We start from the raw sequence: 57,671 nt of genomic DNA on the forward strand, positions 1-57,671 counted from the left end.
TATTATTTTAAAATATGCCAAAATGAAGGCCATCGCTGACAAAATGAATGTAGATCTGCGTTCAGCTGCTCTTAGGTTCAGTCTAGAACATCCTATTGTAAGCTCTCTGGTTGTCGGTGCACGCTCTCCCAAGCAAATATCAGAAGATTATAATTCTATTTATGGAGATTCAAAAATCAGTACAGCATTTTGGAAAGAGCTAAAAAAACAAAATTTAATTTCCCATGATGCTCCAACACCTCAGTAATTATATTTTTGAATACAATCAATAGGTTGGATAGATATTAATTATTCACCTGTTTCATACAAAAAAAATAGTACTTTTGTTAATTAAAAATCACTATATGCTTAATAAACTTGCTGCTTCAGAGCTTGTTCTGAATGATGACGGAAGTGTTTACCACTTGAACCTTTTACCTGAAGATATTGCTGATAAAATTATCCTTGTAGGAGATCCGGACAGGGTCCCTAAAGTTTCACAATATTTTGATAAAGTAGAAATTAAAAAAAATAAAAGAGAATTTTATACGCATACCGGAACATTACGTGGAGAGAGAGTTACTGTAATGTCAACAGGAATCGGTACAGAGAATATTGATATTGTTATGAATGAGCTTGATGCTTTAGTCAATATTGACCTGAAAAATAAAGAACTTAAATCAGACCATAAAACACTCGAGCTTTTCCGTATGGGTACCTGTGGAAGCGTAAATCCGGATGTACAGGTTGATAATATGCTGGTAACCCAGAATGTTGTAGGATTTGATGGTTTAATGCATTTCTACCAGGACTATCACTGTGAAAATGAATTTTCCAAAAACTTTATAGCAAAGTTTCCTTATGAAAAAATTAAGCCTATGCTATATTTTGCAGAATGGGCTGAGGATATGGGAAATTATTTTGCGGATGCCAAATACCATGGCAATACAGCAACATTCCCTGGATTCTATGCACCACAGGGAAGACAACTACGCTTGAAGGCTCTGGATGACAAGTTTCTTGAAACTTTAAATGATCTTGGAATTACCAATTTTGAGATGGAAACTTCTGCTATTTATGCATTTTCAAAGCTACTGGGGCATAAAGCCATTACTGTAAACAATGTCATTGCTAACAGAAGACGTGGAGAATTCTCTGCAGATCATCATGCTTCTGAAAAAAGCCTTATCGAATGGGTATTAGATCGAATTATTAAGTAAATGATAAATAAAAAAGGATTTCAATATTGAAATCCTTTTTTATTCTACTTGAAGATAAGCAGTTTTTACAGTTTAAAAAACTTCTAATTTATTTTTTTAATGGTACCGGGATTTACATATAACTGACCATCCTGACTTCCTTGCGTATGAAGATTCATTGTTTCAAAATCAAGTACGCTATATACCCCTAATCCACTTTTTTCTACCCAGGAAATAAAAAGCTTATGATCATCTATTTGTGAAGAGACATATTGGTCTGTTTCTTCCGTTGGGCCAAGATAATCTCCCTTTGTTAATTTCCAATGAACTGTTGAGTCCGATTTTAAAGTAATATGATAAGTAGATTCTTTATACTTCCATTCATAAGTAGTACCTATTAAATCTTTAACTGTGATCTGGGTTGCTTTACTCTTTAATTCTGTATTCTCATCCGATTTTTGCTTCTCTGTACAAGAATTAAAAACTAATGGAATGCTCATCATTAAAGCTATAGCTATGACATTTCTATTCATACAATTTTATTTTTTTTAATCATTTGTAGCATTTTTCGCCACGTATGCAGCTCTCAAATATCTAAAAATTTTATAATGCGCACAAATTAATTTATAAAACCATCTATGCTTTACTACTTATCTTTTAATATTTTCAGAAAGCATCATGAGAATTAAATCTATTACAATCTCGTAAAACAGCTCTCAATATGGTCATTTACCATACCTGTTGCCTGCATATGGGCATATACAACAGTAGAACCCATGAATTTAAATCCTCTTTTTTTTAAATCTTTTGAGAGAGCATCTGAAATTTCCGTTGTTGCCGGAACCTCTTTTAAAGCTTTCGGTAGATTATCAATGGGCTTCCCGCCTACAAAATCCCAGATGTATTTTGAGAAGTTTCCGAACTCCTTCTGGATTTCCTGAAATTTTTGGGCATTTGTAATCGTTGCTACAATTTTCAGCCTGTTTCTTATAATTCCGGAGTTCTGCATAAGCTCTTCTACTTTCTGATCAGTATAACGAGCTATTTTCTTATAATCAAAATCATCAAAGGCTTCTTTAAAGGTTTCCCTTTTACTTAGAATCGTATACCAGCTTAATCCTGCCTGAAAGCTTTCTAGAATAAGAAACTCAAAAATAGTCTGATCATCATAGACTGGCCTTCCCCACTCTTCATCATGGTATTTTCTATACAAGTCGTCTTTCTCACACCAGCCACACCGTATTTTTTCCATAAGTCTTCGTTTTTATTTCACTTTAAAGATAAAAACGATTTAGAAAACCATAACAAAAGATTATGAAAACTTTAACAACATATTCTGATTTTAGGAATGGTTATTGTTTTTACTAGTCATATCACTAAATAATAAATGTTATGAATAATTCGGATTACAACAAAGCAGAAGATGCGGTAAACAAAACTGAGAACTCTTTAAAAAATGCAGCGGATAATGCAAAATGGAAAATCAATGATTTAGCGGATAAAGCTAAAGATTATATTAATGAGAAAAGAAACAATGACGAAGAAGCGAGCCAGGAAGATTGGCTTGACAGGGTAAAAGCTAATATTTCTGATGCATGGGAAGATATTAAAGATAAGGCGGGTGATGCCTGGGAAAAAACCAAAGATCTTACCGAAGATGCAAAAGATAAAGCAGCCAACGCAGCAGATGATGTAAAAGATAAGGCAAAAGATGCTGCTGAAGATGTAAAAGCAGAATGGAATAAAAAAACCAATTAAAATTTCAGTCATATAAATATTTTCAAAAAAAACAGGGTCTTTTTATAAGGCTCTGTTTTTTTATTATGTTCTAAACACAAATTATTGCTACATTTGTATATTAATAAACATTAAAAAATTATGTCATACGGTTTACTTAAAGGCAAAAAGGGAATTATTTTTGGGGCCCTTAATGAACAATCGATCGCATGGAAAGTTGCTGAAAGATGTCATGAAGAAGGAGCTGAATTTATCTTATCTAATGCTCCTATTGCTTTGAGAATGGGAGAACTTAATGGTTTAGCTGAAAAAACAGGTTCGGAGGTAATTGGCGCAGACGCTACATCTATTGAGGATCTTGAAAAACTTTTTGATGCAGCTATTGCAAAATTCGGGAAAATAGATTTTATCCTTCATTCTATAGGAATGTCCGTAAATGTAAGAAAAGGGAAACATTATACAGAAATGAACTACGACTGGTTAGAAAAAGGTTGGGATATCTCTTCTGTTTCTTTCCATAAAGTAATGCGTGTGGCTTGGGAAAAAGACTGTATGAATGAGTGGGGAAGCATCTTAGCACTTACTTATATTGCAGCTCAAAGAACATTCCCTGACTATAATGACATGTCTGACAACAAGGCTTATCTGGAAAGCATCGCAAGAACTTTTGGAAACTATTGGGGTGAAAGAAAAGTTCGTGTAAACACGGTCTCTCAGTCTCCTACTGTAACTACTGCTGGTAGTGGAGTTAAAGGTTTCGGAGGTTTCCTTGGATATGCAGAAGATATGTCTCCATTAGGAAATGCTACAGCTCTTGAATGTGCAGATTACTGTGTTACTCTTTTCTCTGATCTTACAAAGAAAGTAACTATGCAGAATCTTTTCCATGATGGTGGTTTTAGTAGCTCTGGAGTTACTCAGAAAGTAATTAGAAAATATGATGTTGAATAATTAAGTTCAATCAACTTCAATAATAAAAAAGCAGGCTGTCTCTAAAAGATAGCCTGCTTTTTTTTGGATATTTGTTATTCATAATATTCTTTATAAGAAATTCATTTAATCATATCAAAATTATGCTTAACATAATATTTTACAGGGTTTATTTTTCACTCCCGTTAGAATTACTCTAATTTTGCACAAAACCAATTTATGAAAAAGATAAAAATACTTATTTTAGCAAGTATTAGTCAGTTTGTATTTGCACAAACTGGACAGGTAGGCATCAATACAACAAGCCCTACTGCAACGTTGGATGTGAATGGTGATGCCAAAATCAGGAAAATTGACAGTATAACATCTACTCCTAAATATGTATTAACACCGGATGATACAGGTGTTATCCAAAAAGTCAATATTGATAAATTATCAGCCAGTAATCAAGAAATTATTAAGAAAAAAATCTTTGCTGTTCTTTCTAAAAGATCACCTCAGCTTCTTCAAGCTAAAGGAACTGATTATAACTTAGAGTATGATGGAGTTGTAAGCGGGATCAATACTGATAAATTATCTTTAACCAATGGAAATAGCCGTATCAATTTACCACCCAATAAAACCTTTAAAATAACAGGCTATATAGGAATTAGAGGGAGTACAACCGGTACTAGTAGTACTACACCAGGCTACGTCACATCTACATTTCAGGCAGGAGGTGATACACAAACTATAATAACTACGCTGGGATATACCGAATCTTCTACTGAAACCTTTGATGATGGAGGGGTAACACCTCCGATTATTATGGTAATGACTGGCCCTGCAGGTGACAGTTTTGTAGAATTAAAAGTACGATATGGAGGTATTAATGCTGGTGATGCTGGATATTATGTTTCAGGAGCTGCCAGTAGAACTACAGTAGGAACTTATATTTTACTCGAAGAGTTATAAATAATTTTAATTTTTTTTCATCCTTTATCATAAATAGGCTGTCTCATTGAGGCAGCCTATTCTAATAAAAAAATATTAATATGAAGTGTATTTGTATCGAATGTGCTGGTGCCGGAAGCTTTACAATTATGTCTTAAATCCAAAAGTTCGCATTGATATCATTATCCGAATTATTCAATAACAGTAACCAACTTACAAGGCTTCCTGGTTTCATCAATAGTAAAGTGTCTCTTTAAAAAGCAGGCTAAAACCGACTTTTACTTATTTAGTTATTTATTCCAGTTAATCTTCTTTGTCTGGACTTCCTGAGAGTTAGTACCTATCATAATTTCAAACTCTCCTCCTTCCCAATCGAAATTCAACTGATCGTCATAGAATTTTAAATTTTCAGGCGTTAGGGTGAAATTCACGGTTTTAGTTTCTCCTTTTTTAAGAAATATCTTTTGAAAACCTTTTAACTCTTTTACAGGACGTACAACCTTTCCAAACAAATCTCTGATATAAAGCTGAACTACCTCTTCACCGTCATAATTTCCGTTATTGGAAACATTAACTTTAATCTGTAAAGATTGATTTCCGTTAAGATTTTCAGAGCTTAATGTCATATCGGAATATTTGAAATTAGTATAGCTTAAGCCATATCCAAAAGGAAATTTAGGGTCATTATCCAAATCGATATAAGCAGAAACGTAGCTTCTTTCTTTATTCGTTTTTGCTGGTCTTCCGGTATTGTAATGATTATAATATACAGGAATCTGGCCTTCAGTTCTCGGAAATGTCATAGGCAGTTTTCCACTAGGATTTACTGTACCAAACAAGACGTCGGCAATTGAGTTTCCAGCTTCAGTTCCCAGCCACCATGTATATAAAATAGTTGGAATATTGTCTGCTGCCCAGTCGAATACCAAAGGTCTTCCTGCATTGATCATTAAAACAATAGGTTTTCCTGTTTTAGCAATTTCCTTTAATAACTCTTCCTGAATCCCGGAAAAATGAAGATTACTTCTACTTTTCGCTTCCCCACTCATTGCATGTCCTTCTCCTAAAGTCATAATGACAACATCTGCTTTTTTCGCTGTTTCGATTGCTTCAGCAAACATAGAACGATCCTCGTCATCTGCATTACATCCTTTGGCATATAATAAAGTAGAATTTTTATCCAATTGATTTTTAATGCCATCAAACTGGCTCACAATTCTTTGATTGTCATCTTTAAATGCTACAGACCAGAAACCATGATTTGCTACAGTTTCTTTTCCGAAAGGTCCTATCAATGCAACCGTCTTTGTAGATGTTGAAAGCGGTAAAATATTCTTCTGATTTTTTAAAAGAACGATACTTTTTGAACCAAACTCTCTTCCAAACTTTCTGTTCTCATGGTTATCGGTTTGTGCTTTTTGTCTTTTCTCATCACTAAAACGATAAGGATCTTCAAACAACCCCATTTCGAATTTTTTAATTAAAATTCTTCTGGCTGCATCATCAATGAATTTAGGATCTACTTTTCCATCCTTTACAAGTTTTGGAAGTTCCGCCATATAAACCCGGCTTTCCATATCCATATCGCTTCCAGCAATAATCGCTTTTTCAGCAGCTTCCGCTTTATCTTTTGTATATCCATGATTCACCATTTCACCAATACTTCCCCAATCTGATACTACAAAACCTTTGTAGTTCCATTTCCCTTTTAACAAATCCCTGAGAATATATTGGTTTGCTGTCGCAGGAATCCCGTTGATATCATTGAAAGAATTCATAAATGTAGCCACTCCGACTTCTGCTGCTGCTTTAAAAGGAGGTAAATAAGTTTCATTCAATTGTCTGAGACTCATATCCACAGAATTATAGTCTCTTCCCCCCACTGCAGCGCCATAAGCTGCAAAATGTTTAGCACAAGCCATGATAGCATCCAGATTTCCTAGACCTTTTCCCTGAAATCCTTTAATTCTGGCTAAACCAATCAGTGTTCCCAAATAGGTATCTTCACCTGAGCCTTCCATTACTCTTCCCCATCTTGGATCTCTGGCAATATCAACCATGGGTGCAAAGGTCCAGTGAATTCCATATGCCGAAGCTTCCGTCGCTGCAATTCTTTCGGACTTTTCAATCAACCCCAAATCCCAGCTCGCAGCCTGCCCAATATTGACTGGAAATGTAGTTCGGTATCCGTGAATCACATCCTGCCCAAATAATAACGGAATCTTTAATCTCGATTCCAAAGCGAGTTTTTGAAAAGATCTTGTTTCTTCTACCCCGGCAACATTAAGCATAGAACCTACCTTCCCTTTTTTTATTTCTTCAAGAACGGTTGCAGAATTGGAGTTCTGTGGTCCCGTAGCATAAGCAAAACCACTATACTGAACCAATTGTCCTACTTTTTCCTCTAATGTCATTTTAGACAAAAGCTCAGATACTTTCTGATCAATTGTCTTTTGTCCGTATGCATTCAGACCGAAAGCGGCCAATGCCAGTAAGAAATAAACTCTTTTCATAATTTAAAAAATATAGGTTGCCACAGAACTTCCTGGTAAACTTGCCTGGGCTGTTTTTTGATTCCATTTAAGAGAGAAAGTCTCTTCTGTTTTACTATTATTTTGCACGATCACAATTGTTTTTCCTTCCGGTGTTCTAAAAGCAACCGTTGAAAGATGATCAGTTTGAGAAGATGCTATACGTTGTGAATGAGCAGGGATAAACTTAGTAGCATGTGCAATAATGTAATACGAAACATTTCGTGTGAAATTTTCCTTATCCGAAACCGTAATAGCTCCTTTGCATTCCGTACATCCACCCTCCGTATGCGGCTTATACTGCTGATCATTGGCCAGATTCCATTCCAAGGCTATTTTACTCCAGTTTCTCATAGAACCGATGATTACATTTTTGGTATGCCAATTCAGATCTTCATTAAAGCTGCTCTTAGAACCTGTCCACTGTTCTGTAAAATAAAGGTTTTTATCAGGATAAGCATTATGAACGGTACTCAATGCAGAAATATCTCCTTCATACAGGTGAAATGCAGAACCATCCACATATTGATAAGCTTCGGGATCACTTAATATATGGGTTGCATATTCAGGTTTATTACAATTGTGGTCATATACAACGATTTTAGTTGTAATGCCATTAGATTTGAAAACAGGCCCCAAATGATTTTTAATAAAATCTTTCTGCTGGCCAGAAGTCATATACAAACTAGGATTGTTTCCCGGATGTAAAGGCTCATTCTGAGGCGTAATAGCTTCAATAGTAATTCCTTCTTTTTTCATTCCCTGAATATATTTCACAAAGTAATTGGCATATACTTTATAATACTCAGGCTTTAAGCTTCCCCCTTTAGATTTCCCGTTATCCTTCATCCAGATAGGTGCCGACCAAGGTGCAGCAATGAATTTAATTTTAGGATTGATCATTAAAATCTCTTTCAACATTGCGATCAGATTTTTATCCTTTGTAAGACTAAAATATTGTAATGAAGGATCCGTCTGCCCTTCCGATAAGTCATTATAAGAGAAAACTTCTCCGTCAAGATCTGAGGCTCCTACACTTAACCTTAAGTAATTCACCGAAATTGAATTTCTGTTATTTCCGAAAAGCTCCTGTAATAAAGCCTTTCTTTTAGGCTCTGAAAGTCTGTTGATTACTTCCACGCTTCCTCCCGTCAATGTATATCCAAAGCCATCAATATATTGAAACTTTTGTTGGTCATCAATTTCAATATTCTGACTGCTGGCCGGATTGTTTGCAAAACTGATTGAAGGTTGCTGTTGTAATTTTATACTCTCATCTCCTTTGGTAAGCCATATCTGGACTTCATTTCTTTTATTTGCCGGATGAGATGCACAAGCCGATAAAGGCAAAAGTACCACACCACAAAGTAGTGCGGTACTTTTTAAAAAGAAACTATATAAACTGTGAAACTTCATGTTTTAATAGCCTGGGTTTTGTTTTAGTGCAGTATTTACTAATTCATTAAAAGGAATTGGTAAAATCTCATTCTTACCTGCAACAAATCCTCTTGCTCCTAACTTAGCTGGCGCATCACCCCATCTTACCAGGTCAAACCATCTGTGACCTTCGCCCGCCAGTTCTCTTCTTCTTTCATCTTTAATCGCCTGCATAGAAACAGGAACTGATGCTAAGCCTACTCTTGTTCTTACAGCATCCAATAAAGCCTGAGCCCTTGCTCCTGAACCTCCCAATGCTTCAGCTTCCATAAGATAAGTGTCAGCTAATCTGATCGCCATATAATTTTGGCGGAAATTCAATTCTGTAGCTCCCGGCTCAGTAGATTTATCTGCATTGGTAGGCAAGAATTTTTGTAAAAAATATCCTGTATCCTTGAATCCTGGTGTATAGGTAATTTTACCATTCTGTTTTAATTGCTTAGCATTAAAAATAGTCGCATTTAAACGAGGATCCCCCTGCATGAAATTAAACAAGTCATCAGTCGCAGGGTTGAAACCCCATCCTTTATAAATGTCCGGTGCATTATTAGCAGGTTGTCCAGGTGCAGGTGCCACCTTCCCATAAGATATAATGGCTACCATTTGGTTCACTGTATTTCCTTCGTCCTTTCCAGAGCCCCAAAATGCCCAGTCTGCATTACTCTTATTGGTATGCATCACTTCTAATATAGATTCTGACGTGAATTTATTATTTACTACCCACAGATCTGCAAAATCAGTAACCAATTTATATCCATACTGGCTTGTGCCTCCCGGAGTTCCGTTTACCATTGCCAACTGCGTAGCCGCATCGGCATTCTTTTTATCATACAAATAAATCTTCCCTAATATAGCACGTGCAGACCCCTGTGTAATTCTTCCCAATTCACTTTTATTTGTTGATGCAATCGACACAGGAAGATCATTAATGGCCGAAAGAATATCCGATTCTATCTGAGCATAAACATCTTCAGGCTTTGCCTGAGGAATATTATAATAATCATCATCATATTTAATCGGTTTTAAAATCAAAGGAATATTTTTGAACATTCTCAACAATTCAAAATAATACAGTGATCGTAGCACTTTTGCTTCAGCAATGAAACGCTTTCTTTTTAACTCATCCATATTTGAATTCGGAATTCTTTCAAATAAAAGGTTCGCTTTTGCAATTCCCTGATAATAATCTTTCCAGTAGCTTTGAGGCATAATGATAGGATTGATCGTATAATTAGAAAATCCCTGAATACCCGCACCGTCTGTAGAGCTCCCTCCTCCTGAATAAAAATCATCAGATGCTCCATTGAAAAAAGTAACCTCGTTTTCAAAGCCTCCTGAGTATTTCCTCAACATATCATACACCGCTACCAAACCGCTGAAAGATTCAGCTTCATTTCTAAAATAATTATCCGGTTCAAATGTCCCTGAGTTCTGTACATCTTCCAGGTTGCTGTTATTACAAGACACAGCTCCAAAACCGATTCCCGCTAATAATAAAACGGATAAGCTTTTATATATAAATCTTTTGTTTTTCATTTTTCTTTAAATTAAAATTGAATATTAGCTCCGAAAAGGAAAGTTCTTGCCTGCGGATAATACGCTCTATCAATACCAAACGTGTCACCACCTGCAATTTCAGGATCAAAACCGGTGTATTTAGTAAAGGTCACTAGATTCTCAGCCGTGATGTAAAATCTCACTTTACCTGCTCCTATTGTTTCAGATACATTTTTTGGTAGTGTATACCCTATCTGTACTAATTTTAAACGCAGATAATCCCCTTTTTGCAAATAATAATCAGACATTCTTGTATAGTTCTGATTAGGATCATCTTTCGTAACTCTTGCTATGGTATTGGAAGTTCCTTCTCCGGTCCAACGATCTAAAATGGTTGTCTGATAATTAGCCTCCTGAATATCCAGCCTTCTCAAACCCTGGAATATTTTGTTTCCAGCCTGCCCCTGAGCAAATACCATCACATCAAAGTTTTTGTAGTTCATATTCAAAGTAAGACCAAATGTGTATTTAGGAACCGAATTACCCAGATTTACATAATCATTCTCATCGATTTTTCCATCTCCGTTAGCATCCAGTCTCTTGAAATCTCCAGGCTTGGCATTACCCTGAATCAACCCTCCATTTGCATTTCTGTAAGCATCAATTTCTGCCTGGTTTTGGAAAACCCCTAAATTCTGATAGCCATAGAATGAACCATATGAAGATCCAACCTGTAATCTTGAAACCGCACCCATCGATTGGTATGAAGCAAAATTCACATAAGGCTTATTCCCTTCCAATCTGGTAATCTCATTTTTCAGGTAAGCAAAGTTCCCGTTCGCTGAAAATCCGAAATCTCCCCAGTTCTTTTTATATCCTAAGCTCACTTCCACCCCGTCATTATTCATATCCCCAATATTTCTCCAAGGGTTATTGATCAGACCAAGATATCCCGGAAGGTCAATCTTTCTCAAGATGTCTGTACTCTTCTTTCTGTAAACATCAATTGATAAATCGAAATTTTTGAAGATTTTAAAATCTGCTGCAATGTTAAGCTGAGAAGTTCTTTCCCATTTCAGATTAGGATTTTCCAATGTACTTGGTGCATATCCAATATGGATGACATCATCTCCAAAAGTATAGTTGCTTCCGGGGATCAGGAAGTTGGCATATTGGAAATCATCAATTGCATCATTTCCTAATACTCCATATCCACCTCTTAATTTAAAGCTGTTAATAACATTGTTTTCAGGCCAGAATTCTTCATTGGATACATTCCATCCCAAGGACATAGCCGGGAAATTCCCCCAATGGTAAGCCCTGGCAAACTTTGAAGATCCGTCTCTTCTCATTGTTCCTGTGAAAAGGTACCTGTTGGCATAATCATAAACGACTCTGGCAAAATAAGATGTTTTATGAGTTTCCTTTCCGTCCCATGCATTCGTAGATCGGTCTGACTGAGGAATTTCAAAGTTGAAGGAAGCTTCCCTCCAGTCATTCGTAGGTAAGTTTTTATAAGTCGTGTTTTGTCCGGAAGAAATATTATATTCATAATATCCTTGTCCTAACAAAACATTCAAACTGTGTTCCCCGAATTTATTCTGATAAGTAACCGTATTTTCCGTACTCCATTCAAACTTCTTTTGAGTCTCTCTGAATAAGCTGTTAAAATCATTCTTAACAGCAGAACTCAGATAAGACACAGGAGTAAACCCCTGAGTTCCCCAATAGGAAAGTTTTCCGTTGACACTAGATTTAAAACTCAAATGTTTGCTCAGCTTTAAATCAGCAAATACGTTAGCGACCAAATCATCCGTCCAATTGTATCTTCCAAGCTGAGTTTGTTGGAAAGCTAATGGATTAGACATTTCTTTACTCACATAATGTGAAATTCCATAAGGATTTCCATTAGGATCGTTGATGTGAGTCGGGTTATTAATATAATCACTTGGGAAAGGCTGATTGGCCACACCATTTGTAACGACAACCGGTGTAGTCGGATCAAGATTGATTGCTGAGCTCAATGGTCCTCCAAACTCTCCATTGGCATTAATTCCCTGTGATTTTGTATGAGTATAGGCAAACGTTTGACCTATCGTTAAAAAGTCAAATACTTTATGGGTGGAGTTGATTCTCCCGTTGATTCTTTTATAATTGGAAATATCTCTGAGTACAATACCCTCCTGGTCGTAATATCCGAAAGAAGTATAGAAAGTAGATTTATCACTTCCTCCGCTAATACTGAATTCATGCGAAGAACGTTGTGCCGTATTAAAAATTTGTTTTTGCCAGTCTGTTCCGTTTCCTAAAGCAGATGGATTTGAAAATTCAGGAGCTCTTCCGTCATTCATATTGGCTTCATTCATGATCATCCCATACTGAGATGCATTGAGGAGGTCCAGCTTTTTAGCTGCGCTTCCCACTCCAAAGAATCCGTTATAAGAAAGATTTAACCTTCCCTTTACTCCTTTCTTTGTCGTAATCAAAACAACCCCTTTGGCAGCAGAAACCCCGTAGATGGCTGCAGATGCACCATCTTTCAGAATTTCCATTCCTTCAATATCAGATTGATTTAACCATGCAATATTATCAACTACAATACCATCTACTACCCATAACGGATCATTACTTCCGGCACCAAAACTGGTGATACCACGAACCCTTACTGTAGCTGTAGATCCTGGTTGTCCTGAATTTGAAATTACAGAAACACCCGCAGCCCTACCTTGCAGTACCTGTTCAGGTCTTCCCATAGGAACGTCCTCAATATCGGAAGCCTTGATGCTTGATATTGCTCCGGTTACATTACTCTTCTTCTGAGTACCGTAACCAATCATGACCACTTCTTCAATTTTTTGTTCTTTCGGAAGCGTATCATTGGCTTTTTTCTGGGCACTGAAATTAGCCGTAAAATAAAGTACAGCAACCACTCCCAAACCTCTTGATATTCTAATATTCATATACAGTTAGTTTTTTAATTCTCATTTTGAGACAATAAAAATATATTTTTTTTTAAATAGTTAACATTATATTAATAAATATTTTAATTTTTCTTTTATTTTTGGGAGCTGAAAGCCATTATATCTGACAAAAAAATCATAAAATTTCATAAAAAGTTAATAAATTCAATCCCCAAAATGACGAGCAAGCTTCCGAATATTTCACTTCCCTTAAAACTTACTTTTCTGATCTTTTCAATGGTCTTAAACTGCATGGGTATTATCATCCTGCAGCTTTCAGAAGCTAAAATCACGTATGATAATTTGGGATTGTTAGAATCTTTTAAAGATTTACCGATTGCCTTTTTTTCGCTCTTTGCTGTTAACTTTATCAGTAGAACCGGAACAAAAAAAGCATTAATTTTTGCTTTGGCTATTGTAGCTATCAGTTCTTTCATCCTTCCTTTTGTGAAAGTATTCTGGTTTTATAAATTATGGTTTGCCATTATCGGTACATGCTTCGCTATTGGAAAAATCTGTGTTTTTGGAATTATAAGAAACAACATATCAGATGAAAAATCATTAACGAAGGCTATGAGCAGTGTAGAAGCTTCTTTTATGATAGGAATTTTCGTAGTAAATACTGTTTTCGGATGGCTGATCTCCAGTGCTTATTCGGAATTCTGGAAATTTGGATTTCAGGCAATATCCCTACTTTCCATTATTACGATCTACCTATTTGCAAGACTGGAAATATCCGAGCCGGAAAAGAACTACAGTAAAAAAGACATTCTTTCAGACTTATCAGGTTTTATCAATCCAACCATTATCATATTTTTAGCAGTAGTTTTTTCTATTGTTTTTGTTGAACAAAGCTTTAATTCCTGGCTTCCTTCGTTTTACAAAAACCATTTGAAAGTCAATTCCTTTTTTGCGTTGCAGGCCTCTTCTTTTCTGGCACTCTTTTCTTATATAGGAAGAACCTTAACCGCCAATATTATCAATCGTTTTCCTCTTTCTAAATACTACCTCGCGTGCTTATCATGCATTGTTTTAACACTTGTTGTTATATTAGGAATACAGTTTCTTCAATCGGAGGATTCAAAAGCACTTTTATTTTTGTTTCCTGTCATCGGTTTCTTCTTATCTCCACTCTATCCGGTGATTAATTCCAAGATGATTATTCAGGTTGATAAGAAAAAGATCAATCTTTTTACTTCATTGATCGTTATTTTTTCATCGCTGGGAAGTTCAGTAAGCTCTATTGTTATTTCACTACTGTTTGAAAATCAACTCTTAAGATACTACCCTTTGTATATTTTATTGATCGTAAGTGTCCTTTTTACAGTAAGTTTAATTTATTTTGCTCTTACTAAAAGAACATATGAAAAATAATTTTATTTTTAACCTATGGAAATCAAGGATTCAAAAAATAAAGAAACGCTTCAGGAACTTATTGACACAAAAGACTTCGTAGCCCATATTTCAGTGGACTGCACCATATTTGGTTTTCATAATAATATCCTGAAAGTCTTGTTACTCAAATACCATGATTTAGATCTATGGTCACTTCCCGGAGGTTTCGTCTTTAATGATGAAGATCTGAGAGAAGCTGCTGAACGTGTTTTACACGAAAGAACACATTTGAAAGACATTTTTCTAAAGCAGTTCCATACTTTCGGCAGAATAGACAGAACGGAAAACAATGTTCATCAGATTCTGCTTGAAAATAAAGGAATTGCGGTTCCAAAGAATCACTGGATCTTTCAGCGGTTTATTACTGTAGGATATTGCAGTCTTATTGACTTTTCCATTGCCAATACTTTTCCGGATGCGTTCAACGAAACCTGTGAATGGTTTGAGGTAAGTAAACTTCCTAAAATGGCTTTCGATCATGACAGAATCATAGAAACAGGGCTGGAATATCTTCGAATGAACATCAACACCGAGGTTGCGGCAAGCAACCTTCTTCCGGTAAAATTCACCATGAAAGATTTACAGTCTTTATATGAAACTATCCTGGGAGAGAAATTCAGGAGGAATAACTTCCAGCGAAAAATCTTAAGCTTAAATATTCTTGAAAGACTTGAAAAACTCTATGATGGATCAGCCAATAAGGCTCCTTACCTATATAAATTCAAAAGCAAAACTCATCATTCGGTGAATCATTATCCTATTTCCAACCAGGAAGGATTTTAATTTTGACATCGAATAAAAAACTGCTTTATAACAGGTTAGCGAAAAGCCGGGAGTAAAAAATCTTATTTAACCCCGGTACTCAAAAAAAATTTTTCTAAAATCCCGAAAAATGCTATTTTTAGAAAAATTAAAAAAATGTCATATTATCCTCTTACAAGTATTCCTGACTATTACGGAATTGATGCCTTACTTACTGAAGAACACAAGCTAATTCGTCAATCGATAAGAGATTGGGTAGAAAGTTTTGTAATGCCTCAGATAGACCATGCAGCACAAAACCATACAGACTTACCCGGTTTGATGAAAGAATTGGGGAAAATAGGAGCACTTGGCCCTTATATTCCAGTAGAATATGGAGGTTCGGGATTAGATCAGATTTCTTACGGACTTATTATGCAGGAACTGGAAAGAGGAGATTCGGCAGTTCGTTCTGCAGCATCGGTACAAAGTTCTTTGGTGATGTTTCCAATCAATGAATTCGGTTCAGAAGAACAGAAGAAAAAATACCTTCCTCTATTAGCATCAGGAGAAATGATCGGATCTTTCGGATTAACAGAGCCTAATCATGGTTCAGATCCAGGGTCAATGGAAACTTATTTCAAAGATATGGGTGACCATTATCTTCTAAATGGTGCAAAAATGTGGATCACCAACTCTCCTTTATGCGATATCGCTGTGGTTTGGGCTAAAAATGAAGAAGGAAAAGTACAGGGATTAATCGTTGAAAGAGGAATGGAAGGATTCACGACTCCGGAAACTCATAATAAATGGAGCTTACGTGCTTCAAAAACAGGAGAATTGGTATTCAATGACGTAAAGGTTCCAAAAGAAAACTTACTTCCAGGAGTTACAGGATTGAAAGGACCTCTTTCTTGTCTTAATTCAGCCCGATACGGAATTTCGTGGGGAGTGATTGGTGCTGCTATTGATTGCTATTGTACAGCTCTCCAATATTCTAAAGAAAGAAAACAATTCGGAAAACCTATTGGTTCTTACCAGCTTCAACAGAAAAAATTGGCAGAATTCGTAACTGAAATCACTAAGGCACAATTACTTTGTTTGCAATTAGGAAATCTTAAAAATGATCATAAGGCTACTCCTGCACAAATTTCTATGGCAAAAAGAAACAATGTGAAAATGGCTATAGATATCGCAAGAGAATCCCGTCAAATTCTTGGTGGAATGGGAATCATGGGTGAATTCCCAATGATGAGGCATGCTGCCAATTTAGAATCCGTAATTACCTATGAAGGAACCCATGATGTTCACTTATTAATTACAGGTATGGACATTACCGGAATCAACGCTTTCTAAATCTGTTTTAGATTAAAAATAAAGATATCAGCGTCTGGTCATTGGATCAGACGTTTTTTATTTCCCTATAAATCAACCAATTGCTATTCAATGAATAATGATTAATATCTCTCCGAGGTGATATTTATTTAGAAAAATCTATCTTAACCTAACCAAAAAATCTTATTATGAAAAAATTTACTCTTTTATTACTTGGCCTTTCTGCCCCCTTTTACTTCTCTCAGCAGGCAGGAGATCTTGTAAAGTTTGAACAAAAACTTGATTTAACTCCTGCGGGAGTCGCTAATTTTATCGCCAATAATCTTGGTGAACAAAATGCTCCTGATTTTGTTAATTATCTTAATGGATTTAATGTAGGCCTAAAAGCTTATAAGGTAACTTACTATACTAAAAATGAAAATAATAATCTGGTAAAAGCAACCGGACTTATTATGTACCCCAATGTCAATTATAAGCTTTCTACTGTGGTATCAGACCATGGAACCACCGACAGCAGAAACAATGTTCCTTCTAATCTAAGAGGCGTTCTATATGCCGGATTTGTAGTGGAGCTATCTTATGTTTTGAATGGTTACATTCTTATGGCACCTGATTATGTAGGAATGGGTGATGGTGATGGAGTTCATCCTTATGTACACTACCCTACGGAAGCTGCTGCTACAATCGATTTTGTAACTGCTTCCAATAAAGTGCTAGCACAATTAGGGATTAAACGATATGATGAATATTTTCTAACAGGCTACTCTCAAGGTGCCCATGCAGCCATGTCGACCCTAAAAAAGCTGAATATCTCAAACCCTACTCAACTGAAGTTCAAATATGCCTATATGGGTGACGGCCCTTATGATTTTTCAGGAGTTACTCTTCAGAAAGGGGTACTGGAAAAAGAAGTATATCCGTTTACTGCCTTTATCGCTAATGTTTTAAATACTTGTAACAACACCGGTTATCGGACTTATAATACCAATATTTCAGAAGTTATTTCTGCGGAATACCTTGATCGGTATAACTACCATGTTCTACAAGACAACGGTGGATTGCTATGGGGTCCCCTACAATGGAGAAGACTTTTCACTAATAACTTCGTGACCAATGTTACCAATGACAACAATAATAAACTGAGACTTTGTTTAAAATCAAATGATGTTTATGACTGGTATAACAAAACACCAATGACTTTGGGACACTCAACAGTAGATCTGGTGATTCCTCCTGAAAATACATCTAAAACCATCACTGTACAGAGAGGATATTATCCATGGTGGGATCTTAATAAATTCAAACTTCAATCTTTTTACTGGGGTCCTCTGGGGCATATTGGAGGGATAGTTCCATTTGTTTTGGCCTCTAATGCAAAATTTAATACGCTGAGAAGCGGTGGTTTATTAAATGAATGGGCTAAACTGACTTCTAAATCTGAAAGTCCTCAGCCTAAGCTTAATCCACTCTATTCATCTCAGATTAAACCGAACCTGAGCTCTATGGAAGTTGTTGAAATTAAAGATTTTAACAAAGAAAAAGCAGGAAGATCTGTTGCTAGTAATAATTTAGCCAGTTTACAAGATGGAGTCTATTTGTTAAAGGTAGCTCAGAACAATGAAAATAAGCTGATCCCATATATTAAAAATGCCCCGGCAATCATTGCTGAAAATGAAATTGTCGCTTCTCAAAACAATAATACTTTAAGCTTAAAGACCAATCAGGATGAGTTGCTAGCGATCAATATCTTTGATGAAAATAAAAACCTGATCAAAACTATTTCTCAGGAAGAATATGCTAAAAACGGAGGAATTAATCTAAACGATATGAGCCCGCAGGACTATACTTTTGAAATTGTTACCGAGTTTTATAATGTTCAGTTCAATAAAAGCATCGGAAATACTAATGTTTTGGAAACTGATATCAATGTATTCACTCAGAATAACCAAATTATGGCCCGATCTAAGAATAATATCAAGACAATCAGTATTTATAACGTATCCGGTGCCCTAATTCAAAACCAGGAAGTTAACAAAACCAATTTTGAGTCTAAAAGCTTACAACCAGGAGTTTACGTAACCCAAATTGTTTTAGACAACGGAAAAACAATCAATAAAAAAGTAAAATTGTAAACATAAATTTCTTCATACCAAATTATATTCAATGGAAGACTGCCTTACAAAATAAGGCAGTCTTTTTTGATGTAATGCTAGATCACTATCAAAATTGTATCATGATAAACAACTACCCCGGTATTTCTTCAATATAGAAAATAACTTTTGTATCAAGGTAAGAATCAATCGGATCATTGTCATACGGTGTGGGATCAGCAAAGAAAATTTCAATTCTATAGAAAGTTTTATCATTCTGATCTACAGGAGTAAATACATATTGTCTTTTCTCAGGATTAGCAGTTCTTATTCCCGGTTCACCCCAGCCATACCATGCATTCGGTTTAAGAGAATTTGTATCTCTGGTAAGGTCTACAGGATTTCCACTCCTATCTATAAAGGCTACAAAAGGACCATTACCATTACGACCAGATCTGCTTGCGTAATTCCAATGACTTGATCCGAACATGGTAGAAGCAAAAGTTTCCAGCTTGATTTCTGAATCCCCCAGGTACATTAACTGAACATCCGTATAGTCATCTGTATACATCTTAGCTGCACTTACCGGCCTTTTAAACAGTCTTATTTTGTATTTGCCATTACCAAAGCTTACTCCTTCCTGCTCCTGATCATAAAAGGAGCCAACAAAAGTGGTTACGTTTACTTTATTTCCTATACTTCCTCCTCCATTTCCATTGACCTGAACCTGGCAGTTCTTTCCTAAAAAAGAAATCGGAAAGCCAGCTTTAGAAGTGCTCGAAGGAACTCCCGACACGGAATAAGTAATAGCACCCGATCCATTATTTAGCGTCCCTGAATTTAAAATAGCCTTTAGTCCGGTATTTCCTGTTGATGCAATTGTATCATTATTGGTGGCATAATCACCTCCATTACCTCCATTGTAAGGAATGATCAGTGTTCCGCTGTATTCTTCACCCGGAATAAATTTTGGAGGCTCTAAATAAGCTCCTGAACAATTTAATGTTCCAATAGATGGATTAATAGCAGGAGAGCCATTAAACTTTACCCACTCCTCCCCATTCCAATACATATATCCTTCAATCTTAAAATCAGGATGTGTTCCTAAACAATACACCAGTAAACCTTTTGCAGGCTCGGGAATAGTTACCTGATCCGTTCTGCTTCTTAATGCTACTTTAGGGCAGAGAAGACCTTTTTTACTTCCTTCAGGAAGATCATCAACATTCACATCAAGCATAGCTGAAGGATGAGGATTTGCTGTTCCTATTCCAACTTGCGCTTGACTAACCACACCAATCAATAGTAAAAGTGTTACCCATAATTTTTTTTCCATCACTTGATTTTTAAACTGTTTGTTCAGCTACAAAATTATGAAGTCACGCTTTGTCTTTCATCGTATACATCAGCGATTTCAGTGATAATGCTGTTAGTTTAAAAAGCATTAATAATCAACAGACTAAACAAGTAAAATATTTAATTTCACTTGTTTTCATAACGGTATTACAAAAAAACGATACCAACTTATTGGATAAGTATGCTTAATTTTATCAAAACATAATCATGATATTCAGTTTTAAATTCGTTTGATCACCCTCCTATTATGATTACACTTAAAAATGAACAGTCTATCACCCTGGACCGGCAACTGAAAAAATATATTGTATCTTTTCTTTATTCATCTATGGCTATTCACATTCTGTATCTGCTATTATACAGCTATATCGGAAAAAATACGTTTGCATTCACGGAAGTCATTGGTATGGTGATTAATCTGTTTATCATCATTTATATCGATAAATTAGAATTCTCGGCTATAAAGCCTTTTATCAATGCTTATCTTCTCTTACTGTCTTTTCTCCTATACTTTTTTGCATTTATCTATTGGAAGGAAACTCCGATTGCATTTCTTTGGTATTTTATGATTCCTTTTGGACTGAAGAAAATCTTTGATTTCAGAATCATTATGTATTGGTCAGTTTATATTGCTGTGCTCATTCTGCTCACTATTATTATTCCTGATTTTTGGGGATTACGAACTGCTTATGCATTTTCACCTGAAGACATGTCTTATATTAATCTAGCCACGTTTATATCGGTCTTATACCTTATGATCTTCATTTTATATTTCAATCATAAAATAAGCCTTTTACGTCTGGCCCATGCCCCGATCATTAAAAAAGAAAAGGTTGAATGTAAAAGTCCCAATAAAACAGAGCCTGAAGAAGAGCTGTATTCTGAATTGTATCAACAAATACTTATTTATATTGATGAGAAAAAGCCCTTTTTGAATGCAGATTTTACGATTTCAGAGCTTGCAGTATCACTAAATTCCAATATCACATACATATCCAAATCAATTAATGCCAATACCGGTAATAATTTCAGTACCCTTATTAACACGTATCGCATCAATACCGTTAAAAAGTTAATTCGTGAAGAAGATTATAATAAATACACTTTAATGTATATGTATACTTCGGTAGGTTTTAAACACCAATCTACCTTTAATAAAGTATTCAAACAGATAGAGGGTATTACGCCAACCCAATATATAGAAAAAATGAAAAAAGAGTAAAGAAACATACTCCCTCTTATAGTTAGCTCATAAAAGACTTTACGTTTTCAACAAAATTGATCTCTGGATTCAGTATTTCAAGGATCAGACTGCGGACAGACTTCATCGCATCATCGATACTACCCTTTTCAAACTGAAGGGAAACAACCCCTTTTTTAGCTTCTGCAAAGCTCCAGATTCCTGTTTCCACAGGAAGTCCCCAAAACTCAGGAAGACTCTGGATGACGTATTGGTAGATACACAGCTGTAACGCTTGCTTCCGGTCACTGTTATGAAAATACTGATCCACATTATCGGCATCAATTTTTACAACCAGGTTTTTTATTTTCGCAGTCTTGTAATCTATAATCCGTAATGTTCCGTTTAACCGGTCAATTCTGTCAATAAATCCAAAGAAAGAAATTCTGTCTTGCTGATTATCATCCAGGTAAAAATCCACATTTTCGAACCTCTTTTCAATGGCAATAATTTCTAATTTATTCCCACTTTTTACAAGCTCAAGATCATAATTCAGGATGTTCTGAATTACTTTTTTGGCAATAGCTTTATGGATGAAATTCATTCCTTTTTCATAGAATTCAGGCTGATGCTTAAGTTTCTCAATAGCAACATTTATATATTGATCTATTGCTTTAATTGATTCTTTTAAATCACTTTCTTTTAATATTTTACCTTTTAATACTTCATATACTTCTTGAAGTGAATAATGCACCAGATTTCCATAATTTTTCACAGATAATTCCTCTTCAATTTCATCAGTTTCCGAGGTATTCAGAATCTTGGATAAATAAAAATCTACAGGATTATAAAGGTAACTTGTAAGGTGTGAAGCCGAAACTTTTTCTTTCCATTTTTCGAGCCTTTCCAGAACGATTCGGGTCTTAGGAATTTCAATAGGCTGTGTTGTAATAGGCTCAGAAGAATTCTCAATAATCAGGTGTTCAATATCATGTGAACTCTCCATTTCAATCTGGGTAATAAACCTGCTTTTCTCTCCGCTGTTCACTCCTGAGCTCAACGCATTGAATAATAAATGGACATTCCTGGAGTCTTGAATCAACCGGTAGAAGTGATACGCATAGATACTATCGTTCTCCAGAAAAGTATGCATATCAAAAAACCTTCTGATATCAAAAGGAATGTATGTATTCTGAGAGTTCCCCAACGGAAGTTTTCCTTCATTAACCGACAGCATAATCACATTCTCGAAATTAAGAAGACGGGTTTCCAAAAGTCCCATAATCTGTAACCCTCTTAAAGGTTCTCCCTGAAAATCTATACTCTCAGAGTTGATGTGCTGATTAATAAGAACTTCAAGCGTTTCCATCTTAATTTCAAAATCGTACGGGGTTACCTGGTTCTTGATAATTCGGAATGCGTTTTCAAAATGAGAAACGTTTTCATACTGAATATCATCTATTTCCAGCCATTTAATCTGTTGACAGAATGCAATCAGCAAATCCAGATACCGACTTGTAGAATCTGCTTTCTGAAGTAAGTTAAAATAAGAAAGTTCACTCAGAAGTTCCCGAAGCAGCTTTTGTGAAATATAGACAATATTCCGTTCTTCTATTTTTGATTTAAATTGATTGATAATCTGCTCATCTTCAATAGATTTAGGAAGCTCTTCGAGGATAGGAAACAGATCTCTGTAATAGTATGAAGATTTATTTTTCTCCAATTGCTTCTGCAAATAAAACAGTTGTTTTACCGCATTGGAAAAAGACAGGTTTTTCAAAGGAAAACCCATTGTAATATTCAGATTGTCAATACCATGCATTACATCCAGACTGGCAGGCAGCAAGTTTTCATCCAGTAAAACAAGAGCGGTATTGGAATACGTTTTATTATCAATCTCATTAAAGATTTCAGGCAGTATTTTAGTCTGGGTTACATTTCCCGAAACCTCATATACCTTTATCTGTTTAGGCTGGTTAAAATCATCTTCAATCCACTGAAATGCTCTACTATCATTAAATTCCTTCCAGAGCTTATGATTTCTCAGGAATTTGCCTGCCTCCTGCCTCTCATCATCAAAATAATAATGATCAGCCTGAAAAAAGCACTGCGCCTTATCCCATTGCAAGAGATTTCGCACCAGCTTTTCTTCAACAGGCGTAAAGGCATTGAATCCACAAAAAACAAATTGTTCCGTAGTCGTTTTAGCAAATTCAGTAATTCTTGCTTTCGCTGTCTCATGGATCATCCCCGAGGTAGCCCAGTTTCTTTCCTGCAGTTTCTTCTTCAAAACAGGTAGGAAAATATTCATATTCCTCCAGAAATTAAGAAATTTCTTTCGGGGAACATCATCCTCTTCTCCTAAATTCTGAGCCCAGTCTTTGATTCTTTCTTCATCAAACATGTACTGCAAAACAGCTTCGTCACTTTCAGAAAATTTTAAAATATCATCCCAGTCTTTTTGTAAAGTGGGAAACCATTTTAGAAAGTCCGAAAAGTCGTCGTTAGGAATAAGATTAAGACTCTTATAAACATCAAAGGCAAACAGCCATAATGAAATCCCCTGAATGGGTTGCTTATCAGCAATTCTATCGATAAGCTCCTCTATCGTAAAGAAGTTGGGAAGAAAACCCGAATAATTATTTTCTTCGAGAATCTGTCTGATAAAAACGATAGGCCTCTTGCCCGGAATTACAATATTAAATACTGATAAATCCGTATTCTGGGCCAATAATTCGTGAATAATTTTATTGAGAAATTTCAACGTTTTTGTATTTTTTCAATTTTTCAAGCTCTTCAGTAATTAAAGTATTGTACTCAGCCTGTTTTATTGTATTGATTCCATTTCGGGTATCCTTGTCATAAGATGCCTGAAAATCTTTATAATCTTTAGCGATTTTATTGTATATACCGTGAAAGTATTTAATGTAATCTCCACTTGACACCACTTTCTCCTCTACTTCCTTACGAAGCCTTCTTGCAAATAATTCTGCGATATCAAAATGCTTTTGTTCATGTAAGAGCGCGTAATCCGTAATTCTTTTTACATCCTTCCAGGATTGATTTTCTTTAAAAATAGTTTGAATACCAATTTTTACGGGAACATTAGAATCACTTGAAACTACAGCAGAATACTCCCACCCGCAATGCGTATAAGCAACCACATTAGCATTCCCCATATTATTGCTTTTACTCTTAAAATTAGACCAGGCAAGCTTTTGATCTTCTTTCCATATTATTTTCTGACCAAAACCCTTATTAAAATTAAAAACACAAAAACTAATGAAGATCAACCATTTCATTATTCCACTACAATTGTTTTGGTGATCCAGTTATCATCACCATTCCAGAATTTAAAAGTATACTGTCCTTTTTGCTGTGGATTAAAATTGATTTGGTTCATCCCCAGATGGGTAGATTGTGAACACATGCCGTTTGTAAGAAATTTGTAAGCGGTAACCGTTCTTGTCAAATTATTATTATAAACATAATCATATCCATAAAAACCTTCACATTGAGATTTATATTGTGAATAGGTCTTAATACGCTGAACATCATATACATTCATAGTGTCATTGCTAATACTTACACTGTCTATTTTTACTTTTTCAATAGACTGTACTGTTTCATAATCATCATTACAGGAGGTCAGAATTACCCCCAGAATTATTGCAGAAAATCCAAAATTTAAAAGTTTTTTCATAACACAATACAAATTACGATTATTTAACAAATAATTAGCAAAAATTATTCCTTACTTAAAATAAATTAAGAATTAAAATTACCTTTTGATACATAAACCACTTTTTTAGTATCAAAAAATTCTCCTTCAAAGTAATTTTTAAGATTATAGATTTCACATTTAATTCCCGCCAGTTCTTCTGCCAGATCTCCGCCTTTTAAATATAAAATTCCGTTATGCTTAGGATTGAATTGCTCTTTATCAAATTTACCTTTCAACCATCTTAAAAACTCCGGCATCTGTGTCACCGCTCTGCTTACTACAAAATGGAATTTTTCTTTCAGTTTTTCAGCTCTTCCGTGAATGGCCGTTACATTTTTTAATCCCACTCCTTCAGCAACAGCATTTACAACACTTATTTTTTTGCCAATAGAATCAATCAGCGTAAATTCCACTTCCGGAAATAGAATAGCTAAAGGAATTCCAGGGAAACCACCTCCCGTTCCGATATCCAGAACTCTGGTTCCCGGAGCGAACTCCATCACTTTGGCAATCCCCAATGAATGCAGAATATGCTTTTCATACAAAGATTCCATATCTTTTCTGGAAATCACATTGATCTTTTCATTCCATTCCCCATACAGATTTTGCAGCTTGGAGAACTGTTGTATCTGATTTTCTGTAAGATCCGGAAAGTATTTTAATAGTAACGATGTAGACATGTAAATTATTATAATTTGCAAAAATAAGTTTATTTCACATTGTATTCAAATTAAGTCACTCAAATCAAGGTTTAATTTCAACGTACAACATCGGATCATTTGGCAATCACCGGAATCACCGGTACGCTTAGATCCCCGGTTTGATTCACCGTTTGTACTGCAAAAATATAATTATCCTTGGAAAGAGGGATTTTTGCGGAAAGCTCTTTTGTGAATATCTTTTTCTGCCATACGGGGCTATCCGTTTCTCTTACAAGCACATAATAACCTATCGGATTTCCTGATTTGGGTTTTTCCCAATGCAATGTAGTTGAGTTCGTAAGTTCCTTCACCTCTATTTCTACCCGCTCAGGTTTTGAAGCAGCACTGGCAAGACTGGCTAATACTGCAATATTGGCTGCTACATTCTTTTTCAGATAATGATAATCAATAAATTCAGGAAGGTCACCATATTGTTTCTTATTTTCAGTTCTGACATCCTGATGCTGGTGGTCATAGTTTTCATAATATTCTGTAAGCCTTACAGAAGGAAATCCTAAATTAACAAAACTGGAATGGTCTCCGCCACGCAGAAACCTGTCATTTCTATAAATCAGTTTCACATCAAGATCTTTTACATACTTTTCTGCAATCTCTTTAATGTATCTGGCTAATTGTCTGGATTCACTATCGTTTTCAAGTCCTAAATTTCTTATTCCTGAAGCCTTTTTATCCAGATCCGCAAAAGGAAGCCCTTCACTAAATACCCTCAGTGTATGATCATTAACCTCATTAGTTTCCCCAGCTTTAGCATTGCCAATCATATCATTATTTAAAACCGCTTCTATCTGCATATTTTCTTTTTTGGCCTTTTCAGCCAACAGTTTAGAACCTAACAATGATTGTTCTTCTCCGGAAAATGCAACAAACACAATAGAGGCCGGAAATTTAGATTTACTTAAAATTCTTGCCGCTTCTATAACAGCACTTACTCCACTTCCGTCATCGTTCGCTCCGGGGGCAAATGACTTCCTATCCATAACATCCGTAACTCGTGAGTCCAGGTGTCCTGAAATCAGAAAAATACGTTTATCATTAGGGTCTGTCCCCTTCAGATAAGCAATGGAATTACCAAGATTGGTTACCTGATCCACCCTCTTTCCATCCGGCTGTATATCCTGTTGTTGCAGATATACCTCCATTCTTCCCTGAGAGTTTTTTGCATATTCCCCGAACTTTTTAAGAACCCAGTTTCTTGCCGCTCCTATGCCTTTTCCAGAATCATCAATACTACTTAAAGTATGCCTGGTATTGAAGCTAACCAGTTGATGAATATAACTTTTCAAAGAGTCAGAGCTCACTTCAGAAATATATTTTTTTATTTCATGATGTTCTGAATTTGCTTGTGAAAAAAGAACAACAGGAGTAAACAGTAAAAAAAGAGAATACTTTATCATAGGGAAATCTTTTTAGGCAGATTATTTCAAATATACTAAATCTCTCTTTTTTAAAGTTATTTTTATCTCAGATTATATTTATATTAAGTATTTATTATATATTTTTGTTACAATACAAAAATATTACATGAACAAACTTTCAGATAGAGTAAAAAGACTTGGTTACTCGCAGACTTTCGTAATGTCTAATAAGGCCAGAGAAATGAAAGCCAATGGAATAGATGTTATCAGCTTAACTCTTGGTGAACCGGATTTCGACGTTCCCGAAAATATAAAACAGGCAGCTTTCGATGCCATTAATCAAAATTACAGTCATTACTCTCCTGTTCCCGGGTTCCTGGAACTGCGTGAAGCCATAGCTTATAAACTGAAGAGAGATAACAGTCTGGAATATAAACCGACGCAAATCTGCGTTTCTAATGGAGCTAAACAAGCCATTATCAATGTTTTAGCTGCTATTATTAATGATGGAGACGAAGTGATCCTGCCTACTCCATACTGGGTAAGTTATGATGAAATGGTAAAAATGATGGGTGGAAATTCTGTGATGGTACCCACTTCTTACGAAACTGATTTCAAAATTACGGCTGAACAACTAGAAGAAGCTATTAGCGATAAAACCAAAGCCGTTTTATTCAGCTCACCTTGTAATCCATCTGGCGGATATTATACCTACGACGAGTTAAAATCTTTAGCGAAAGTTATTGCTAAATATCCTCAGATTACGGTTATTTCAGATGAAATTTACGAGTTTATCAATTATGAAACTCAAACCGCTTCCATAGCTCAGTTTCCGGAAATCTATGAACAAACCGCAGTAATCAACGGAATGTCTAAAGCCTTTGCAATGACCGGTTGGAGAATCGGATATTCCGCATGTCCGGAGTGGCTGGCAAAAGCTTGTGAAAAAGTTCAGGGGCAAATGACAAGCGGGGCTAATACTGTAGCGCAAAGAGCTTCCATTATAGCACTAAAAACAGATCCGTCTGAATACCAATACATGATTGATGCTTTCAAAAAAAGAAGAGATCTTGTTTATGATCTGATTAAAGAAATTCCTGGATTCAAAGTCGTATTACCCAAAGCTGCTTTCTATTTTTTCCCGGATATTTCTTATTACATAGGCAAAACATTAAATGGAACAGAAATTAAAGATGCAGACGACTTTGCAATGTTTATTTTAGAGAATGCTCATGTAGGATGTGTAGGTGGTGTTTCATTCGGCAGCCCTGAGTGCATCAGATTTTCTTACGCTGCATCGGAAGAAGAACTGAGAGAAGCCATGAGAAGAATCAAAGAATTACTAGAACAATCTAAATAACAATACCATAAAAATGAATTTTTTAAAGAGAATCACAATTGCTACAAGCATTGCAGCAGCAAGTTTTTGCGGCTATGCTCAAGCACAGGACTTCCAATGGAAAGAAGCTACTTCTAATGGATATACCTACAGATACGTAACGAACGACCCTACTGCTGCAAGGTATTATAAATTAAAAAACGGCTTAACAGTCATTTTAAGTCCTACCACTAAAGATCCGAGAATCCAGACTTATATCGCTACTAAAGCGGGAAGTAAAACAGATCCAGCAGACCATACAGGTCTTGCCCATTATCTGGAGCATATGCTTTTTAAAGGAACAGATAAGTTTGGTTCTAAAGACTGGGCAAAAGAAAAGCCGCTTCTGGATCAGATTGATGCTCTTTACGAAAAATACAATCAAACCAAAGACGAAACCAAAAGAAAGGAAATCTATAAAGAAATCGACAAGGTTTCCGGAGAAGCGGCCAAATATGCCATCGCCAACGAATATGACAAAATGATGTCAGGAATGGGTGCTGATGGAACAAATGCATTCACCTCTTTTGAGCAGACTTTTTATACTGAAGATATTCCTTCCAATGTTACCGATAAATTTCTGGCGGTTCAGGCTGAAAGATTCAGACAACCTATTTTAAGACTTTTCCATACTGAGCTGGAAGCTGTATACGAAGAGAAAAACAGAGGATTGGATAATGATTCAAGAAAAGTATATGAAGCCATGTTTGCGGCTATCTTCCCTAATAACAATTATGGAAAACAAACCACAATCGGAACGGTAGAGCATTTAAAAAATCCTTCTTTAAAAGCAATCAGAGAATATTTCAACAATTATTATGTTCCCAATAATATGGGAATCATTATGTCTGGAGATTTCAACCCTGATGAGATGATTGCTAAAATCGATAAGGATTTCTCTTATATGCAGCCTAAAGCCATACCGGCTTATAATGTAGGACAGGAAAAACCTATCACCGCTCCTATAACAAGAGAAGTTTTTGGTCCGAATCCTGAAAACATTACCATAGGGTTCAGATTTCCGGGTGCCACTACAAAAGATGCCCGATTACTGAATCTGATTGGAAGCATGTTAACCAATGGTCAGGCAGGACTTATCGATCTGGATCTGGTAAAAAAACAAAAATTACTGGCCGCTTATGCGTTTCCATATGTCTTAAAAGATTATTCCGTACTTTTCCTACAGGGAAATCCTACGGAAGGTCAATCTTTAGACCAGGTTAAAACCTTATTGCTTCAGGAAATTGACAAACTGAGAAAAGGAGAATTTTCAGACGATCTGATCCAGTCTATCGTGAACAATGAAAGAAAAAATATTATTCAGAACAATGAAAAGTATTCTTCCAGAGCGAGCACGTTAATGGATGAATTCACTTCTGAAATTGATCATAAAGCTTCATTGGAATATGTGGATGAAATATCCAAGCTTACCAAAAAAGATATTATGGACTTTGCTTCAAAATATCTTCAGGATAATAACTATGTTGCAATCTACAAAAGAAAAGGAGAAGATAAAAATATTGTAAAAGTTGATAAGCCAACTATTACTCCGGTTTCTGTAAACCGGGACGACCAATCCCCTTTCCTGAAAAAAATCGACAAAATGCCTGAGAATGCGATTTCTCCAATTTGGCTAAATTTCGATAAAGATATTGCTAAAGGTAAATTAAATGGTGTAGATGTTCTATCTGTAAAAAATACAGATAATGAGCTTTTCAGACTTTATTATTATTTTGATTCAGGAAAATGGAACAACAAAATGCTTCCGTTAGCCGCAGAATACCTTGAGTACCTTGGAACTAAAGATAAATCTTCCGAAGCCATCAGTAAAGAATTTTACAAGTTAGCATCAAGCTTTAGCGTTAGTGCCGGTAATGAAGAAACCTATGTAACACTAGAAGGTTTAAATGAAAACTTCGATAAGACAGCTGCATTATTTGAAGATCTCATTAAAAACTGCCAGGCAGATCAGACAGCTCTGGACTCTTATAAAACAAGATTGAAAAAAGCGAGAGCTAATGCTAAGCAAAATAAAGGAGCGATTATGGCAGGCCTAAGAAGCTATGCACAATATGGACCTCAAAACCCTTTCAATAATGTTTTAAGCGATGCAGAACTGGATGCTTTAAAGGCTGAAGATCTTATTAAGGTACTTCACGACCTATTTACATACAAGCATAAAGTATTGTACTATGGTCCGAAAACAGGAATTGACCTTACCGCTTCGTTAACTCCGGTTCACAAGCTTCCGGCCACTTTAAAAGAGATGCCGAAATCTAAAACATTTGCGCAGATTCCTACTGATAAGAATAAAGTATTGTTTGCACACTACGATATGGTTCAGGCTGAAGTTTTCTGGGTAAGAAACGGAGAGCAGTATAACTCAGCCATCACCCCTACAGTAAGCTTGTTCAATAATTATTTTGGTGGCGGAATGGGATCTATCGTATTCCAGACCATCCGTGAATCTAAAGCTTTAGCCTACTCCACGTATTCTTATTTTTCTCTTCCAAGCAAAAAAGAAGATAAGGATATCATTACAGCATATGTAGGAACTCAGGCAGATAAATTCAATGAGTCCACTACTGCAATGAATGAACTTCTCACTACGCTTCCGCAGTCTCAGCAATTATTTGAAACAGCGAAAAGCGGATTGAAAAAATCTATCGCATCGGAAAGGATTACTCAGGATGGAATTATCTTTACTTACTTGAGAGCTCAAAAGCTTGGTAATTCAACCGATATCAGGAAGAATGTGTACGAGCAGGCTCCTAAATTAGCCTTTACAGACATTAACAACTTCCACAACAAGGAAATGAAAGGTAAAAATTTCACCTATTGTCTGGTGGCATCGCAAGATAAAGTAAACGAAGCCGATATGCAAAAATTAGGCGAGGTTAAGAAGCTCAATTTAAACGAAATATTTGGTTATTAACATAATGAAAAAGCTCTGAAATCAGAGCTTTTTTCTTTCTATCAAATTAAAAACAATTATAGATTTTATTTATCAATATACATTTGTTCGATAGACAAACATTCATATATTTGCATCAGAAAATTTAAATATAAAAACAGAAAATTATGTCTTTAGTAGGAAAAAAATTCCCGAATCTAACAATCGATGCGATGTCTGAAATGGGTGATGATTTAAGAATCAACATTTTTGAGCAAACAACTAAAAACCAAGAGAAAGTGATTTTATTCTGGTATCCAAAAGATTTTACTTTTGTTTGCCCTACAGAGCTTCACGCTTTCCAGGATGCTTTAGGTGAATTCGAAAAAAGAAACACTAAAGTAATCGGAGCTTCATGTGATACTAACGAAGTACACTTTGCATGGTTAAACACTGCAAAAGATAATGGAGGTATTGAAGGTGTAACATACCCACTTTTAGCTGATACTCACAGACAATTAGCAAATATTTTAGGAATTGTAGATCAGGATTTCGATTATGATGATGAAGGAAACGAAAGCTTTACAGGTTCTAATGTAACATACAGAGCAACATACCTTATCGACGAAACAGGAAAAATCTTCCACGAGTCTGTAAATGATATGCCTTTAGGAAGAAATGTAAAAGAGTATTTAAGATTAATTGACGCTTATACTCACGTTCAGAAGCATGGAGAAGTTTGTCCTGCAAACTGGGAAGAAGGAAAAGAAGCGATGAAAGCTGACAGAAATTCTACCGCTGAATATTTAGCTAAGAACTAATAACACAATGTGTTAATTTGAAAATGAGATAATTCGATAATGAATCTCAAGATTCTTTACAATTATCTCGTTTTCATCTATATTATCTCTCAAGCAAAGAAATCATTTCCTTACTAAGTCTCTTTGCTCATTAACACATTCTCAAATTTCCAAATTATAAAATTACCATTATGTATACAGAATTAACTGAAGATACGTTACAAAATATCGTCAATGACAATGAAAAAGTAGTCGTTCAATATGGTGCTACCTGGTGTGGAAACTGCCGAATCATGAAGCCTAAATTCAAAAAATTAGCTTCTGAGAATGAAGGAATTCCATTCTTATATGTAGATGCAGAAAAATTACCAGAGAGCAGAAAGCTGGCTAAAGTAGACAACCTTCCAACCTTTGCCATTTTCAAAAACGGAGCATTGGTTAACCAGGTTCAATCTAACCAGGCTGAGAGCTTAATTAACCTATTTAACGAATTATAATCATGAAGTTACCCGTAATCAGACAGTTTTATCAAAACCAAACTCCTGAAAATCTTGAAAAAACATTGGAGGTTTTAGAAAGCTTCACCGAATTCAGAGGAACAACTGAAGAAGATTTAAACGTAGCAGGAGAATTAATTACCAATATCTGCGGAGCTTTAGAAGTTCACGCCAATGTTCAAAACGGAATGAGCGAAAAAGATGCTTTAAACTCTTTTGCCCAAAAGGTTTTAGGATCTATTGATAAATAGTTTTTAATCATTCAAAGATTAAAAGATTTAAGCATTGACATATTAAAAATCAAATTCTTAAATAAAAAAATCCCGATGTAGCACATCAGGATTTTTTTAGTTTATTGGCTACAAAGTCGCTTACTTCGTATATTTCCCAAGCCATTCAAGCATCATGGCAGGGTTTTCTGAAAAATAGTTATATCCATCAAAACGGCGGGTAGTCCCCTCAATCCAGAAAAGCTCTTTTTCTTCTGATGATAGGTTATTAAAAATAGTCTGCACATCGGAAGGTCTTGTAAGTGTATCATGATGCACCTGAACCATCAAAGTAGGAACAGTGACAGCTTTAGCATGCTCAATGGGCGATAACTCATCCATATGAAATCCGGTTCTCTTTTGAATTTCAAAATCAAAAAGATCCGTTCCTTCTTTCAAATCAATTTTAGCCTCTTCACAAGCTCTTTCTATGAAAGGTCTTGCAGAAACAGGTTGTAATGCCAAAAGACTCTTAATATCTTTAAAATACTCCGGATGTTTATTCATCGCTACCAAAGTAGAATTACAACCAAGACAGACACTGATTAAGCTCTTGATCATATTCTTTGTGCCAGCCCTTGAGTTTATATAATTTAAAGAACCTATAACATCTCTGTATTCTAATAAACCAATCCCTACCATTCTTCCATTCCCATCATCACTGTTTCCATGATTTCTCAGATCATACGCCAGCACATTATAGCCGGCATCATGTAAGGCTTTATATTGAGGAATAAAATTCACTTCAAAACCTCCAAAATTTTTCCACGGCTCCAAATGCCCCGGATAGCCATATCGATTGCCCGGCATAAAGTGATTACAGATAACAAGCTTATCCGAATCTGCCGGAATAAACCAACCTTCCAGAGAAACACCGTCCATTGAAGGGAAAAATACATCTTCATACTCAAGCCCATATTCATCTGGCCTTCTAAACACTGGGGTTCTGTAGGATTTTGCAAAAAAATCAGCCAACCCTCTAATTACTTCTTCTGATTGTTTGTCCATAATATAATTGTTTATGTTCTAACAAAATTATCCTATTCCATTTTTAGAAAAATATCCGAAAAGGAAAAAAAAGTATCCAATTCAAATATTATTTTGTTTGAATTTAAAAGGACTTTGATTTGTATGTGATTTAAAGAATTTTGAAAAATTATTTGAATATTCAAACCCTAATGAAAAAGCGACTTCAGAAATATTCATATCCGTATTCTTGATCATTATTTTAGCCTCGGATATTAATTTTTCATGGATATGCTCAGTGGTTGTCTTTCCTGTAAGTTCTTTCACTGCATAGTTCAGATAGTTTACATGTACAGATAGTAATGTAGCAAAATCTGATGGTTTTCTAAATAACAATGGGTGATCTACCGTGACAGGAAACTGATTCCCTAAATGCTCAATAAAGATACTGACCACTTTCTCGCTGGAAGCTTTTGTCGTTTGGGTAGTAGTATCTGATTGAAGCTTTTGAGCTTCATGCATTATAATATCCACATAACTTCGTAAAACATTATAATCCGTTGATTCTTTATTATCAGATTCATATAGCATTCTTTCAAACAGATCCAGTATAAAAGGAATTTGATTATCATTTAAAAAGAATACAGGTTCTGCTCCCAGTCTGAATAACGGTGAGTTTTGAAGACGTTTGTTCCCTCCCAAAAATTCATTGGTAAATCTGCAGAAATACCCAGTCTGCTCTTTGGAGACCATCTCCCACTGATATGGCACAATTGGATTGGTAAATAGTAATGCCGTTTTATCAATATGAATCCATTCATCTCCATAGTAAAGATAACTTTCAGGGTGAACAATACATATCTTATAAAAAAAACGGATGTCACAAGGCACCGGATCCTCAAGATAACTTTTAAGATCAAAGACCTGAAACTGGTTTGCCTGCAATGGATTATTTAATCCATTGCTTTCATCAGAGTAAATCATAAGGATATATTAACGAACTGTTGTTACTTCTAAAGTAGGAATTTATAAGTAACTAAGCAATATTCATTTAAATCAAAAGTAAATAACGGACTCCCTCCTACTTTGACAAAATAGTCATCAATCCTTCTGCTTAACAATAAAAACCGTCCCGGCCGGATCAGTAATCCAATGCATATTATCGGGAATTTTTTCAAATTCATCACAAGTCTCCACCTCGTTATTTTTAAGATAAGATACTGCAGATTCCACATTAGGAACATTTAATTCCAGCCAGGTCTCAGAATGAGTGTAATTATCTACACAATCAAGCCACATGGTATTTCCTCCAAACTTCACCTCATGAGTTCGTGAAACTGTTGGATTATCAATAGGTTTTTCTTCAACCTCCAGTTTTAGAATATCTTTATAAAAAGATACGGTCTGCTCATACTTGTGTTTAGGAATCTTTATTGCAATATTAATTCCTCCTTCAAATTTTGTTTCCATGGTTCAATTTTTTTGTTACATAATATCTAAGAGTCCGTTTACATTCTATTGAATAGAATGTAAACAGCAGATAATTTAATCATATTTTCGGATATCTTGATCTTATATTAGAAAAAATAAATAATTTAAAACTCTGATTTTAAACCTATTATTTAATATCAGATTCAATTGATCCTACCATTGTGTCGCAAAAGAAGAAGAAAATATCATTATTCAACTAAAAATAGAACCCATTATCAAGCTCTTACTTTAGATTAAAATCTCCTTCAATCTAAAACAATCTTTAATTTGGCTGGTTTTTTCGCTTACGCGATTAATTATTTTTCACCATAAAGGCAAATAAAAAAATAATTTAAACTCATTAAATGAATATTATATATTTTTTTGATTTTAATTATTTTTTAATATATTTAATATTGATTTATTGTTTTTGTAGTGAATTTAATTTAATTAATGAAAAATTATTATTAATTTCACAAAATCAAACAACAAATCATTATGAAAAGAACATTATTCGCTTTGTTGGCTGTATTTACTATTACAGCCTGCAACAACAATGACAACCTTACCGCCTCTCAAGACCAGGGGGTAAACAAGTCTGAAAACAACGCAAATGCACGTAGTAAGCTGTGCGCTTCCGAGGAGATTCGAAAGGAAGCTTTAAAAAACAATCCAACCCTTCGGGCCAGGTACAACGAAATAGAGCAACAGGCTGCGAGATACATCAATAACCTTAAACAAGGAAAAGTACTCCCCGATGGTTCTCTGGAAATTCCTGTAGTCGTTAACTTAATCTACGCTACTTCAGCAGATAATTTATCAGACTCCCAGATTCAGGATCAGATAGACGTCCTCAACGAGGATTTATCGGCTACTAACTCAGACGTTTCAAAAATTCCAGCCGAATTCAAGCCTGTTGCTGCAGGAGATACGAAGGTGAGATTCCGATTAAGTAAAATCAACAGAAGATTCAACCCCCAACTCAATTGGGATCCTTTCACCAATTCTATGAAACGATCATCTACAGGAGGAATTGACGCCACAGATCCTACCAAAAATCTTAACTTTTGGATTGTCAACAGGATGAGTGCCCTGATCTTCAATGTTCAGGGGTTTGCCACCTTCCCTGAATCAGCAGGACAATGGGATGATGGAATCGTAGTCATTGCCGGGCGTGTTGGAAAAACACAGGACAGAGGCTTTGGAAGAGTAACAACTCATGAAGTAGGGCATTATCTCAACCTTAGACACATCTGGGGAGACGCCAATTGTGGTGATGACTTCTGTGATGATACCCCTACCCAACCTTCTTCTAATAGTGGAAAACCCAATTATCCACTTTATGGTACCTGTGGTGGCGTACAACGTTCTTTGATGTTTATGAATTACATGGATTATGTAGATGGCGACGCTATGTACATGTTCTCCAGCGATCAAAATCAAAGAATACAAGCTACTGTTTCATCTAACGGCCCGAGAGCGAGCTTAAGATAAAAAAATGAGTCTTTCATCTTCTGAAAGACTCATTAATTTCAAACACCTTTTTTACTAAAACATCTATAATTATGAAAAAAATATTGATTCTTTTATCCGCAGTATTAAGCTTTACTGCCTGTACTAATAATGAGAACCTAAGCAATAGCAATAATGACTCTCCCGATCTTCGTTCCTCCAATACCAATGCTACCGGTAGACACTGTCCTTCAGAAGATATTCGAAAGGAAGCCTTAAAAAATAATCAGGTTCTCAGAGCTCGTTTCGTTGAAAACGAGCGTCAAGCTGAAGAATTCTCTCAGGCTATAAAACTTGGAAAAGTATTACCCGACGGATCTGTAGAAGTCCCTGTAGTGTTCAATATTATATACTCTTTAAATACAGACGCTGAAAATCTTTCCGAAAGTCGTTTACAAGAACAAATAGACGTGCTCAACCAAGACTATTCAGCTACCAATCCGGATGTCTCTAAAATTCCTGCAGAATTCAAAACAGTAGCTGCAAACGACACGAAAGTTCGCTTCAAATTAGCCAAAATAGTTCGTAAATTTTCTCCTATTCTGGTATGGGCACCAACAGGAGATTTAATGAAACGATCAATTACTGGTGGAATTGATGCCACAGACCCGTCTAAAAATCTTAACTTCTGGGCAGTAAGAAATATGGGATCAGTCCTGGGATATGCAACTTTTCCAGAATCAGCAGGACAATGGAACGACGGTATTGTTGTTACTTCAAAATACATAGGAAAAGCAGGAGCTACGGATCCTTTCAATTTAGGGAGGACCGCTACCCATGAAGTAGGACATTATCTCAACCTTAGACACATCTGGGGAGACGCCAATTGTGGTGATGACTTCTGTGATGATACCCCTACCCAGCCTTCCTCTAATAGTGGAAAACCTAATTATCCACTTTATGGCACATGCGGTGGCGTACAACGCTCTTTGATGTTTATGAACTATATGGACTATGTGGATGATGCTGCCATGTTCATGTTCTCTAATCATCAAAAAGAAAGAATGCAGGCTGTTGTTGCTCCTAACGGCCCCAGAGTCGGTTTAAGATAATAATTCATTGAATAAAAAAGAGGCTGCCCAAAAGGGCAGCCTCTTTTTATATCTTTATTTAGCCTTTATTAGCTTCTTCTGCTCATCAAGATGCTCAGGATATACCAGAACAAAAGCATAATTGAAGCAAAAAGTTGAAGAGCAGCTCCTACATACTGATCTGTAGCATAAGAATCTTTAAGCTTACTCGTTTGGTACAAAATTGTTGCTGAAGCTAAAATAACCATTCCAACAGAAAACCAAAGCCCCAGATTAAATCCGAAGATCATTCCTGCTACGATCAATCCGATGGCAATAAAACCTCCGATTACAATAATATTTCTTAAAAATGAAAAATCCCTTTTGGAAGTAAATGCAACCGCTGAAATACCTGCAAACATTGCCACCGTTAACATAGCTGCCTGAAAAATAACTTTAGGTCCTGAATAAGCCATGGCGATATAAATAAGCGGCAGGAAAATAACAGCCTCAAGTACTACATAAAACCCAAGCCCTAAGTATTGTGTTGATTTACTTTGTGATAAAGACCATTTTGAAGCCAATATGGAAGCCATCCAGAATACCCCGATAATCAGCAACCAAATATACCTTTGTGCAAACATCATAGAAATCAATTCAGCAGGTACTGTTTTCAATAAAATAGTTTCAACACCGATAAAAGCAAGGATTGATAAGGCAACATGTATATACGTCTTCTTATAAAACTCTGCTTTTTCTACATCCGTGGACTGGGCCACGATAATATCTTTAATCATAGTTTATATTTTTTATCTAAATATATTAAAATTATTCGTCTTTCTGGGAAGGTTTAATCCCAATAATTTTTCCGTTCTCCTCAAACAGAACTGTAATGATATTTTTAGGAAGTGAAGCTTTATCATCAGAATAACGGTACTGAATCATCGGATACTTCTCTCCGTCTATCAGGGTCTGACTTCCTGTTTGAAACACTTCCATCTTATGATCAAGCCGAATACTGTCTGACAGTTTTTTAAGAACGCGATCAGTCACTACTACTTTCACTTTATCGGAAAGCAATGCATCGAAAATGTTACGATCTGAAGAAGATTTTAATGCGTTGATAAAAGCAGAAAACCTGTCATTATAAAGTGCTATCTTTTCTTTATTGATCTCTGATAATGATTCTTTTTTCTTTGGAATATCAACCTGTGCGTCCATTACCTTTTGGGAAAAACAGAATTGAGCCATGAGGATCGTTCCTGCTAAAAATATCTTTTTCATATCACGGAATTTGGTGATCCTAAAACTACACTATTTCCAGGAATTTCATTGTATCTACATTATCCGCATAGGTATCTAACCCCGGATTCTGCGCTTCTCCAAAAGGAATAGAATCCAATCCCAACTCATTTTTAGCCACTACACATTGTATATTTTCTTCATTCTCGCTGATGAATTTTTTAACATCATCTAAAGAAGAATATCTGCTAAAATTAATTACTGAAAGCGGACTAAACAATTTATCATCTTCTTTCAGCATAACAAAATTATTATCCCAGAATTTATCCTGATTCAAGAGGTAAACCGCTCTGTTGTAATCATAATTATTGGCATATTTATTATGATTGATGATATCCTTGAACCCGATAAAGCTTTCAAAAAGCTTGTCGATTAAGAAATCTTCAGGAATAAAAATCCTGGTAACATTCCTGCAGCCTAGTCCGAAATACTGAAAAATATCGTGCGCAAGAAGCTCCAGCTCTTGTTCAGTCTCATTGCCTTTCAAAACCGCAACCGAAGTCCTGTTCTTACGGATAATATTCAGATGATTTTTAAAATAATACTCTAAATATCTTGCCGTATTATTACTTCCGGTTGCAATTACAGCATCAAAATTCTCCAGTCTTTCAACAAATTCATATTCAATTGGATCGACTGAAAATTCGTTCCACTTTTTCAGTAAAAACGGCACCATATATTTGTCTTTTGATGACAGCTTGATCACCGGTATATGATTACTTAAAACAACAGAGATCACGTCATGCCATCCCACTAACGGGATATTTCCTGCTAAAATCAGTCCTACTCTTTTGGAAGTTTTTGAAGGCGAATAGTCTTTAAGCCAATTCTTTAAACTTTTCTCCGTCATTAAATCTGCCCATTGTTTTAAAGCAAATTTCTGATTATCAATAGTAAACCAAGGGTTCTCTATTTCAGACTTCTTTAATAATACTTCGAATTCAACATCAGCATCATTAAATTCTTCAGGTTTTTTTGCTAAAAACGCTTGTATATAATCACTTAATTTAATAAGTCCTAAAACTTTATTTTCGATATTCATAATTACTGTAAAATTGGGGAATATTTTGTAATTTTGTGCAAATTTAAAAAAAATTAGCGATGGCTATTAAAATAACTGATGAATGCATCAATTGCGGAGCTTGCGAACCAGAGTGTCCCAATAATGCAATATATGAAGGAGCCGTAGACTGGAAAGCTTCCGAAGGTACTGAATTAAAAGGTACTGTAACATTACCATCAGGATTAACAGTAGATGCAGATGCACCTCAGGAACCTGTGAGTGATGATGTTTATTTTATCGTTACTGATAAATGTACAGAGTGTAAAGGATTTCATGAAGAGCCACAATGTGCTGCGGTTTGTCCTGTAGACTGCTGCGTTCCGGATGAAGATCATGTAGAATCGGAAGAAGCCTTACTAAACAAAAAAGCGTTCTTACACGGTGAATAAAAAACGCCGTCTCATCAATTATGAGACGGTTTTTTTAACGATAATTTTGAAGAATCTATATAAATATTAAAGTGAAACCACAGGTCCGGAAGGCCCTGTAACAACCAAAAAAATAAAAATATGAGCAAAAAGCACAATTTCAGCGCAGGGCCATGTATTTTACCGGAAGAAGTATTTCAAAAATCAGCAGAAGCGATTCTTGATTTTAATGGCATCGGATTATCAATCCTTGAAATTTCTCACCGAAGCAAAGATTTTGTTGCCGTGATGGATGAGGCTCGTGCCATAGTAAAAAGGCTGATGAATCTTGGTGATGATTATGAAGTATTATATTTAGGAGGTGGTGCTAGTTTACAGTTTGCAATGGTTCCGTATAACTTAATGAAAGTAGGCGGTAAAGCGGCTTATCTGGATACAGGAACATGGGCAGCCGGAGCTATTAAAGAAGCTAGGAAAGTAGGAACAGTAGACGTTGTCGGTTCTTCAAAAGACGATAATTATTCGTATATTCCAAAAGATTACACTGTTTCTTCAGAATATGACTATTTCCACTGTACGTCCAACAATACCATTTATGGTACTCAGATGAAGTCATTCCCGGAAGTAGACACCCTGATGGTTTGTGATATGAGCTCTGATATTTTTTCAAGACAGCTTGATTTTTCTAAATTTGATTTAATTTACGCAGGAGCTCAGAAAAATATGGGACCTGCAGGAGTAACACTGGTTGTGATCAAAAAAGATATCCTGGGTAAAACCGGAAGAGAAAATATGCCGTCTTATTTTGATTATGAACAGCACATCAATAAAGAATCCATGTACAATACCCCACCGGTTTTTCCTGTATATGCTTCTTTACTGACACTTCAATACCTTGAAAAGAATGGTGGGATCGCAGCTGCAGAAAAAAGAAATGAAGCCAAAGCGGCCCTACTTTATAATGAAATAGACAGCAATCCCTTATTTGAAACGTTTTGTGTAAAAGAAGATCGCTCATTGATGAATGTTTCTTTCAAATTGCTGGATGACTCTAAAAAAGAAGCATTCGATAGCGCATGGAAAGCAGCCGGAATTAATGGACTGAATGGACATAGAAGTTTAGGAGGTTACAGAGCAAGCTTATACAATGCATTGCCTATTGAAAGTGTTCAGGTTTTAGTTGATGTTATGAAATCAATAAAATAACTTAAATTAGAAGTCTGAAAAAAATATAAGATTAAAAGACTCAAGAAATCAGATATCAGATCAGCAAAATCTAACTTCTCATTTCTTGTATCCAACATCTAAATAGAAGAAAATATGAAAGTCTTAGCTAACGATGGAATTTCCAAAGCTGGAGAATTAGCCTTAAAAGAAGCTGGAATTGAGGTTCTTGACAACAGAGTTGCCCAGGATCATGTGATCAATTTCATTAACGAGAATAATGTTGATGTTCTTCTAGTAAGAAGTGCCACTAAAGTAAAAAAAGACATCATCGATGCATGCCCAGGTCTTCAGATTATTGGAAGAGGCGGTATCGGAATGGATAATATTGACGTCGATTATGCCAAAAGCAAAGGAATACAAGTAATCAATACCCCAACAGCTTCTTCAAAATCCGTAGCTGAACTGGTGTTTGCTCATTTCTTTTCATTAGCACGATTCTTACACGAATCCAACAGGCTGATGCCTTTAGAAGGAGAAACTCACTTCAATGCTATGAAAAAATCTTTCAGTAATGCCTATGAACTTTCAGGAAAAACATTGGGAGTTATCGGCTTTGGAAGCATCGGTCAGGAAGTTGTGAAGATGGGAATTGCATTAGGAATGAAGGTTAAAGTTTTAACCCGAAAATCTAAAACCAAAACACTTTCCTTATCCTTTTTCGACGGCCAGTCAGTGAGTTTTGAAATTAAATCGACCAACGATTCGGATGCTTTCTATAAAGACACTGATTTTATCAGTATCAATACTCCTAAAACGAATGAATACATTATAGATACCGAACAGTTTGAAAAAATGAAAGACGGTGTTTATATTGTTAATACTGCAAGAGGTGGTGTGATTAATGAAGTTTCACTACTCGATTTTATTGAATCCGGCAAGGTAGCAGGAGCGGCATTAGACGTTTTTGAAAATGAACCTACCCCGGAACTGGTTTTACTTATGAATCCATCATTGTCCCTTTCTCCTCATGTGGGAGGTAATACAGTCGATGCTCAGGAAAAAATCGGAGTTGAACTTGCAGAACAAATTATTAAGCTACAAAAAGAAACCATAAAATAAATATGCCTGTTTTTAAACCATTTCGCGGAATACGACCTCATAAAGACTTTGAGCAGATTTTCCCAACTCATCCATTAGATAATTTCACACAAGAAGAGATTACTGAAAAAGCTCAGGTTGAAAATACTTACATCAATATGATTAAACCCTATGTTGTAAGTAAATCTAAAGATATTGACCGGAATCTAAGAAAAATCCGTTCTACTTTTGAAGAATTGATGGATGAGAAAAAACTTGTTCAGGACAGTTCGGCATACTATCTTTATGAGCAGATCTATCCCAATAAACAGGTTTTCAGAGGACTACTAGGCTTAACCAGCCTTGAAGACTTCTGGAATGGAAAAATAAAACGACACGAAAGTACGATTCCTCAGAAAAAAGAAAAACTGGCCCATTACCTAGAAAAAGTAAATCTACAGGCTGAACCGGTATTGCTTACCTACCCTGCCAACTCCAAAGTGGAACTACTGATGAACCACGAAGAGAAAAATGTTCCTATTTTCAATCATATAGATTCAAAAGGAATCAGACATAAAATCTGGAGAATAGATAACCGTCTTAAATTACAGCAGTTTAAAGAAGTTATCGAACAAATTGATGCATTCTACATCGCTGACGGACACCATCGAATTGGTTCTACAGCACTAAACGCCAAACATCATAAAGATAAAAATAAAAGACATAACGGAACCGAAGCCTATAATTTCGTTTACAGTTTTATTGTTTCCAATCAATCCATTAAAATTCACGATTACAACAGAATCGTAAGTGATATTAATGATTTATCGGTTGAAAATTTCTTACAGCAGCTAGATGAATATTTCCTAATCCATGAGAAAGAAGCAACTCCATACTACCCTTCTCAGAAGTTTCACATTTCAATGTATCTGGATGGTAAGTTCTATTCATTACACGTAAAACATGATCTTCGTTCCCAGGAGATGTCATTGGATAATCTGGATCACCACCTTTTAGATAAGTATATTTTTAAAAATATACTTAAAATTGAAGATCCTGACAGTTCTGATAAAATCTCTTATGTAAAAGGAACTTCTACCCTTGAAGGCATCAGTATTTTAAAAGAAAAGATAGACAATGGTGAAGGAAGAGTCGGATTTGGAATTTACCCTGTAAGTTTTAATGATATGATTAAAATTTCAGATCTTAAACTAAGTATGCCACCGAAATGTACATTTATAGAACCTAAATTGGTTACGGCACTGTTAATGTACGATATGAAACCTTAAATTATTCCTAATTTTTCCCTACTTTTATACACGGAAAAGAAAAGGTAATTAAAAAAATGAAAAAGATATTCATTATCATACTTCCACTCTTTTTGAGTGGATTTTTATTTTCTCAAAAAAAAATTCAAAAAAAGCCTCAGAAAAAATTAACCACAGCTAAATTCAACTATCAGGACGAGTTTAAAAAAATCTCTGATGAAGTATTGGCTAATGGTACAGCATACGAAAACCTCGAAGAATTAACGAAAGGCATAGGATCCAGGTTCAGTGCTACGTCAGGCTATGCAAAAGCAACAGAATGGGCCGAAAAAAAACTTAAAGAAGCCGGCGCAGAGAATATATGGAAGCAGGAAGTTAAAGTTCCAATCTGGATCAGAGGCAGAGAGTCTTTACAAATTAAAACCGGTAATGGAGAATGGAAGAACATCAGAATGTTATCCTTTGGAAATTCTCAGGGTACCGGAGGTAAAGACCTTACAGCTGACATTTTATTGGTAGCTGATATTCCTGAGCTCAACTCCCTGACCTCTTCACAGGTAAAAGATAAAATTATCTTTGTGAACGCTCCCATCGATCAGAAAATCATCAATACGGTAGATTCCTATCTGATCTCAGCAAAATCAAAACTATTATCTGCCTCCGTAATCGGAAAAAAAGGAGCAAAAGGTTTAATTGTAAGATCATTAACTACCGCTTCTGATGATATTCCGCATGCAAAAATGATTTATTATGAGCCGGATGATAAAGTGAAGATACCAGCAGTAACCATCGGTGCCAAATCTGCAAATGAGCTGGAAAAGCTTTTGAAAAAACAGACCGTAAAAGCAAAACTGAATATGGCTGCTGAATCAAAAGGAGAAACTGTTAATCATAATATCATTGGAGAAATTCCGGGTAATAAAGATTCCAAAGTTATTGTTCTCGGAGCACAGCTCGATTCCTGGGATTTTGCTGAAGGTGCTCATGATGATGGTTCCGGAGTGGCTCAGTGCCTTGAAGTATTGAGAACCATTAAAGCCTTAGACATCAATAACAACCATACCATAAGAGTCGTATTATATGCTAACAGTGAAAACGGAGGCCAGGGCAGAGAAACTTATGCTGCTTATGTCAAAAAGAAAGAGGAAAAACACATTTTTGCTCTTGGGACAGATTCTGGAGGATATTCCCCAAGAGGATTTTCTTTAGATATGGCTCCCCAAAGAAGAAGACTCATTTTCGAATGGAAAAACTATTTTCTGCCTTATGGAGTATATGATTTTGACCAAACATATGCCATACAGGATATTTCCCCTCTGAAAAAACTTGATATTCCTTTGGCCGAGCTGGTTGTGGATACCCAACGATATTTCGACTATCACCACTCTACTGAAGATACTTTCGATAAGGTTAATAAAAGAGAACTTTTACTGGGTGCAGTTGCTATGACACAAATGATTTTTATGATTGATAAAAATTGGTAATATGATAAAAATTGTAGGCATTTCATTAATGCTTCTTGGCATGACATTATCGGGTCAGACTCAAGATGACTCTATCCAGTTCAGTAAAATTTCTGCAGAGATACTGAATCATGGAAAAGGATATACAGAATTACATGACCTTACAAAAAACATAGGAAATCGTCTAAGCGGTTCTGAAGCTTACGAAAAGTCTGTACAATGGGCTGCTCAGAAACTCCGCGATGCAGGAGCCGATAAAGTCTGGCTTCAGGAAGTCATAATTCCCGTCTGGGAAAGAGGAAAAGAATCTTTAAGAATCAAAACCGATACTGGAAAAACAAAAAGCTTAAAAATGCTTTCGCTTGGGAATTCTGAAGGAACAGGAGGAAAAGACGTCAGCGGGGAAATCATCATGGTAAAATCATTGGAAGAATATGACCGGCTTCCGGCTGAAAAAATAAAAGATAAAATTATTTTTTTTAACCATCCTTTTGATCAAAGTCCTGTACAAACTTTTATTGCTTACAGGGATGCAGGTGCTTACAGGCGTACTGCCGCAGCACTGACAGCAAAAAAAGGAGGAAAATTTGCGATCATCCGGTCATTATCATCCGGCCAGGATGATGTCCCCCATACCGGAAATATGAAATATGAGGACAACCTTGAAAAAGTTCCCGCTATTTGTATAGGAAATACAACCGCTGATGAACTGGAACAACTTTTAAAAACTCAAAAAGTAATCGCAACACTCAATTCCAATTGTGGGATGAAAGGTGAGAAGCTTTCTCATTCCGTAATTGGAGAAATCACCGGCAAAAAAGATAAAGATGTAATTGTTGTAGGTGGTCACCTGGATTCCTGGGATGTGGGCGAAGGTGCCCATGATGATGGTGCAGGAATTGTCCAGAGTATTGAAGTGCTGAGAACCTTTAAGAAATTAGGTATCCAGAACAACCATACTATACGAGCCGTTTGTTTTGCTAATGAGGAGAATGGAACCAAAGGCGGAAAGCAATATGGAAAAACGGCTAAAGAAACCCATGAAAAACATATTTTTGCGATAGAGTCTGATGCGGGAGGTTTCTCTCCAAGAGGAATTTCATTGGAAATGGATGATGAGAAAAGAAAACAGATTCAAAGCTGGATAAAACTATTTCTTCCTTACGGAATATATAATTTTGAAGGCAAATACTCAGGGTCGGATATCGCTCCGCTTCATGAAATGGGGGTTCCTACTGCAGAGCTGGTTCCCGATCCGCAGCGCTATTTTGACATCCATCACACAGAAGAAGATACCTTCGAAAAAGTAAACCGCAGAGAATTACTTCTGGGTTCTGCTGTTATGACACAACTTATTTATATGATTGATAAAAACTGGTAATATGAAAAAGCTATTAGGAACTTCATTATTGCTTCTCAGCATGACTTTTTTTGGTCAGGCAAAAGAAGATTCAATACAGTTCAGTAAAATTTCTACGGAAATTCTTAACCATGGTAAAGGGTACACCGAATTACGGGAACTAACAAAAAGTATCGGACACCGACTAAGCGGTTCGGAAGCGTACGAAAAATCTGTTCAATGGGCCGCACAGAAACTACGTGATGCCGGAGCTGATAAAGTATGGCTTCAGGACGTTATGATCCCGGTCTGGGAACGAGGTAAGGAATCACTGCAGATTAAAACATCTAACGGAAAATGGATGAATCTGAAAATGCTCTCGTTAGGAAACTCTGAAGGCACTGGAGGAAAAGACATATCCGGAGAAATCATTATGGTGAAATCAATGGAAGAATATGAAAAACTTCCGGCTGAAAAAGTTAAAGACAAGATTGTATTTTTCAACTATCCTTTTAGTCAGACTTTTATTGAAACGTTCAGAGGATATGGTGATGCTGCTAAATACAGGGTTACTGCAGCCTCTTTAACTGCCAAAAAAGGAGGTAAGTTTGCGATCATTCGTTCATTATCTTCTGCCTTTGACGATGCCCCTCACACAGGAGCCATGCGCTACGAAGACAAGGTTAATAAAATACCGGCCGTGGCTGTAGGAAATACCACAGCTGATGAATTGGAAAACCTGCTTAAAACTCAAAAAGTTACGGCAAAACTGAATTCCAATTGTGGTATGAAAGGTGAAAAACTTTCCCATTCTGTTATTGGAGAGATTACCGGCAAAAAGGATAAAGACGTCATTGTTGTTGGCGGCCATCTGGACTCCTGGGATGTTGGAGAAGGCGCCCATGATGATGGAGCCGGAATTGTACAAAGCATTGAAGTACTGAGAACATTCAAAAAGCTGGGAATTCATAATAACCATACAATCAGAGTAGTCTGCTTTGCCAATGAAGAAAACGGGTTAAAAGGCGGTCTGCAATACGGAAAAACGGCTAAAGAAAAGAATGAAAAGCATCTGTTTGCCATAGAATCAGATGCGGGAGGTTTCTCTCCAAGAGGAATTTCATTGGAAATGGACAATGCAAAAAGAAATCAGATCAAAAGCTGGACAAGTCTGTTCACTCCTTATGGAGTATATAACTTTGATGGAAAATATTCCGGAGCGGATATTTCTCCCCTTCACGATTTAGGGGTTCCTACAGCAGAACTTGTTCCGGATTCTCAAAGGTATTTTGATATTCATCATACCGATGAGGATACCTTTGAAAAGGTAAACCGGAGAGAGCTTCTTCTCGGTGCCGTAGCCATGACCCAGATCATTTATATGATTGATAAGAACTGGTAAGATAATCTATGAGGCTGTCTCAAAAGGACAGTCTCTTTTTAGTATTTCATTGAAAAAAGATTTCGATATTTTGAATAAAAAAAATATCTTGGAAAAAAGAAGATATAAGTCAAAAAAGCAGTCTGTTTTAGGCTGCTTTTGACATTTTCTTTAGATTGTGGGCAATTGCGAGTATGCCGATTTCTACCTCGACTTTATTTTTTCCCCGAAGCATGAATCGTTTAAAATTTTTGTTGTGTTTGAGCTCTGCAAAAACAGGTTCAACATCATGGCATCTTTGTTTTCTGAGTTTGATGCCCTTGCTGGTATTAAGAAGTTTGAAAACCTTTTCTCTGATTTTTGCCAATTTAGGATTGTTTTGTGAAGTGGTTATTTGTCCCGATTTCTGATCTTTTCTGAAGTAATTATATTTAACATAAGCTTTTATTTTCTTAGATTTTAACAAGTTGTAATTTTCTTCTGAGCCATAACCAGCATCAGCAACAAGCTCTTTGGGAGCTTTATGATAGCTTTCTTCAAAACCCAGTAAATGAGTCGCTAATGTTTTGGTGTCTGTTGGGTTGGGATGAATTGAATAATGTAAAATGAATTGTCTATGGGTAGAAATTTGTAGATTGTAAGCGGGTTTTAGTTGTCCGTTTCGCATATGATCCTCCTTCATTCGCATAAAAGTAGCGTCTGTATCGGTTTTGGAATAGGAATTTCTATCTTCTAATAATTCTTGCTGTTTTTTATATTTCTCTAAATTATCTGCCCAGTTTTTCTTAGCATAATTCAGTTTCTGACGAACTTTTGAAGCTACTTTTTTATCTTTCAAAACTTCATTGATCTTTTCGATGGTTTGAGTTACTTTTTCAGAATCTACTTCTTTAAAATCAATACTTTCTGTATTTTCAAGCTCGTCTTTGGCAACTGTTTCTGCATAGTTCCAAAGCTCTTCTAATTGCTCTGCAATCCTTTCTTTGTGTTTTTTGACAGCTCTTCCCCAAACAAAAGTATAGCGATTGGCATTGGCTTCTATCTTGGTGCCATCTACAAAAGTGGTTTTCAGACTTACCAAACCTTCCTTTTCCAAAAGAAGAACAATTTGTGTGAAAATAGCTTTAATCTCACCTTTCAATCGTTCACTACGGAACCTGTTTAAGGTGTTATGATCGGGACGGCTCATTGCAGAGAGCCACATAAAATGGATGTTTTCTTTCAAGGCCTGCTCCATTTTGCGGCTTGAATAGATATTGCTTAAATAGCCATAAATCAAAACTTTCAAAAGCATTTTCGGGTGGTAGCAAGATGTTCCGCCAGGTTTGTAGGTTTTAATTAAGCTTTTGATATCCAAGCCATCAATAATGTTTGAAACAATTTTCACAGGATGTCGCTCATCAATCAACTCCGATAAATTGGGAGGAAAAAGCAGATTTTCTTTGGGGGTGTAATCTTTAAAGACTACTTTTGACGTACTTAACACAATGCAAATTAATCAATTTGCAACTATTAGGAAAGCGAAAGCTTTCCTTTTTGCATAAAAAAGGCTATCTCTTTTGAGACAGCCTCTTTTTATGGTATTTCATAAAAATAATAGGTTAATTAATAGTGTAAAATCTTAGTTGAGATTCTTCACTTCGCTCCTGAACTACATTCGCAGACTTATCGTCTGTGTTCTGAAACCGAAGGTTAGACGTAGTCAATGACAAAGATTTAGCTTATTTCCAGCACTGTCATTCCGATGAAAGAAGAATCTAAAATTATAATTCTAAATTATTTCAGGTATTCGTTTTTATCCAATCTGAAAGCCATTATATTTCCGGCTCGTTTTACTTTTACTTCAATCGTTTTATACTCCCTTTCTACCCTATTAACCATATAATGACAGGCTGATTTATTATTCAGGTGATCCAGATCTACATCATTAATGCTTATAATAGAATCTCCGATCTCAAGAGGAAGACTTCCTCCTTTAAACACAAATGCCACCATAGGTTTTGCATTAATAAACCGATACCCAAAACCAAATGATTCCAGTTTGGAAGGATCATTTGAAAGGCGCTTCATATAGATTTTTTTATTCTGCCAATCCATTACAAACTGATGATTTTTCAGAAAGGTATTACCTATCAGATTCGAACTTCCGGTCATAACAATTTCATCTGAAAAGCTTTTATTTCCCAAATTCAGTTCATTAATTCTAAAAATATACCCCGATATTGGCTTCCCTCCTCCGAATGCCCCAACAGAAGTAGATCCAAAGGTTTCTACAGCCTGCTTTACTTTCTCAGCATCATATTCACTCTCCAGAATATTAAGCCTTCCTGTAAAACCTGTATCGAAAGTAAATTTGATATTCTTATCCAAAATTTTAGCTTCTACAAAAGGGGTCTTCTGTACTTGAGGATCAAACGGAATAACCGTTTCGTAATCATCGATCTTAAAATTTGATAAATCTCTAGTAGCTTCCAGAGAGTTTGCTGAATAATTGACTCTCCAAAACAACTTTGCCATCTGATTGGCTCCAAGAATTCCATCAATATTAAAACAGCCCAACTCTGAACTGTTTAAGTCCATCACCACTACTCCAATATTTTTAAATACAATTCCATCTACAAGCATTTCCGGTAATTGTGTAAAAATATGTTCCTGTTTATTTTTTTGAGAATCTTTTACTTTACTTGTATATTTTTTCTTTAAATGAAGTTCGTTGTATACTGCATGAGAAATAACAGTAGGCGCGCCTGAGTCAAATAAAAAATTATATTGTGTTCCGTTGATCGTTACTTTTACAAATGGAAGCTCATTCACATAATTTAAATTAATCTTTTCGACAGAATTGACAAGTTCCGCTTCACCTGTTTCAAAGAAACGTCTTCCCTGTGCAGAAGCAATGATTAAGAATAATAAAAATACCAGGGATGAAATCTTCTTCATGAATTTATTTTGAGCTAAAATAGGAATTTTTAAGATGGAGTGAGAATAAATAACTTATCCCCAATCGTATTAACCAGTTATAAATCTATTACGTTAGCTTTCCAGTTTTGAAAACAATACTACATAATATGTCTTTAAATTCATTTTATTCGGTATACTCAATAAAAAGATCCACTTCTATCGAGGTGGATCTTTTATTTTTTAAAAACAATTTGTTTTATATTTTTTCGAGAATTGCAGCTGGAAGTACTTCTTTCAATTGAGACTGGTCTGCATTTTCTAACGGAATTATACTCCAGTCATTTCCGTCTTTTGAAATCATAACGGCCTTCATCGGGCTTTTAATGGCATAATAATCTCCATTCTTAACGTACATTACGTTTTCCCTTCCATAAGTATTAACCAATTGCTCTTTTACCATGCTTCTGGTTTCTTCATTACTATGAATGGTATTCCATGCAATTGAAAACTTCATCGTAAGCATATAGTCTGTTATTGAGAAGTATTCGTGATCAATTAATTCAGGAGTCGAAATCTTATTGATTTTATAATTCTGAATGTTCAATACCAGACTTGGATTATTATAAACCAAATTTAACACGGTAAACATTTGTTGTCTTGAAACCTTATTAACGTATTTTGGATAAATCAGACCAACTGCCTGATCCACTTTCTTAGCTTTAAGGGTTTCTATAAAAGTAGCCAGTGATGTATTGATCGTGGCTTCATAATTGGCTGGTTTCGTCTGACCATAACAGAATAGTGAAAAAAACGAAATAATTAATACAGTAAAGTGTGTTTTCATTCTTAATAATTTAACTATCATATCTGATAAAAACAAAAAGCCGACTTAAAAGACGGCTTTTTGTAATATCTGAATTGAATTATTTAACTTTTACAAGCTCAACATCGAAGATTAGCCAGGCATTTGGTGGAATAACCCCTCCTGCACCTCTTTCTCCATAACCCATTGATGACGGGATTAATAAAGTTGCTGTTTCACCTTCTTTTAGTAACAGGATTCCTTCATCCCATCCTTTGATCACTCTACCCATTCCGATAGGAATATCGATAGGCTCATTTCTTTTGAAAGAAGAATCGAATTCGGTTCCGTCTACTAATTTCCCTGCATAATGTACAGATACGTTATCTCCTGCTTTTGGAGCTTTACCATCTGTAGTTTTAGTGATTTTATAATATAAACCAGACTCAGTTTTCTGCATTCCGGCTTTTAAGTTTTCAACTAACTTTTCCTGGTTAGCTTTAAACTCTTCTTCTTTTTTCTTTTTCTCAGCTTCTTCCTTAGCTAAATAAGCCTTGTTATTCTCCTGGATTTTAGCTTTTCCTTCCGTAAAAGTTTTTGCTGCATCATAGTTTTTGTACTCATCTCCTTTACTGAAAACGCTTACTTTTTCAAGAACTACGTCAGTTTTAGGCTTATCCTGAGCTCCTTTTTCAACATTAGCGATAGCATCTATCACATCATCTCCTTTTACTACTTTTCCAAAGATTGTATGTCTTCCATCTAACCATGGAGTTGCTATTTCAGTAATGAAAAACTGAGAACCATTGGTGTTAGGTCCTGAATTTGCCATTGACAAAATACCTTTTCCTGTATGCTGAAGATCATTTTTCTCATCTTCGAATTTATATCCAGGATCTCCCATTCCAGTCCCCTGAGGATCTCCCCCTTGAATCATGAAATCTTTGATCACTCTGTGGAAAATAGTTCCATCATAAAAAGGAACACCCTTAGCTTTAGATTTGTTATCAATTTTCCCTTCTGCAAGACCAACAAAGTTAGCTACAGTAACAGGCGATTTTTTATCTTCAAATTTAACAATCATGTTCCCCTTAGAGGTTTGAAGATTAGCATAAAGTCCGTCTTTAAGACCTTCGTAAGTTTCTTTGTCTACGTTCATTTTTTTATAAATTGGTGTACAACTCATTAGCGAAATACTTGCCGCTGCCAGAATTATATTCTTGTTAAACAATTTCATTATTTATAGCGCTTTTAATTTTATGATTAAAGGAATGTCGTTCTCTATTTTTTTCTCGTCTCCATAAGTGCCGTATGCAAGAGAAGATGGAACCAAAATCGTAACTTCCTCACCATTATGTATAAAACGCAAAGCATTTTCTACCGCTTTTAATTCATCAAAGTGACCAAATTTGGCATCTCTTCTTTCAATAGGCTGATCATAAATCTTGGTCTGATCAAAGTCGTAAAGGTCATAAGAGTATGAAATCAGGGAGTTATCCGGTCTTCTTTCTCTTTTGTCAAAACCCTCAGTATTCACCCAATAATTAAGCTGTGTCGGATAAAATTTTACGGGTTGTCCGTTGATCCACTCCTGAATATGCATTCTTTCCGACGCATTAAGATTTTTCATTCTCGTTTTCGAGATATCCAGATCTTTTTGGTCTAAAACACCTCCTAAAGGGGGATGAGCCGGTGTATTCCTGTTACAGCTTAACAAGCCTAATACTGATATGAAGAGTATTTTTTTCATAAACTTTTGCGAAAATAAGCATTTCACAGGATATAAAAAATAAAAAAAGCCAAGAATATCCTGGCTTTTATATAAATTATATAGTAGAAATTAAACTGTTTCCAATACGTTTTTCTCTATCAATACTCTCCATCCGAAAGAATCATCTGAAAGATTAGTCTGTAAATTAACTAAATCACTTTTAAGAAGTGCGGCATAGCTTTCTTCGTCAGACAGTTTAGGCAATACCAGTTTTTCACCGTTAAATCCTAATGCCTGGAAAACAGTAGTAACTACCGCTGTTCCTACTCCCCAAACTTCTTTTAATGTTCCGTTTTTCTGAGCCTCTACCACTGTTTTAACTGCGATAGGTTCTACTTTTACTTCAATTCCTCTTTTCTTAGCCAATTGAATAAAGCTATCTCTTGTTACCCCGTCTAGAATCTTTTCAGAAGTCGGAGGTGTATAAATGGTATCATTAATTCTAACGAAAACGTTCATTGTCCCACTTTCCTCGAAATATTCATGAGTAGCATCATCAGTCCAGATAATCTGCTCATATCCTTCTTCCATTGCCAATTGTGTAGGATAAAAAGATGCAGCATAATTTCCTGCAGCTTTAGCTGAACCTACCCCACCGTTAGCCGCTCTTGAATAATGATCAGAAATCTTTACAGATACCGGCTCTGTATAATAGCTTTTTGCCGGAGTTGCTACAATAGCAAACATATACTTTTCAGAAACTCTTGCTTTTAATGCTTCTTCAGTAGCAAAAATCAAAGGTCTGATATATAATGAATTTCCTTCTCCTTGAGGAATCCAGTCTCTGTCGATATCTACCAACGCCTTTAGACCATCTAAAAACATTTCTTCCGTTACCTCAGGCATAGCAAGACGCTTAGCCGATTTATTGATACGTTCAAAATTCTTTTCAGGCCTGAAAAGGAAAACTTGACCATCCTTGTCTTTATAAGCTTTCATTCCCTCGAAACAAGCCTGTCCGTAGTTTACACCCATCATTGCTGGCGTAAATGCCAAAGGACCGTAAGGTACCAATTTTACTTCCCCCCATTTCCCGTTCTCATACTCACATATCACCATATGATCTATGAAAGTATTTCCGAATGAGAAATTGTTTGGGTCGAATGTAGAAATTCTGGAGTTTTCAGTTTTTTGAATTATCATTTCTAAAATTTTTTATGATGTTCTACAAATTTAACATAATTTTCTAAATATAAAAATTTTAGACTAAATTTGACAAAAAAAAGCTTGAAAAGAGAAATTAAGACCACCAACGACGGCAGTAAAACATTGTTTATCAATGAATTAAACGAAAACTACCACTCTCACCACGGAGCCTTACAGGAAGCAGAACATGTGTTTATCAAAAATGGACTAATTTTGATAAATGATTATGAAATTAATATTTTAGAACTCGGATTTGGGACAGGTTTGAATGTTTTAGTTACAATTAATGAATATTTAAAAACTGACAAAAATCATGTTATTAATTATTTTTCACTGGAAAAATATCCCATAAATGAATCAGAAATTAACGATTTAGCCTACTATGAACTTTTTAGTAACCCAGAATTCAAAGAAATTTATCAAAAAATTCATAAAGCAGATTGGGGAAAACCCACCGAAATAGTTAAAAGATTTAATCTAAAAAAGATAGAATGCGATTTTTTTCAATTAAAAAACATTGATTTACCTAAAATTAATCTAGTTTACTATGATTGCTTCGGTGCAAGGGTTCAGCCGGACCTGTGGGAAAAACCTCTGTTTGAGATGGTTTCTGAGAAAATGAATGTTAACGGATTATTAACAACTTATTCTTCTAAAGGAAGCGTAAGGAGAATTCTTCAGGAATTGAATTTCAAAGTAGAAAAGAAGCAGGGACCTCCGGGAAAAAGAGAAATGTTGAATGCCATAAAGATGTAATACAGATTATAGGGATTAGGTTGCAGGACCAACAATGAGTAATGGGCAATGATAATGAGTAATAGGTAATAGTTAATAGGCAATTACCAATGATTTACTGTCTCTAGCTTCTAACTTCCAGCCTCCAGCTTCCAACTTCTCACAAAATTCCTTAATTTAGCTATACAAAATATTATATATGATAGACAAGATGAACATCAGGGTGTATGCCTGTGCTGTAAAAGATAAAAAAGTTCTAACATTATTTGAAGAATACGCAGGAGATCATTTAATGAAATTTCCGGGAGGAGGATTAGAATATGGAGAAGGTTTACTGGAATGTTTACATAGGGAATTTGATGAAGAGCTTAATGTAAAAGTAGATGTAGTAGAACATCTGTATACTCAGGAGAATTTTTTGGTTTCACGCTTTAGAGAAAATGAGCAGTTGCTTACCATATATTATACAGTCAATATTATCAACGAAGAAGATTTTCTGATCCTTGATCCCTGCATTGAAAAAACGGAATGGATTCCTATTGATCAACCAGGCAATCCCTTTCCTTTACCCGTAGATCAGATTGTATTTGAAAAACTAAAAGAAAAATACCTGTAACATTGTTACAGGTATTTTTTATTATTATTTTTTTACTTTAAAATCATGTGCCCCCGGATAAGGTTGTAGATATCCTGAATTCCAATTAGATTGTAACAATGATTCTATAAATTCGTCAGTTCTGTTTTTATAAGGATCATATTGATCTTTGAGATCTATATTAGCCATTTTTCCTTTTACGTTCCACCAGAAAGCGCTCCAGCCTCCTCTTAATTCCTTGATGATTTCATACACATTCTTTCCTGTTGCTCTGTTCATCAATTTGGCAAAGACCTGCCCTTCTGTAGTTGTAAGATCCCGCAATTGCTTTTCATATTGGTCCGCCAATATATTCTGCCGTTCTCTCACATATTTTCTTTTAGCCTTACTATCGAGATTTGTCATTTCTGACTGAATATCTCTGTATTGTTGTAAGGCAGCTACAAATAAAGGATATACCCTGTACAATTTCTTATTAAGGAAATAGTAATAATTTCTGTCCAGTTGGTTATTGAATTTGGGTTTATTGAGCAATATCAGCTCATCCATCACAACGACAGTCTCTCCATTAATCTCATAGAATTTGGCTTTCTGCCGTTCATCATAGTAATATTTATTTCCAAATTCATCTACTTTTAGCTCCTCTGGAGGGTACTGGCTCAAAGGTTTAGCAATGATAGAATCTGTTTGTCCAAAAATACTGATCCCAAAAAAGAAAAGAAAAAGACAAAAAATCTTACTAAAATTCATTATTTTTACGCGTATTAGAACAAAAATTAAACGCAAAAATCATTCCTTTTTATGAAATTTGAAAAGAAATCTTTAAAATTTTTAGAAAAATACTTAAATACGTCATCTCCTACCGGATATGAGCATAAAGGACAGGAAGTCTGGATGGATTATATCAGACCTTATGTAGACAAAATTGAAGTAGATCATTATGGAACCTGTTATGGAATCATCAATCCCGATGCAGAGTTCAAAGTGGTTATCGAAGCACATGCTGATGAAATTTCATGGTATGTCAATTACATTACAGATGACGGGCTTATTTACGTCATCAGAAATGGAGGCTCTGACCAGACTATTGCCCCTTCGAAAGTAGTTCACATCCATGGAGAAAACGGAATTGTAAAAGGGGTTTTCGGATGGCCGGCAATTCATACAAGAAGTAGTAACCAAAATGAGCCTATTCCAAAAATTGAAAATATATTCATTGATTGTGGAGCAACAACTAAGAAAGAGGTTGAAGAGATGGGAATTTATGTCGGATGTATGATCACCTACCCTGACGAATTCTTTGAAATGAACGATCGCTATTTCGTTTGCAGAGCACTTGACAACAGAATCGGAGGATTTATGATCGCTGAAGTAGCAAGACTTTTAAAAGAGAATAA

Annotated in this window: 52 protein-coding genes (2 of these 52 only partly in view); 27 read left to right on the forward strand and 25 right to left on the reverse strand. The window is 35.6% G+C overall.

The features are described from left to right. Both CJF12_RS05615 and CJF12_RS05620 read left to right on the forward strand, forming a co-directional pair. On the forward strand, window positions 1-247 hold the end of the coding sequence (locus CJF12_RS05615) for an aldo/keto reductase (protein WP_034682883.1). 872 nt of this gene lie to the left of the window's left edge; the window shows 247 of its 1,119 coding nt (coding positions 873-1,119); the start codon falls outside the window, past its left edge; the stop codon is at window positions 245-247. 97 nt (window positions 248-344) lie between these two features. Beyond that, window positions 345-1,199, forward strand: coding sequence for a nucleoside phosphorylase (locus CJF12_RS05620; protein WP_034682887.1), 855 nt, complete (start codon window positions 345-347; stop codon window positions 1,197-1,199). Window positions 1,200-1,282: 83 nt separating this feature from the next. On the opposite strand, the gene CJF12_RS05625 is transcribed toward CJF12_RS05620, so the two are convergent. Together CJF12_RS05625 and CJF12_RS05630 are read right to left on the reverse strand one after the other, a co-directional pair. Beyond that, a complete protein-coding gene (locus CJF12_RS05625) occupies window positions 1,283-1,711 on the reverse strand; it encodes a MoaF-related domain-containing protein (RefSeq protein ID WP_131329517.1) in 429 nt (142 codons plus the stop codon). Between the two features lie 161 nt (window positions 1,712-1,872). Beyond that, entirely contained in the window at window positions 1,873-2,430 is a 558-nt protein-coding gene (locus CJF12_RS05630) for a DNA-3-methyladenine glycosylase I (RefSeq protein WP_034682892.1), read from the reverse strand. Window positions 2,431-2,570: 140 nt separating this feature from the next. Here CJF12_RS05630 and CJF12_RS05635 point away from each other — a divergent pair, with 140 nt between their 5' ends. The 3 genes from CJF12_RS05635 to CJF12_RS05645 all read left to right on the forward strand — a co-directional run bounded on the left by CJF12_RS05635 (window position 2,571) and on the right by CJF12_RS05645 (window position 4,799). After that, the gene (locus tag CJF12_RS05635) at window positions 2,571-2,936 is read left to right on the forward strand and encodes a YtxH domain-containing protein (protein ID WP_034682894.1); all 366 of its coding nucleotides are present in this window, start codon (window positions 2,571-2,573) and stop codon (window positions 2,934-2,936) included. A gap of 120 nt (window positions 2,937-3,056) precedes the next feature. Beyond that, window positions 3,057-3,866: an enoyl-ACP reductase FabI gene (locus tag CJF12_RS05640; RefSeq protein WP_034682896.1), complete on the forward strand. Its 810-nt coding sequence runs from the start codon at window positions 3,057-3,059 to the stop codon at window positions 3,864-3,866. A gap of 198 nt (window positions 3,867-4,064) precedes the next feature. Then, entirely contained in the window at window positions 4,065-4,799 is a 735-nt protein-coding gene (locus CJF12_RS05645) for a hypothetical protein (RefSeq protein ID WP_051887228.1), read from the forward strand. Between the two features lie 269 nt (window positions 4,800-5,068). Here CJF12_RS05645 and CJF12_RS05650 read toward each other — a convergent pair whose 3' ends face one another. From CJF12_RS05650 to CJF12_RS05665, 4 genes are read right to left on the reverse strand one after another with little or no spacing between them, the layout of a single operon-like run. Further along, complete coding sequence (locus tag CJF12_RS05650) at window positions 5,069-7,291, reverse strand: glycoside hydrolase family 3 N-terminal domain-containing protein (protein WP_034682899.1); 2,223 nt, start codon at window positions 7,289-7,291, stop codon at window positions 5,069-5,071. A gap of 3 nt (window positions 7,292-7,294) precedes the next feature. After that, window positions 7,295-8,725 (reverse strand): glycoside hydrolase family 30 protein, encoded by a 1,431-nt coding sequence (locus CJF12_RS05655; RefSeq protein ID WP_034682902.1) that lies wholly within the window; start codon window positions 8,723-8,725, stop codon window positions 7,295-7,297. Window positions 8,726-8,728: 3 nt separating this feature from the next. Further along, window positions 8,729-10,282 (reverse strand): RagB/SusD family nutrient uptake outer membrane protein, encoded by a 1,554-nt coding sequence (locus CJF12_RS05660; RefSeq protein WP_034682905.1) that lies wholly within the window; start codon window positions 10,280-10,282, stop codon window positions 8,729-8,731. Between the two features lie 11 nt (window positions 10,283-10,293). Beyond that, a complete protein-coding gene (locus tag CJF12_RS05665; protein WP_034682909.1) occupies window positions 10,294-13,203 on the reverse strand; it encodes a SusC/RagA family TonB-linked outer membrane protein in 2,910 nt (969 codons plus the stop codon). Window positions 13,204-13,380: 177 nt separating this feature from the next. Between CJF12_RS05665 and CJF12_RS05670 the strand changes: the two genes are divergently transcribed. From CJF12_RS05670 to CJF12_RS05685, 4 genes are all read left to right on the forward strand, one after another. Continuing rightward, complete coding sequence (locus tag CJF12_RS05670; RefSeq protein WP_034682913.1) at window positions 13,381-14,577, forward strand: MFS transporter; 1,197 nt, start codon at window positions 13,381-13,383, stop codon at window positions 14,575-14,577. Between the two features lie 15 nt (window positions 14,578-14,592). Continuing rightward, complete coding sequence (locus CJF12_RS05675; protein ID WP_051887229.1) at window positions 14,593-15,381, forward strand: NUDIX hydrolase; 789 nt, start codon at window positions 14,593-14,595, stop codon at window positions 15,379-15,381. 135 nt (window positions 15,382-15,516) lie between these two features. Continuing rightward, window positions 15,517-16,695: an acyl-CoA dehydrogenase family protein gene (locus CJF12_RS05680; RefSeq protein WP_034682916.1), complete on the forward strand. Its 1,179-nt coding sequence runs from the start codon at window positions 15,517-15,519 to the stop codon at window positions 16,693-16,695. Window positions 16,696-16,862: 167 nt separating this feature from the next. Then, on the forward strand, window positions 16,863-18,806 hold the full coding sequence (locus CJF12_RS05685; RefSeq protein WP_034682919.1) for a T9SS type A sorting domain-containing protein: 1,944 nt from the start codon (window positions 16,863-16,865) through the stop codon (window positions 18,804-18,806). A gap of 112 nt (window positions 18,807-18,918) precedes the next feature. On the opposite strand, the gene CJF12_RS05690 is transcribed toward CJF12_RS05685, so the two are convergent. Beyond that, window positions 18,919-20,100: a hypothetical protein gene (locus CJF12_RS05690; RefSeq protein WP_034682921.1), complete on the reverse strand. Its 1,182-nt coding sequence runs from the start codon at window positions 20,098-20,100 to the stop codon at window positions 18,919-18,921. Between the two features lie 267 nt (window positions 20,101-20,367). Here CJF12_RS05690 and CJF12_RS05695 point away from each other — a divergent pair, with 267 nt between their 5' ends. After that, window positions 20,368-21,342: a helix-turn-helix domain-containing protein gene (locus CJF12_RS05695; RefSeq protein WP_034682924.1), complete on the forward strand. Its 975-nt coding sequence runs from the start codon at window positions 20,368-20,370 to the stop codon at window positions 21,340-21,342. 22 nt (window positions 21,343-21,364) lie between these two features. On the opposite strand, the gene CJF12_RS05700 is transcribed toward CJF12_RS05695, so the two are convergent. The 5 genes from CJF12_RS05700 to CJF12_RS05720 all read right to left on the reverse strand — a co-directional run bounded on the left by CJF12_RS05700 (window position 21,365) and on the right by CJF12_RS05720 (window position 27,140). Then, window positions 21,365-24,064 (reverse strand): PD-(D/E)XK nuclease family protein, encoded by a 2,700-nt coding sequence (locus tag CJF12_RS05700; RefSeq protein ID WP_034682927.1) that lies wholly within the window; start codon window positions 24,062-24,064, stop codon window positions 21,365-21,367. Further along, window positions 24,048-24,602: a DUF922 domain-containing protein gene (locus tag CJF12_RS05705; RefSeq protein ID WP_034682932.1), complete on the reverse strand. Its 555-nt coding sequence runs from the start codon at window positions 24,600-24,602 to the stop codon at window positions 24,048-24,050. Before CJF12_RS05705 ends, CJF12_RS05700 begins: the two co-directional genes overlap by 17 nt. Further along, the gene (locus CJF12_RS05710) at window positions 24,602-25,003 is read right to left on the reverse strand and encodes a hypothetical protein (RefSeq protein WP_034682936.1); all 402 of its coding nucleotides are present in this window, start codon (window positions 25,001-25,003) and stop codon (window positions 24,602-24,604) included. The genes CJF12_RS05705 and CJF12_RS05710 overlap by 1 nt, the downstream gene beginning before the upstream one ends. 65 nt (window positions 25,004-25,068) lie before the next feature. Beyond that, window positions 25,069-25,704, reverse strand: coding sequence for a 16S rRNA (guanine(527)-N(7))-methyltransferase RsmG (gene rsmG, locus CJF12_RS05715; protein ID WP_034682938.1), 636 nt, complete (start codon window positions 25,702-25,704; stop codon window positions 25,069-25,071). Between the two features lie 95 nt (window positions 25,705-25,799). Next, a complete protein-coding gene (locus CJF12_RS05720) occupies window positions 25,800-27,140 on the reverse strand; it encodes a M28 family metallopeptidase (protein WP_034682942.1) in 1,341 nt (446 codons plus the stop codon). A 127-nt stretch (window positions 27,141-27,267) separates the two neighbouring features. On the opposite strand from CJF12_RS05720, the gene CJF12_RS05725 reads away from it, so the two are divergent. From CJF12_RS05725 to CJF12_RS05745, 5 genes are all read left to right on the forward strand, one after another. Continuing rightward, on the forward strand, window positions 27,268-28,461 hold the full coding sequence (locus CJF12_RS05725) for a pyridoxal phosphate-dependent aminotransferase (protein WP_034682944.1): 1,194 nt from the start codon (window positions 27,268-27,270) through the stop codon (window positions 28,459-28,461). Between the two features lie 13 nt (window positions 28,462-28,474). After that, on the forward strand, window positions 28,475-31,414 hold the full coding sequence (locus tag CJF12_RS05730; protein ID WP_034682948.1) for a M16 family metallopeptidase: 2,940 nt from the start codon (window positions 28,475-28,477) through the stop codon (window positions 31,412-31,414). 146 nt (window positions 31,415-31,560) lie between these two features. Next, entirely contained in the window at window positions 31,561-32,193 is a 633-nt protein-coding gene (locus tag CJF12_RS05735) for a peroxiredoxin (protein ID WP_034682950.1), read from the forward strand. A gap of 170 nt (window positions 32,194-32,363) precedes the next feature. Continuing rightward, window positions 32,364-32,669 carry a thioredoxin family protein gene (locus CJF12_RS05740; protein WP_034682951.1) on the forward strand — a complete coding sequence of 102 codons (306 nt, stop codon included), beginning with the start codon at window positions 32,364-32,366 and terminating at the stop codon, window positions 32,667-32,669. Between the two features lie 2 nt (window positions 32,670-32,671). Beyond that, window positions 32,672-32,920, forward strand: coding sequence for a DUF6952 family protein (locus CJF12_RS05745; RefSeq protein ID WP_034682952.1), 249 nt, complete (start codon window positions 32,672-32,674; stop codon window positions 32,918-32,920). 120 nt (window positions 32,921-33,040) lie between these two features. On the opposite strand, the gene CJF12_RS05750 is transcribed toward CJF12_RS05745, so the two are convergent. The 3 genes from CJF12_RS05750 to CJF12_RS05760 form a co-directional block, all read right to left on the reverse strand. After that, window positions 33,041-33,946, reverse strand: a complete 906-nt coding sequence (locus CJF12_RS05750; RefSeq protein ID WP_228379076.1) for an alpha/beta hydrolase — start codon at window positions 33,944-33,946, stop codon at window positions 33,041-33,043. An 81-nt stretch (window positions 33,947-34,027) separates the two neighbouring features. Next, window positions 34,028-34,888: a helix-turn-helix domain-containing protein gene (locus CJF12_RS05755; protein ID WP_051887230.1), complete on the reverse strand. Its 861-nt coding sequence runs from the start codon at window positions 34,886-34,888 to the stop codon at window positions 34,028-34,030. 117 nt (window positions 34,889-35,005) lie between these two features. Then, on the reverse strand, window positions 35,006-35,374 hold the full coding sequence (locus CJF12_RS05760) for a VOC family protein (RefSeq protein WP_034682954.1): 369 nt from the start codon (window positions 35,372-35,374) through the stop codon (window positions 35,006-35,008). Window positions 35,375-35,872: 498 nt separating this feature from the next. Between CJF12_RS05760 and CJF12_RS05765 the strand changes: the two genes are divergently transcribed. Together CJF12_RS05765 and CJF12_RS05770 are read left to right on the forward strand one after the other, a co-directional pair. Beyond that, window positions 35,873-36,868, forward strand: a complete 996-nt coding sequence (locus CJF12_RS05765) for a M43 family zinc metalloprotease (protein ID WP_034682955.1) — start codon at window positions 35,873-35,875, stop codon at window positions 36,866-36,868. 71 nt (window positions 36,869-36,939) lie between these two features. Next, window positions 36,940-37,938, forward strand: a complete 999-nt coding sequence (locus CJF12_RS05770) for a zinc metalloprotease (RefSeq protein ID WP_034682956.1) — start codon at window positions 36,940-36,942, stop codon at window positions 37,936-37,938. Window positions 37,939-38,006: 68 nt separating this feature from the next. Here the strand turns inward: CJF12_RS05770 and CJF12_RS05775 are convergent, their stop codons facing one another. The 3 genes from CJF12_RS05775 to CJF12_RS05785 are packed head-to-tail and all read right to left on the reverse strand — an operon-like array spanning window position 38,007 to window position 40,240. After that, on the reverse strand, window positions 38,007-38,693 hold the full coding sequence (locus CJF12_RS05775) for a Bax inhibitor-1/YccA family protein (protein ID WP_034682958.1): 687 nt from the start codon (window positions 38,691-38,693) through the stop codon (window positions 38,007-38,009). A gap of 31 nt (window positions 38,694-38,724) precedes the next feature. Beyond that, window positions 38,725-39,180 carry a hypothetical protein gene (locus CJF12_RS05780; protein WP_034682962.1) on the reverse strand — a complete coding sequence of 152 codons (456 nt, stop codon included), beginning with the start codon at window positions 39,178-39,180 and terminating at the stop codon, window positions 38,725-38,727. 25 nt (window positions 39,181-39,205) lie between these two features. Beyond that, a complete protein-coding gene (locus tag CJF12_RS05785) occupies window positions 39,206-40,240 on the reverse strand; it encodes an acyl-CoA reductase (protein WP_034682965.1) in 1,035 nt (344 codons plus the stop codon). A 59-nt stretch (window positions 40,241-40,299) separates the two neighbouring features. Here CJF12_RS05785 and CJF12_RS05790 point away from each other — a divergent pair, with 59 nt between their 5' ends. The 7 genes from CJF12_RS05790 to CJF12_RS05820 all read left to right on the forward strand — a co-directional run bounded on the left by CJF12_RS05790 (window position 40,300) and on the right by CJF12_RS05820 (window position 48,345). Then, window positions 40,300-40,650 carry a 4Fe-4S binding protein gene (locus CJF12_RS05790; RefSeq protein ID WP_034682968.1) on the forward strand — a complete coding sequence of 117 codons (351 nt, stop codon included), beginning with the start codon at window positions 40,300-40,302 and terminating at the stop codon, window positions 40,648-40,650. A 120-nt stretch (window positions 40,651-40,770) separates the two neighbouring features. After that, the gene (serC, locus tag CJF12_RS05795; RefSeq protein WP_034682971.1) at window positions 40,771-41,835 is read left to right on the forward strand and encodes a 3-phosphoserine/phosphohydroxythreonine transaminase; all 1,065 of its coding nucleotides are present in this window, start codon (window positions 40,771-40,773) and stop codon (window positions 41,833-41,835) included. Window positions 41,836-41,949: 114 nt separating this feature from the next. Next, complete coding sequence (locus CJF12_RS05800) at window positions 41,950-42,915, forward strand: D-2-hydroxyacid dehydrogenase (protein WP_034682973.1); 966 nt, start codon at window positions 41,950-41,952, stop codon at window positions 42,913-42,915. 2 nt (window positions 42,916-42,917) lie between these two features. Then, window positions 42,918-44,162, forward strand: coding sequence for a DUF1015 domain-containing protein (locus CJF12_RS05805; RefSeq protein WP_034682975.1), 1,245 nt, complete (start codon window positions 42,918-42,920; stop codon window positions 44,160-44,162). 56 nt (window positions 44,163-44,218) lie between these two features. Beyond that, a complete protein-coding gene (locus tag CJF12_RS05810) occupies window positions 44,219-45,625 on the forward strand; it encodes a M28 family peptidase (protein ID WP_034682978.1) in 1,407 nt (468 codons plus the stop codon). A 1-nt stretch (window position 45,626) separates the two neighbouring features. Beyond that, window positions 45,627-46,985 carry a M20/M25/M40 family metallo-hydrolase gene (locus tag CJF12_RS05815; protein ID WP_084675616.1) on the forward strand — a complete coding sequence of 453 codons (1,359 nt, stop codon included), beginning with the start codon at window positions 45,627-45,629 and terminating at the stop codon, window positions 46,983-46,985. A 1-nt stretch (window position 46,986) separates the two neighbouring features. Beyond that, complete coding sequence (locus tag CJF12_RS05820; protein ID WP_034682981.1) at window positions 46,987-48,345, forward strand: M28 family peptidase; 1,359 nt, start codon at window positions 46,987-46,989, stop codon at window positions 48,343-48,345. A gap of 127 nt (window positions 48,346-48,472) precedes the next feature. Here CJF12_RS05820 and CJF12_RS05825 read toward each other — a convergent pair whose 3' ends face one another. From CJF12_RS05825 to CJF12_RS05850, 6 genes are all read right to left on the reverse strand, one after another. Then, on the reverse strand, window positions 48,473-49,810 hold the full coding sequence (locus CJF12_RS05825; protein ID WP_095591034.1) for an IS1182 family transposase: 1,338 nt from the start codon (window positions 49,808-49,810) through the stop codon (window positions 48,473-48,475). A 290-nt stretch (window positions 49,811-50,100) separates the two neighbouring features. Continuing rightward, a complete protein-coding gene (locus CJF12_RS05830) occupies window positions 50,101-51,264 on the reverse strand; it encodes a retropepsin-like aspartic protease (RefSeq protein WP_034687471.1) in 1,164 nt (387 codons plus the stop codon). A 217-nt stretch (window positions 51,265-51,481) separates the two neighbouring features. Then, window positions 51,482-52,069: a hypothetical protein gene (locus CJF12_RS05835; RefSeq protein WP_034687469.1), complete on the reverse strand. Its 588-nt coding sequence runs from the start codon at window positions 52,067-52,069 to the stop codon at window positions 51,482-51,484. Window positions 52,070-52,148: 79 nt separating this feature from the next. Beyond that, complete coding sequence (locus CJF12_RS05840) at window positions 52,149-53,186, reverse strand: peptidylprolyl isomerase (RefSeq protein WP_185097173.1); 1,038 nt, start codon at window positions 53,184-53,186, stop codon at window positions 52,149-52,151. Between the two features lie 81 nt (window positions 53,187-53,267). Further along, window positions 53,268-53,777, reverse strand: coding sequence for an FKBP-type peptidyl-prolyl cis-trans isomerase (locus CJF12_RS05845; RefSeq protein WP_034687463.1), 510 nt, complete (start codon window positions 53,775-53,777; stop codon window positions 53,268-53,270). Between the two features lie 90 nt (window positions 53,778-53,867). Beyond that, complete coding sequence (locus tag CJF12_RS05850; RefSeq protein WP_034687460.1) at window positions 53,868-54,941, reverse strand: branched-chain amino acid aminotransferase; 1,074 nt, start codon at window positions 54,939-54,941, stop codon at window positions 53,868-53,870. Window positions 54,942-55,025: 84 nt separating this feature from the next. On the opposite strand from CJF12_RS05850, the gene mnmD reads away from it, so the two are divergent. Beyond that, window positions 55,026-55,700 (forward strand): tRNA (5-methylaminomethyl-2-thiouridine)(34)-methyltransferase MnmD, encoded by a 675-nt coding sequence (gene mnmD / locus CJF12_RS05855; RefSeq protein ID WP_034687483.1) that lies wholly within the window; start codon window positions 55,026-55,028, stop codon window positions 55,698-55,700. Between the two features lie 178 nt (window positions 55,701-55,878). Continuing rightward, entirely contained in the window at window positions 55,879-56,295 is a 417-nt protein-coding gene (locus tag CJF12_RS05860; protein ID WP_034687458.1) for an NUDIX domain-containing protein, read from the forward strand. Window positions 56,296-56,319: 24 nt separating this feature from the next. On the opposite strand, the gene CJF12_RS05865 is transcribed toward CJF12_RS05860, so the two are convergent. Then, window positions 56,320-57,024 carry a DUF4294 domain-containing protein gene (locus tag CJF12_RS05865; RefSeq protein ID WP_034687456.1) on the reverse strand — a complete coding sequence of 235 codons (705 nt, stop codon included), beginning with the start codon at window positions 57,022-57,024 and terminating at the stop codon, window positions 56,320-56,322. Between the two features lie 51 nt (window positions 57,025-57,075). Between CJF12_RS05865 and chrP the strand changes: the two genes are divergently transcribed. Then, window positions 57,076-57,671 carry the 5' portion of a chryseobasin maturation metalloprotease ChrP gene (chrP, locus tag CJF12_RS05870; protein WP_034687453.1) on the forward strand. Its footprint extends 481 nt past the window's final position, so the window shows 596 of its 1,077 coding nt (coding positions 1-596); its start codon is at window positions 57,076-57,078; the stop codon falls past the right edge of the window.

The sequence above is a fragment of the Chryseobacterium piperi genome (assembly GCF_002285635.2).
GTDB lineage: Bacteria > Bacteroidota > Bacteroidia > Flavobacteriales > Weeksellaceae > Chryseobacterium > Chryseobacterium piperi.

Bases quoted from the DNA above. Each gene is read 5' to 3' on its own strand.
- CJF12_RS05735 (WP_034682950.1), top strand. From the start codon at position 31,561: ATGTCTTTAGTAGGAAAAAAATTCCCGAATCTAACAATCGATGCGATG.
- CJF12_RS05670 (WP_034682913.1), top strand. From the start codon at position 13,381: ATGACGAGCAAGCTTCCGAATATTTCACTTCCCTTAAAACTTACTTTT.
- CJF12_RS05695 (WP_034682924.1), top strand. From the start codon at position 20,368: ATGATTACACTTAAAAATGAACAGTCTATCACCCTGGACCGGCAACTG.
- CJF12_RS05790 (WP_034682968.1), top strand. From the start codon at position 40,300: ATGGCTATTAAAATAACTGATGAATGCATCAATTGCGGAGCTTGCGAA.
- CJF12_RS05705 (WP_034682932.1), bottom strand. From the start codon at position 24,602: ATGAAATGGTTGATCTTCATTAGTTTTTGTGTTTTTAATTTTAATAAG.
- CJF12_RS05710 (WP_034682936.1), bottom strand. From the start codon at position 25,003: ATGAAAAAACTTTTAAATTTTGGATTTTCTGCAATAATTCTGGGGGTA.
- CJF12_RS05665 (WP_034682909.1), bottom strand. From the start codon at position 13,203: ATGAATATTAGAATATCAAGAGGTTTGGGAGTGGTTGCTGTACTTTAT.
- CJF12_RS05830 (WP_034687471.1), bottom strand. From the start codon at position 51,264: ATGAAGAAGATTTCATCCCTGGTATTTTTATTATTCTTAATCATTGCT.
- CJF12_RS05765 (WP_034682955.1), top strand. From the start codon at position 35,873: ATGAAAAGAACATTATTCGCTTTGTTGGCTGTATTTACTATTACAGCC.
- CJF12_RS05770 (WP_034682956.1), top strand. From the start codon at position 36,940: ATGAAAAAAATATTGATTCTTTTATCCGCAGTATTAAGCTTTACTGCC.
- CJF12_RS05655 (WP_034682902.1), bottom strand. From the start codon at position 8,725: ATGAAGTTTCACAGTTTATATAGTTTCTTTTTAAAAAGTACCGCACTA.
- CJF12_RS05730 (WP_034682948.1), top strand. From the start codon at position 28,475: ATGAATTTTTTAAAGAGAATCACAATTGCTACAAGCATTGCAGCAGCA.
- CJF12_RS05680 (WP_034682916.1), top strand. From the start codon at position 15,517: ATGTCATATTATCCTCTTACAAGTATTCCTGACTATTACGGAATTGAT.
- CJF12_RS05625 (WP_131329517.1), bottom strand. From the start codon at position 1,711: ATGAATAGAAATGTCATAGCTATAGCTTTAATGATGAGCATTCCATTA.
- CJF12_RS05725 (WP_034682944.1), top strand. From the start codon at position 27,268: ATGAACAAACTTTCAGATAGAGTAAAAAGACTTGGTTACTCGCAGACT.
- CJF12_RS05820 (WP_034682981.1), top strand. From the start codon at position 46,987: ATGAAAAAGCTATTAGGAACTTCATTATTGCTTCTCAGCATGACTTTT.
- CJF12_RS05750 (WP_228379076.1), bottom strand. From the start codon at position 33,946: ATGGACAAACAATCAGAAGAAGTAATTAGAGGGTTGGCTGATTTTTTT.
- CJF12_RS05745 (WP_034682952.1), top strand. From the start codon at position 32,672: ATGAAGTTACCCGTAATCAGACAGTTTTATCAAAACCAAACTCCTGAA.
- CJF12_RS05720 (WP_034682942.1), bottom strand. From the start codon at position 27,140: ATGATAAAGTATTCTCTTTTTTTACTGTTTACTCCTGTTGTTCTTTTT.
- CJF12_RS05800 (WP_034682973.1), top strand. From the start codon at position 41,950: ATGAAAGTCTTAGCTAACGATGGAATTTCCAAAGCTGGAGAATTAGCC.
- serC (WP_034682971.1), top strand. From the start codon at position 40,771: ATGAGCAAAAAGCACAATTTCAGCGCAGGGCCATGTATTTTACCGGAA.
- CJF12_RS05805 (WP_034682975.1), top strand. From the start codon at position 42,918: ATGCCTGTTTTTAAACCATTTCGCGGAATACGACCTCATAAAGACTTT.
- CJF12_RS05675 (WP_051887229.1), top strand. From the start codon at position 14,593: ATGGAAATCAAGGATTCAAAAAATAAAGAAACGCTTCAGGAACTTATT.
- rsmG (WP_034682938.1), bottom strand. From the start codon at position 25,704: ATGTCTACATCGTTACTATTAAAATACTTTCCGGATCTTACAGAAAAT.
- CJF12_RS05850 (WP_034687460.1), bottom strand. From the start codon at position 54,941: ATGATAATTCAAAAAACTGAAAACTCCAGAATTTCTACATTCGACCCA.
- CJF12_RS05785 (WP_034682965.1), bottom strand. From the start codon at position 40,240: ATGAATATCGAAAATAAAGTTTTAGGACTTATTAAATTAAGTGATTAT.
- CJF12_RS05840 (WP_185097173.1), bottom strand. From the start codon at position 53,186: ATGAACGTAGACAAAGAAACTTACGAAGGTCTTAAAGACGGACTTTAT.
- CJF12_RS05755 (WP_051887230.1), bottom strand. From the start codon at position 34,888: ATGATTTACTCTGATGAAAGCAATGGATTAAATAATCCATTGCAGGCA.
- CJF12_RS05650 (WP_034682899.1), bottom strand. From the start codon at position 7,291: ATGAAAAGAGTTTATTTCTTACTGGCATTGGCCGCTTTCGGTCTGAAT.
- CJF12_RS05640 (WP_034682896.1), top strand. From the start codon at position 3,057: ATGTCATACGGTTTACTTAAAGGCAAAAAGGGAATTATTTTTGGGGCC.
- CJF12_RS05845 (WP_034687463.1), bottom strand. From the start codon at position 53,777: ATGAAAAAAATACTCTTCATATCAGTATTAGGCTTGTTAAGCTGTAAC.
- CJF12_RS05775 (WP_034682958.1), bottom strand. From the start codon at position 38,693: ATGATTAAAGATATTATCGTGGCCCAGTCCACGGATGTAGAAAAAGCA.
- CJF12_RS05815 (WP_084675616.1), top strand. From the start codon at position 45,627: ATGATAAAAATTGTAGGCATTTCATTAATGCTTCTTGGCATGACATTA.
- CJF12_RS05780 (WP_034682962.1), bottom strand. From the start codon at position 39,180: ATGAAAAAGATATTTTTAGCAGGAACGATCCTCATGGCTCAATTCTGT.
- CJF12_RS05645 (WP_051887228.1), top strand. From the start codon at position 4,065: ATGAAAAAGATAAAAATACTTATTTTAGCAAGTATTAGTCAGTTTGTA.
- CJF12_RS05810 (WP_034682978.1), top strand. From the start codon at position 44,219: ATGAAAAAGATATTCATTATCATACTTCCACTCTTTTTGAGTGGATTT.
- CJF12_RS05835 (WP_034687469.1), bottom strand. From the start codon at position 52,069: ATGAAAACACACTTTACTGTATTAATTATTTCGTTTTTTTCACTATTC.
- CJF12_RS05760 (WP_034682954.1), bottom strand. From the start codon at position 35,374: ATGGAAACAAAATTTGAAGGAGGAATTAATATTGCAATAAAGATTCCT.
- CJF12_RS05860 (WP_034687458.1), top strand. From the start codon at position 55,879: ATGATAGACAAGATGAACATCAGGGTGTATGCCTGTGCTGTAAAAGAT.
- CJF12_RS05865 (WP_034687456.1), bottom strand. From the start codon at position 57,024: ATGAATTTTAGTAAGATTTTTTGTCTTTTTCTTTTCTTTTTTGGGATC.
- CJF12_RS05635 (WP_034682894.1), top strand. From the start codon at position 2,571: ATGAATAATTCGGATTACAACAAAGCAGAAGATGCGGTAAACAAAACT.
- CJF12_RS05690 (WP_034682921.1), bottom strand. From the start codon at position 20,100: ATGGAAAAAAAATTATGGGTAACACTTTTACTATTGATTGGTGTGGTT.
- CJF12_RS05660 (WP_034682905.1), bottom strand. From the start codon at position 10,282: ATGAAAAACAAAAGATTTATATATAAAAGCTTATCCGTTTTATTATTA.
- CJF12_RS05685 (WP_034682919.1), top strand. From the start codon at position 16,863: ATGAAAAAATTTACTCTTTTATTACTTGGCCTTTCTGCCCCCTTTTAC.
- CJF12_RS05630 (WP_034682892.1), bottom strand. From the start codon at position 2,430: ATGGAAAAAATACGGTGTGGCTGGTGTGAGAAAGACGACTTGTATAGA.
- CJF12_RS05740 (WP_034682951.1), top strand. From the start codon at position 32,364: ATGTATACAGAATTAACTGAAGATACGTTACAAAATATCGTCAATGAC.
- CJF12_RS05620 (WP_034682887.1), top strand. From the start codon at position 345: ATGCTTAATAAACTTGCTGCTTCAGAGCTTGTTCTGAATGATGACGGA.